The 56,305-nt window shown below is 71.1% G+C and carries 53 protein-coding genes (2 of these 53 running past the window's edge); 19 read left to right on the top strand and 34 right to left on the bottom strand.

Annotation, left to right across the window (positions count from 1 at the left end):
* Positions 1 to 1,908: the 3' portion of a polysaccharide lyase 8 family protein gene (locus tag OG959_RS37490; RefSeq protein ID WP_326665785.1), read on the top strand. Its footprint begins 507 nt before the window's first position; only the last 1,908 of its 2,415 coding nucleotides appear in the window; the start codon falls outside the window, past its left edge; its stop codon occupies positions 1,906 to 1,908.
* Between the two features lie 4 nt (positions 1,909 to 1,912).
* A complete protein-coding gene (locus OG959_RS37485; protein WP_326665783.1) occupies positions 1,913 to 2,887 on the top strand; it encodes an acetylxylan esterase in 975 nt (324 codons plus the stop codon).
* Between the two features lie 10 nt (positions 2,888 to 2,897).
* Here the strand turns inward: OG959_RS37485 and OG959_RS37480 are convergent, their stop codons facing one another.
* From OG959_RS37480 to OG959_RS37470, 3 genes are all read right to left on the bottom strand, one after another.
* A complete protein-coding gene (locus OG959_RS37480) occupies positions 2,898 to 4,442 on the bottom strand; it encodes a phytoene desaturase family protein (RefSeq protein ID WP_326665781.1) in 1,545 nt (514 codons plus the stop codon).
* A 61-nt stretch (positions 4,443 to 4,503) separates the two neighbouring features.
* Positions 4,504 to 6,762, bottom strand: coding sequence for a serine/threonine-protein kinase (locus OG959_RS37475; protein WP_326665779.1), 2,259 nt, complete (start codon positions 6,760 to 6,762; stop codon positions 4,504 to 4,506).
* Between the two features lie 26 nt (positions 6,763 to 6,788).
* Positions 6,789 to 7,679 carry an oxygenase MpaB family protein gene (locus tag OG959_RS37470; RefSeq protein WP_326665777.1) on the bottom strand — a complete coding sequence of 297 codons (891 nt, stop codon included), beginning with the start codon at positions 7,677 to 7,679 and terminating at the stop codon, positions 6,789 to 6,791.
* A 217-nt stretch (positions 7,680 to 7,896) separates the two neighbouring features.
* Here OG959_RS37470 and OG959_RS37465 point away from each other — a divergent pair, with 217 nt between their 5' ends.
* The gene (locus OG959_RS37465; protein WP_326665775.1) at positions 7,897 to 8,538 is read left to right on the top strand and encodes a DUF6461 domain-containing protein; all 642 of its coding nucleotides are present in this window, start codon (positions 7,897 to 7,899) and stop codon (positions 8,536 to 8,538) included.
* 60 nt (positions 8,539 to 8,598) lie between these two features.
* On the opposite strand, the gene OG959_RS37460 is transcribed toward OG959_RS37465, so the two are convergent.
* From OG959_RS37460 to OG959_RS37445, 4 genes are all read right to left on the bottom strand, one after another.
* Positions 8,599 to 9,864 (bottom strand): DUF6357 family protein, encoded by a 1,266-nt coding sequence (locus OG959_RS37460; RefSeq protein ID WP_326665773.1) that lies wholly within the window; start codon positions 9,862 to 9,864, stop codon positions 8,599 to 8,601.
* Between the two features lie 122 nt (positions 9,865 to 9,986).
* Positions 9,987 to 11,165, bottom strand: a complete 1,179-nt coding sequence (locus OG959_RS37455; RefSeq protein WP_326665772.1) for an acyl-CoA dehydrogenase family protein — start codon at positions 11,163 to 11,165, stop codon at positions 9,987 to 9,989.
* Between the two features lie 102 nt (positions 11,166 to 11,267).
* Positions 11,268 to 12,425, bottom strand: coding sequence for a methyltransferase (locus tag OG959_RS37450; protein ID WP_326665770.1), 1,158 nt, complete (start codon positions 12,423 to 12,425; stop codon positions 11,268 to 11,270).
* A gap of 149 nt (positions 12,426 to 12,574) precedes the next feature.
* Entirely contained in the window at positions 12,575 to 12,772 is a 198-nt protein-coding gene (locus tag OG959_RS37445) for a hypothetical protein (protein WP_326665768.1), read from the bottom strand.
* Positions 12,773 to 13,002: 230 nt separating this feature from the next.
* Here OG959_RS37445 and OG959_RS37440 point away from each other — a divergent pair, with 230 nt between their 5' ends.
* Complete coding sequence (locus tag OG959_RS37440; protein ID WP_326665766.1) at positions 13,003 to 13,827, top strand: endonuclease I family protein; 825 nt, start codon at positions 13,003 to 13,005, stop codon at positions 13,825 to 13,827.
* Between the two features lie 15 nt (positions 13,828 to 13,842).
* Here OG959_RS37440 and glsA read toward each other — a convergent pair whose 3' ends face one another.
* From glsA to OG959_RS37425, 3 genes are all read right to left on the bottom strand, one after another.
* Entirely contained in the window at positions 13,843 to 15,180 is a 1,338-nt protein-coding gene (gene glsA, locus OG959_RS37435) for a glutaminase A (protein ID WP_326665764.1), read from the bottom strand.
* Positions 15,181 to 15,193: 13 nt separating this feature from the next.
* Positions 15,194 to 15,766 carry a hypothetical protein gene (locus tag OG959_RS37430; RefSeq protein ID WP_326665762.1) on the bottom strand — a complete coding sequence of 191 codons (573 nt, stop codon included), beginning with the start codon at positions 15,764 to 15,766 and terminating at the stop codon, positions 15,194 to 15,196.
* An 82-nt stretch (positions 15,767 to 15,848) separates the two neighbouring features.
* Complete coding sequence (locus OG959_RS37425; RefSeq protein WP_326665760.1) at positions 15,849 to 16,343, bottom strand: DUF1269 domain-containing protein; 495 nt, start codon at positions 16,341 to 16,343, stop codon at positions 15,849 to 15,851.
* A gap of 121 nt (positions 16,344 to 16,464) precedes the next feature.
* On the opposite strand from OG959_RS37425, the gene OG959_RS37420 reads away from it, so the two are divergent.
* Together OG959_RS37420 and OG959_RS37415 are read left to right on the top strand one after the other, a co-directional pair.
* A complete protein-coding gene (locus OG959_RS37420) occupies positions 16,465 to 17,580 on the top strand; it encodes a baeRF3 domain-containing protein (protein WP_326665758.1) in 1,116 nt (371 codons plus the stop codon).
* A gap of 78 nt (positions 17,581 to 17,658) precedes the next feature.
* A complete protein-coding gene (locus tag OG959_RS37415) occupies positions 17,659 to 17,982 on the top strand; it encodes a plasmid stabilization protein (protein ID WP_326665756.1) in 324 nt (107 codons plus the stop codon).
* A gap of 55 nt (positions 17,983 to 18,037) precedes the next feature.
* On the opposite strand, the gene OG959_RS37410 is transcribed toward OG959_RS37415, so the two are convergent.
* The 7 genes from OG959_RS37410 to OG959_RS37380 all read right to left on the bottom strand — a co-directional run bounded on the left by OG959_RS37410 (position 18,038) and on the right by OG959_RS37380 (position 26,947).
* Positions 18,038 to 20,425: a phosphoketolase family protein gene (locus tag OG959_RS37410; protein WP_326665754.1), complete on the bottom strand. Its 2,388-nt coding sequence runs from the start codon at positions 20,423 to 20,425 to the stop codon at positions 18,038 to 18,040.
* A 34-nt stretch (positions 20,426 to 20,459) separates the two neighbouring features.
* A complete protein-coding gene (locus tag OG959_RS37405) occupies positions 20,460 to 21,872 on the bottom strand; it encodes an NADP-dependent succinic semialdehyde dehydrogenase (protein ID WP_326665752.1) in 1,413 nt (470 codons plus the stop codon).
* Between the two features lie 180 nt (positions 21,873 to 22,052).
* Entirely contained in the window at positions 22,053 to 22,559 is a 507-nt protein-coding gene (locus tag OG959_RS37400; RefSeq protein ID WP_326665750.1) for an ATP-binding protein, read from the bottom strand.
* 192 nt (positions 22,560 to 22,751) lie between these two features.
* Complete coding sequence (locus OG959_RS37395) at positions 22,752 to 24,851, bottom strand: xanthine dehydrogenase family protein molybdopterin-binding subunit (RefSeq protein WP_326665749.1); 2,100 nt, start codon at positions 24,849 to 24,851, stop codon at positions 22,752 to 22,754.
* Between the two features lie 60 nt (positions 24,852 to 24,911).
* Complete coding sequence (locus tag OG959_RS37390) at positions 24,912 to 25,898, bottom strand: FAD binding domain-containing protein (protein ID WP_326665747.1); 987 nt, start codon at positions 25,896 to 25,898, stop codon at positions 24,912 to 24,914.
* Positions 25,895 to 26,461, bottom strand: a complete 567-nt coding sequence (locus OG959_RS37385; protein WP_326665745.1) for a 2Fe-2S iron-sulfur cluster-binding protein — start codon at positions 26,459 to 26,461, stop codon at positions 25,895 to 25,897. The genes OG959_RS37390 and OG959_RS37385 overlap by 4 nt, the downstream gene beginning before the upstream one ends.
* 93 nt (positions 26,462 to 26,554) lie before the next feature.
* Positions 26,555 to 26,947 carry a hypothetical protein gene (locus OG959_RS37380; protein WP_326665743.1) on the bottom strand — a complete coding sequence of 131 codons (393 nt, stop codon included), beginning with the start codon at positions 26,945 to 26,947 and terminating at the stop codon, positions 26,555 to 26,557.
* A 199-nt stretch (positions 26,948 to 27,146) separates the two neighbouring features.
* Between OG959_RS37380 and OG959_RS37375 the strand changes: the two genes are divergently transcribed.
* Positions 27,147 to 27,479, top strand: a complete 333-nt coding sequence (locus OG959_RS37375) for a DUF6479 family protein (protein WP_326665741.1) — start codon at positions 27,147 to 27,149, stop codon at positions 27,477 to 27,479.
* A 207-nt stretch (positions 27,480 to 27,686) separates the two neighbouring features.
* Positions 27,687 to 28,514, top strand: a complete 828-nt coding sequence (locus tag OG959_RS37370) for a VOC family protein (protein ID WP_326665740.1) — start codon at positions 27,687 to 27,689, stop codon at positions 28,512 to 28,514.
* Between the two features lie 12 nt (positions 28,515 to 28,526).
* Here the strand turns inward: OG959_RS37370 and OG959_RS37365 are convergent, their stop codons facing one another.
* The 3 genes from OG959_RS37365 to OG959_RS37355 all read right to left on the bottom strand — a co-directional run bounded on the left by OG959_RS37365 (position 28,527) and on the right by OG959_RS37355 (position 30,107).
* The gene (locus tag OG959_RS37365; protein ID WP_326665738.1) at positions 28,527 to 29,042 is read right to left on the bottom strand and encodes a DUF6328 family protein; all 516 of its coding nucleotides are present in this window, start codon (positions 29,040 to 29,042) and stop codon (positions 28,527 to 28,529) included.
* 120 nt (positions 29,043 to 29,162) lie between these two features.
* Positions 29,163 to 29,654 (bottom strand): GNAT family N-acetyltransferase, encoded by a 492-nt coding sequence (locus tag OG959_RS37360; protein ID WP_326665736.1) that lies wholly within the window; start codon positions 29,652 to 29,654, stop codon positions 29,163 to 29,165.
* Between the two features lie 48 nt (positions 29,655 to 29,702).
* Complete coding sequence (locus OG959_RS37355; RefSeq protein WP_326665734.1) at positions 29,703 to 30,107, bottom strand: J-domain-containing protein; 405 nt, start codon at positions 30,105 to 30,107, stop codon at positions 29,703 to 29,705.
* Positions 30,108 to 30,334: 227 nt separating this feature from the next.
* On the opposite strand from OG959_RS37355, the gene OG959_RS37350 reads away from it, so the two are divergent.
* Positions 30,335 to 30,910, top strand: coding sequence for a hypothetical protein (locus OG959_RS37350; RefSeq protein WP_326665732.1), 576 nt, complete (start codon positions 30,335 to 30,337; stop codon positions 30,908 to 30,910).
* Positions 30,907 to 31,443, top strand: a complete 537-nt coding sequence (locus tag OG959_RS37345) for a hypothetical protein (protein WP_326665730.1) — start codon at positions 30,907 to 30,909, stop codon at positions 31,441 to 31,443. Before OG959_RS37350 ends, OG959_RS37345 begins: the two co-directional genes overlap by 4 nt.
* Before the next feature lie 134 nt (positions 31,444 to 31,577).
* Here the strand turns inward: OG959_RS37345 and OG959_RS37340 are convergent, their stop codons facing one another.
* The 3 genes from OG959_RS37340 to OG959_RS37330 form a co-directional block, all read right to left on the bottom strand.
* Positions 31,578 to 32,378 (bottom strand): tyrosine-protein phosphatase, encoded by an 801-nt coding sequence (locus OG959_RS37340; protein WP_326665729.1) that lies wholly within the window; start codon positions 32,376 to 32,378, stop codon positions 31,578 to 31,580.
* Between the two features lie 397 nt (positions 32,379 to 32,775).
* Positions 32,776 to 33,114, bottom strand: a complete 339-nt coding sequence (locus OG959_RS37335) for an SHOCT domain-containing protein (protein ID WP_326665728.1) — start codon at positions 33,112 to 33,114, stop codon at positions 32,776 to 32,778.
* 59 nt (positions 33,115 to 33,173) lie between these two features.
* On the bottom strand, positions 33,174 to 33,602 hold the full coding sequence (locus OG959_RS37330) for a DUF6325 family protein (RefSeq protein WP_326665726.1): 429 nt from the start codon (positions 33,600 to 33,602) through the stop codon (positions 33,174 to 33,176).
* A 281-nt stretch (positions 33,603 to 33,883) separates the two neighbouring features.
* Between OG959_RS37330 and mutA the strand changes: the two genes are divergently transcribed.
* Genes mutA through meaB form a run of 3 tightly spaced genes read left to right on the top strand, consistent with a single transcriptional unit; the run spans position 33,884 to position 38,970 of the window.
* Positions 33,884 to 35,743, top strand: coding sequence for a methylmalonyl-CoA mutase small subunit (mutA, locus tag OG959_RS37325; protein ID WP_326665724.1), 1,860 nt, complete (start codon positions 33,884 to 33,886; stop codon positions 35,741 to 35,743).
* Positions 35,743 to 37,944, top strand: coding sequence for a methylmalonyl-CoA mutase (scpA, locus tag OG959_RS37320; protein WP_326665723.1), 2,202 nt, complete (start codon positions 35,743 to 35,745; stop codon positions 37,942 to 37,944). Before mutA ends, scpA begins: the two co-directional genes overlap by 1 nt.
* Before the next feature lie 12 nt (positions 37,945 to 37,956).
* Positions 37,957 to 38,970: a methylmalonyl Co-A mutase-associated GTPase MeaB gene (meaB, locus tag OG959_RS37315; protein ID WP_326665722.1), complete on the top strand. Its 1,014-nt coding sequence runs from the start codon at positions 37,957 to 37,959 to the stop codon at positions 38,968 to 38,970.
* Positions 38,971 to 38,973: 3 nt separating this feature from the next.
* On the opposite strand, the gene OG959_RS37310 is transcribed toward meaB, so the two are convergent.
* On the bottom strand, positions 38,974 to 39,855 hold the full coding sequence (locus OG959_RS37310; protein ID WP_326665721.1) for a GNAT family N-acetyltransferase: 882 nt from the start codon (positions 39,853 to 39,855) through the stop codon (positions 38,974 to 38,976).
* Positions 39,856 to 40,202: 347 nt separating this feature from the next.
* On the opposite strand from OG959_RS37310, the gene rho reads away from it, so the two are divergent.
* On the top strand, positions 40,203 to 41,372 hold the full coding sequence (rho, locus tag OG959_RS37305) for a transcription termination factor Rho (RefSeq protein ID WP_442805709.1): 1,170 nt from the start codon (positions 40,203 to 40,205) through the stop codon (positions 41,370 to 41,372).
* 17 nt (positions 41,373 to 41,389) lie between these two features.
* On the opposite strand, the gene OG959_RS37300 is transcribed toward rho, so the two are convergent.
* The 4 genes from OG959_RS37300 to OG959_RS37285 all read right to left on the bottom strand — a co-directional run bounded on the left by OG959_RS37300 (position 41,390) and on the right by OG959_RS37285 (position 47,549).
* Positions 41,390 to 42,754, bottom strand: coding sequence for an NAD(P)/FAD-dependent oxidoreductase (locus tag OG959_RS37300; RefSeq protein WP_326665719.1), 1,365 nt, complete (start codon positions 42,752 to 42,754; stop codon positions 41,390 to 41,392).
* Between the two features lie 131 nt (positions 42,755 to 42,885).
* Positions 42,886 to 43,230 (bottom strand): hypothetical protein, encoded by a 345-nt coding sequence (locus OG959_RS37295; RefSeq protein WP_326665718.1) that lies wholly within the window; start codon positions 43,228 to 43,230, stop codon positions 42,886 to 42,888.
* 29 nt (positions 43,231 to 43,259) lie between these two features.
* On the bottom strand, positions 43,260 to 44,990 hold the full coding sequence (ctaD, locus tag OG959_RS37290; protein WP_326665717.1) for an aa3-type cytochrome oxidase subunit I: 1,731 nt from the start codon (positions 44,988 to 44,990) through the stop codon (positions 43,260 to 43,262).
* Positions 44,991 to 45,326: 336 nt separating this feature from the next.
* Positions 45,327 to 47,549: an NADP-dependent isocitrate dehydrogenase gene (locus tag OG959_RS37285; RefSeq protein WP_326665716.1), complete on the bottom strand. Its 2,223-nt coding sequence runs from the start codon at positions 47,547 to 47,549 to the stop codon at positions 45,327 to 45,329.
* Positions 47,550 to 47,677: 128 nt separating this feature from the next.
* On the opposite strand from OG959_RS37285, the gene OG959_RS37280 reads away from it, so the two are divergent.
* Positions 47,678 to 48,187: a tetratricopeptide repeat protein gene (locus OG959_RS37280; RefSeq protein ID WP_326665715.1), complete on the top strand. Its 510-nt coding sequence runs from the start codon at positions 47,678 to 47,680 to the stop codon at positions 48,185 to 48,187.
* 9 nt (positions 48,188 to 48,196) lie between these two features.
* Here the strand turns inward: OG959_RS37280 and OG959_RS37275 are convergent, their stop codons facing one another.
* Complete coding sequence (locus tag OG959_RS37275; protein WP_326665713.1) at positions 48,197 to 49,228, bottom strand: glutathione S-transferase family protein; 1,032 nt, start codon at positions 49,226 to 49,228, stop codon at positions 48,197 to 48,199.
* Between the two features lie 22 nt (positions 49,229 to 49,250).
* Positions 49,251 to 50,756: an MFS transporter gene (locus OG959_RS37270; RefSeq protein WP_326665712.1), complete on the bottom strand. Its 1,506-nt coding sequence runs from the start codon at positions 50,754 to 50,756 to the stop codon at positions 49,251 to 49,253.
* Positions 50,757 to 50,897: 141 nt separating this feature from the next.
* On the opposite strand from OG959_RS37270, the gene OG959_RS37265 reads away from it, so the two are divergent.
* Entirely contained in the window at positions 50,898 to 51,293 is a 396-nt protein-coding gene (locus tag OG959_RS37265; protein ID WP_326665710.1) for a TOBE domain-containing protein, read from the top strand.
* Between the two features lie 4 nt (positions 51,294 to 51,297).
* Here the strand turns inward: OG959_RS37265 and OG959_RS37260 are convergent, their stop codons facing one another.
* Positions 51,298 to 52,653, bottom strand: coding sequence for an NAD(P)-binding domain-containing protein (locus OG959_RS37260; RefSeq protein ID WP_326665708.1), 1,356 nt, complete (start codon positions 52,651 to 52,653; stop codon positions 51,298 to 51,300).
* Between the two features lie 105 nt (positions 52,654 to 52,758).
* Between OG959_RS37260 and OG959_RS37255 the strand changes: the two genes are divergently transcribed.
* Entirely contained in the window at positions 52,759 to 53,124 is a 366-nt protein-coding gene (locus OG959_RS37255) for an ArsR/SmtB family transcription factor (protein ID WP_326665706.1), read from the top strand.
* A 60-nt stretch (positions 53,125 to 53,184) separates the two neighbouring features.
* Here OG959_RS37255 and arsB read toward each other — a convergent pair whose 3' ends face one another.
* Both arsB and OG959_RS37245 read right to left on the bottom strand, forming a co-directional pair.
* A complete protein-coding gene (gene arsB, locus OG959_RS37250) occupies positions 53,185 to 54,300 on the bottom strand; it encodes an ACR3 family arsenite efflux transporter (protein ID WP_326665704.1) in 1,116 nt (371 codons plus the stop codon).
* On the bottom strand, positions 54,297 to 54,605 hold the full coding sequence (locus tag OG959_RS37245; RefSeq protein ID WP_326665702.1) for an ArsR/SmtB family transcription factor: 309 nt from the start codon (positions 54,603 to 54,605) through the stop codon (positions 54,297 to 54,299). Before OG959_RS37245 ends, arsB begins: the two co-directional genes overlap by 4 nt.
* 93 nt (positions 54,606 to 54,698) lie before the next feature.
* On the opposite strand from OG959_RS37245, the gene OG959_RS37240 reads away from it, so the two are divergent.
* Positions 54,699 to 55,121, top strand: coding sequence for an arsenate reductase ArsC (locus OG959_RS37240; RefSeq protein WP_326665700.1), 423 nt, complete (start codon positions 54,699 to 54,701; stop codon positions 55,119 to 55,121).
* 11 nt (positions 55,122 to 55,132) lie between these two features.
* Here the strand turns inward: OG959_RS37240 and OG959_RS37235 are convergent, their stop codons facing one another.
* A complete protein-coding gene (locus OG959_RS37235; RefSeq protein WP_326665698.1) occupies positions 55,133 to 55,678 on the bottom strand; it encodes a DUF1697 domain-containing protein in 546 nt (181 codons plus the stop codon).
* Positions 55,679 to 55,909: 231 nt separating this feature from the next.
* On the opposite strand from OG959_RS37235, the gene dhaK reads away from it, so the two are divergent.
* A protein-coding gene (dhaK, locus tag OG959_RS37230; protein WP_326665696.1) for a dihydroxyacetone kinase subunit DhaK crosses the window boundary here: on the top strand, positions 55,910 to 56,305 show its 5' end (the start). The gene runs 591 nt beyond the window's last position; 396 of the gene's 987 nt are visible here — the first part of the coding sequence; it begins with the start codon at positions 55,910 to 55,912; the stop codon falls past the right edge of the window.

Here is a 56,305-nt window from a genome sequence, read left to right as displayed (position 1 = left end):
CTCGCGCTCAACGACGCTGCCGTGCTGCTGTACGACGTGCTCGGAACGGAACGCCTCGGCCGGATCAACGCGGCCGTCCGCGGCTACACGCCCGACCCGAACCTGTGGCGGGCCGACCGGCAGATCGCGACCGGCGCCAACCGCGTGTGGATCTCCACCGTGGTCGCCGTGAACGCGGTACTCCGCGACAGCGGCGACGACCTCGTGCGGGTCCGTGACGCTCTTTCGGACGTCGAGGGTTCGGGCGCCAACAGCGTCCTCGCCTTCAACGACGCGAGCGCGGCGTCCGAGGGCACGGGTGAGGGCTTCTACTCCGACGGCTCGTTCCTCCAGCACTACAAGCACCCGTACAACGGCGGCTACGGCAAGGAACTGCTCAACAACCTGTCCCGGCTGCTGAACCTCCTGGCGGGAACGGCGTGGACGGTGACCGATCCCGATCTCGACAACGTCCGGCTCTGGGTCGACGAGGGCTTCGATCCGCTCCTGGCACGCGGCGATGTCATGGCGTCGGTGTGCGGGCGCGAGATCGCCCGGCCCAGCAAGCAGGGCCACGCCTCGGCGCAGACGGTCATCGAGGCGGTGGTCCGGCTGATCCCGAGCTTCCCCGGTGAGACCGCCGACCGGTTCACCGCCCTGGTCAAGCAGTGGATCGCCGAGGACACCTACCGCGACTTCCTCGCCGTCACCGACCTCGCCTCCCTCGTCGCGGCCCGGAACGTCATCGCGTCCCCGGTTCCGGCGCGCGGCCCGCTGGTCGCCCACAAGCAGCACCCCCGGATGGACAAGGCGGCCCACCACCGGCCCTCGTTCGCCCTCGGCATCTCCGCGTACTCGTCGCGGATCTACAACTACGAGTCGATCCAGAACGAGAACCTGCACGCCTGGCACCTCTCCGACGGCATGGTGCTCCTCTACACCGACGACCTCGGCCACTACAGCGAGGACTACTGGCCCACCGTCGATCCCGCACGGCTGCCCGGCACCACCGTCCTCGCGGGCCGGCCCGCCGACGCGGCGGGGCAGCGCACCACCAGCACAGCCGACTGGGCGGGCGGCGCCGCACTGCCGGGGACGACGCTGGGCGCCTACGGCATGGAGCTGCGGGCGTTCGGCAGTTCGCTGCACGGCCTCAAGAGCTGGTTCTGCCTCGACGACGTCATCGCGTGCGTCGGCTCGGGAATCAGTGCCGACACGGGCACGGCCGAGACGATCGTGGAGAACCGGAAGCTGCGGGACCCGGCGGCGGCGCTCCTCGTCAACGGACAGGCCGCCCCCGCGGACACCGGGTGGTCGGCTCGGCTGGACCAGGTGCGGTGGGCGCATGTCGCGGGGACCGGCGGATACGTCTTCCCCGAGCCTGTGACCCTGCACGGTCTGCGTGAGGACCGGACGGCGACCTGGCGCGAGATCAACCTCAAGTACGGCACGGACACCTCCGTGACCCGCCCGTATCTGACGCTGTGGCAGGACCACGGGACCGCGCCGCAGGGGGCGGGCTACTTCTGGCTGCAGGCACCGATGGCCTCCGCCGAGCGGACGAGGATGTGGTCGTCGGCGCCCCCGGTGAAGCTGGTCGCCCGCTCGACCGCCGTGCACGCGGTGCGCCGCTGCGCGGACGGGCTGCTCGCCGCGAACTTCTGGGGCGCCGGAACGGCACAGGAAGTCACCGCGGACGGACCGGCCTCGGTCCTCGTCCGGCCCGAGGGAAAGACGGTCACCGTCTCACTGTCGGACCCGACCCAGCTGCGGTCCTCCGTCGTGCTGGACCTGGCCCGGCGCAATCTGAGCGTCGTCTCGGCCGACCCGGGCATCGCGGTGGCGCCGACCGGCACCGGCATCCGCATCACCGCGGACACGACTGAACTCCACGGTGCAACCCTCGACCTCACCCTGAAGAGGAGCTAGACCCTTGCTGTTCGACATGCCCCTGGACCGGCTGCGCGACTACCGGCCGGAGCCGGAGGAGCCGGCCGACTTCGACGCCTTCTGGGAGAAGACGCTCACCGAGACGGCCCGCCACGGTCTGGACGCCGAGTTCGTCCCGTACGACGCCGGATTCGCCACCGTCGACGTGTTCGACGTGACGTTCCGCGGCTGGGGCGGCCAGCCCGTGAAGGCGTGGCTGCTGCTCCCCCGGGACCGCCCGGGACCGCTGCCGGCCGTCGTGCAGTACATCGGGTACAACGGCGGCCGCGGCATCCCGTACTCCTGGCTCACCTGGAGCGCCCTGGGCTACGCCCATCTGGTGATGGACAACCGCGGGCAGGGCGGCGGCGGCAAGAACACCGCCGACACCGTGGACATCGGCCCGGACGGGAACGGCTCCTCCTCCCCCGGCTTCCTGACCCGGGGCATCGAGGACCCGTACCGGCACTACTACCGCCGGCTGATCACGGACGCGGTGCGGGCCGTCGACGCCGCGAAGGCGCACCCCGCGGTGGACGCCTCCCGCGTCGCGGTGCTCGGCGGCAGCCAGGGCGGCGGCCTCGCGCTCGCCGTGGCGGGACTGCGGGACGACGTCGTGGCGGCCGTCGCCGATGTGCCGTTCCTCTGCCACTACCGGCGTGCCTCGCAGATCACGGATTCCGGGCCGTACGCGGAGATCGCCCGCTGGCTGTCCGGGCACCGCTTCCGGATCGATGAGGCCATGGAGACCCTGTCGTACTTCGACGGCGTGAACTTCGCGGCCAGGGCGACCGCCCCGGCGTGGTTCTCGGTGGGGCTGATGGACAAGATCTGCCCGTCGTCCACGGTGTTCGCCGCCTACCACCGCTATGCCGGTCCGGCGCGGATCGAGGTGTTCACGTACAACGGGCACGAGGGCGGCGCGGAGTACGACCTGCCGCGCAAGATCGCCGCGCTGCGGGGTGCGTTCGGTCAGTAGCGGGTGCCGGTCACCGGCCCAGCGCCGCCATCGCGGCGTTGTGGCCGGGGACCCCGCTGACCCCTCCGCCGCGCACCGCCCCGGCCCCGCAGAGCAGGACGTTCGCGTGCGCGGTCTCCACGCCCCAGCGGCCGGTCTCCGGTGTGGCGTACGGGAAGGCGAGGTCCCGGTGAAAGATGTGGCCCCCGGGCAGCCGCAGGTCCCGTTCGAGGTCGAGCGGCGTCTTCGCCTCGATGCACGGCTCGCCGTTCGCGTCGAGCGCCAGGCAGTCGGCGAGCGGCTCCTCCAGATGCGCGTCGAGCTCGGCCAGCGTCGCCTTGAGCAGCGTGGCACGGATGCTGTCGTTGTCCGCGGCGAAGAGGCGCGCCGGGGTGTGGAGACCGAACAGCGTCAGGGTCTGGTATCCGCGGGCGACGAGATCCGCGCCGAGGATCGAGGGGTCCGTCAGCGAATGGCAGTAGATCTCCGAGGGCGGGGCCGCGGGCAGCCTGCCCGCCGCCGCGTCCCGGTAGGCGTCGGCCAGCTGCCCGTACCCCTCGGCGATGTGGAAGGTCCCGGCGAACGCCTGACGCGGGTCCACGGACCGGTCCTTGAGCCGGGGCAGCCGGGTGAGCAGCATGTTCACCTTCAGCTGGGCACCTTCGGCGGGCGTCGGCGGCGCTTCGCCGAGGAGGGCGGCGAGGGCCTGCGGCGAGGCGTTGACCAGGACGCGGCGCGCGCCGACGGTGGACTCACCGCTGTCCGTCCGCACCGTCACCTCGGCGTGCGTCCCGTCGGTGTCGATGCGGACCGCCTCGTGCCCCGTGCGGATCTGCGCACCGGCGGCGCGCGCGGCCCCGGCGAGAGCGTCGGTGAGCGCGCCCATGCCGCCGACCGGGACGTCCCAGTCGCCGGTGCCGCCGCCGATCACGTGGTACAGGAAGCAGCGGTTCTGGAGCAGTGAGGCATCGTGCGCGTCGGCGAAGGTTCCGATGAGAGCGTCCGTGAGGACGACGCCGCGGACGAGGTCGTCGTCGAAGGTGTTCTCGACGCCCACGCCGATGGGTTCCTCGAACAGCATCCGCCAGGCGTCCGCGTCGTCGATCCGCTCCCGCAGCCCGTCACGGGTGGGCAGCGGTTCGGTGAGCGTCGGGAAGACCCGCTCGGCGACCTGCCCGGTACGTCCGTAGAACCGCTGCCAGGCCTCGTACTCCCGGTCCGAGCCGGTGAGGGCGGCGAAGGAGTCGCGGGTGCGGTCGCCGGCGACCAGCAGCCCGGTGGGGCGCCCGTCGCGGACGGCCGGGGTGTACGAGGAGACGGTCCGCTTGCGTACCGCGAAGTCCAGGCCGAGATCGCGGACGATCTTCGGCGGGAGCAGCGAGACGAGGTAGGAGTAGCGCGACAGCCGGGCGTCGACCCCGGCGAACGGACGGGTCGAGACGGCCGCTCCCCCGGTGGTGCCCAGCCGTTCCAGGACCAGGACGGACTGTCCGGCGCGGGCGAGGTAGGCGGCGGCGACGAGGCCGTTGTGGCCGCCGCCGACGATCACTGCGTCATAGCTGTCTCGTACGGGCATGTCCCTTGGTAACACGGACGCGCGGCCCGGACCAGGTCCGGGCTCCCACCGGGCGTCGGGCTCAGTGCGACGGGATGCCCCGCTGCTGTCGCAGCGCCGCCACCTGCCGGTAGAGCTCGACGGCCTCGTGGCCCCTGCCAAGCTGTTCGAGGCAGTGCGCCTCGTCGTTGCGGCCGGCGAGGGTGTCGGGGTGGTCGGCCCCGAGGATCCGGGTCCGTGCCTCGGCGACCTGCCGGTAGACGGTGAGGGCGTCGGCCCAGCGGCCGAGCCAGCCGAGGCCGACGGCGACCTCGCGGCGGCTGACGAGGGTGTCGGGGTGGTCGGCGCCCAGGACGCGTTCGCGGTGCACGCAGACCTCGCGGGACTCGGCCAGCGCCTCTTCCCAGCGGGCCAGCCGGCCCAGGTTGACGCCCAGTCCGTGGCGGGCGCGGAGGGTCTCGGGATCGGCGGGGCCGCTGACCCTGGTCCGGTCCTCGACGAGCGCGCGGTAGAGCTCCAGGGCCTCGGTGCTGCGACCCAGGCGCCCGAGGCTGATCCCGACCTCGTAGCGGGCCGCGAGCGTGTCGGGGTGGTCGGCGCCCAGCGCCTGCGTACGGGCCTGGACGACTTCCCGGTAGGTCTGCAGGGCCTCCGCCCAGCGGCCGAGCCGGCCCAGGGTGTAGCCGACCTCGTAGCGGGTGACGAGGGTGTCGGGGTGGGCGGCACCGAGCAGCCGGGCGCGCGCCTCCGCGACGTCGCGGGCCATGCCGTACGACTCCTCCAGCCGCCCGAGCCTGCTGAGGTTGAACGCCAGGTTGTGGCGGCAGCGCAGCGTGTCCGGGTGGTCGGGCCCCATCGAGCGTTCCCGGGAGGCGAGGACGGCGGCGTACAGCTGGTGGGCCTCGAAGTGCCGGCCGAGCTGGCCCAGGACGTACGCCGTCTCCTGGCGGGCCGCGAGGGTTTCCGGATGGTCGGGGCCCAGGCTGCGTTCACGGCCCTGGGCGACGCGGTCGAACTCCCGCAGCGCGTCCGTCGCCCGTCCGGTCCGGCTGAGGGTGAAGCCCACCTCGTACCGGCTGGAGAGCGTGTCGGGATGGTCGGGCCCGAGGACGCTCTCGCGTTCGGCGGCGACCGCGCGGTGGACCTCGCCCGCCTCCTCCCAGTGGCCGAGCCTGCCGAGGTTGAGGCCGGCGCTGTGGCGGCTGGCGAGTATAGAGAGGAGCTCCGGTCCCGGGGTGGGCCGCTCGGCACCGGCCGGCCTCCCCGCGGCGGGCTGTCCGACGCCGGTGGTCCATGCACCGGTGAGGCCCGCCGAGTGGTCGAACGAGTCCGGCAGCATGGCCGCGGTACCGGTCGCCTTGTGCCCGGTGGTCATGCCGCGGGTCCAGTCGGGCAGGCGCGGCGCGAGGGCGGCGGGCCCACCGGGCAGTTCGACGCGGGCCGGCGGCGCCAGCAGCACCCGGCCGGTCGGCTCCAGGTGCGGCTGCTCGCCGGTGCGGCCGACGGCGATACGGCGGCGCAGGTCTCCGGCGTCCGCCGGCCGCTGGTCCGGCGTCTTCGCGAGCAGTTCCAGGACGACGCGGTCGAAGAACCCCGGCAGTTCCGCCCGGTGGGTGCGCAGGGGTTCGGGCGGGGTGTCACGGTGTCCGACGAGCACGCCCCAGGCGTCGTCGAGGTCGAACGGCGGTGCCCCGGTGGCGATCTCGTACAGGACGCAGCCCAGCGAGTACAGGTCGCTGCGGTGGTCGATCTGACCGCCGCTGATCTGCTCCGGCGACATGTAGTGCGGGGTCCCCATGGCGATGCCGACGCCGGTGAGACGGGAGGTGACCGCCATGTCGTGGCCGAGCCTGGCGATGCCGAAGTCGCAGATCTTCACCGTCCCGTCGGCCAGCCGCATGATGTTGGCGGGCTTGAGGTCGCGGTGGACGATGCCCTGCTGATGGGTGTACCCGAGGGCGTCGGCGACCTGCTCGGCGATGTCGACGACGTCGTCGACGGGCAGTGGAAGCTGCTTGTTGTCCTCCAGGAGCTCGCTGAGGTTACGGCCCTCCAGAAGCTCCATCACCAGATAGAGCACGCCCTCGTGTTCACCGAAGTCGTGGACGACGGTGACGCCCCGGTGCTGGAGGGCGGCGGCGACGCGGGCCTCCCGGCGGAACCGTTCACGCAGGATGCGGGTGAAGTCCTGGTCGTGCTGCGGGCCCATCGGTTTGAGGCATTTGACGGCGACCTGACGGCCGAGCGACTCGTCACGGGCACGCCACACCTCGCCCATGCCGCCCCGCCCGATCAGATCGAGCAGTCGGTACCGGCTCTGGATCAGCCTGGTTTCCGCCATCCCTGCTGTCGCCCCCGTCGCTCCGCCTACTGTTGCTGCGCCCTCCCCGGCCCGTCCAGTATGGCTGCCTGCCTTTTCAGTGTGTACGGGGTGGGGCGGCTGCCGGGTCCGAGTCGCGCCATCGCGTTCACAATGTGACCGGGCGGGAGTTTCCAGCGGAGCCTCGACGGAATGGCCCGCAGGGCGGTTCCGGTGGTCCGAAGACGACGGTCGACGGTGGCCACGGGCGGCACCGGTCTGCCGTACAGCTCGTGGGCGAACGGGGGCAGCGACTGGTAGGCCAGGGCCGCCACGCGCCGCCACAGTACGGCGCGCGCCGGTACGAGCAGCGGGTGGACGGGGGGCCGGCGCAGGAACGCGTCGACGTCCAACGCCTCGGGCGAGGAGGCCAGTCGGGGCCGCATCCGCTCGAAATAGGCGGCGAGCTGCGCGGTGGTCGCGGGCACTTCGGACGGATCGAGGCCGACGAGGCGGGCGCCGGTACGGTGTTCGTCGACGTACCGGTCGGCCTGTGCGTCGGTGAGCGGGTAGCCGGAGCGCCGTTCGACCTGGAGATAGGAGTCTGCCTCCGCGCAGTGCACCCACAGCAGCAGCTCCGGTTCGTCGACGCCGTACGTCTCGCCGGTCAGCGGGTCGGTGGCCTTCAGGAACCGGTGGATCTTCCGGACCCGGGCTCCGGCCTTCTCGGCGGCATCGGTCGTCCCATAGGTGATCGTCCCGACGAACCCCGCCGTGCGCATCAGGCGGCCCCAGGCGTCCTCGCGGAAGTCGGAGTTCTGCATGACGCCGCGCACCGCGCGCGGGTGGAGCGCCTGAAGGTACAGGGCGCGTACGCCGGCGACCCACATCATCGGGTCACCGTGCAGCTGCCAGGTGACCGATGCGGGCCCGAAGAGCCCGGGGTCGGCGTCCGTCATATGCGCGTTCCTCCTGTTCGCACCACGCGGTGGGGTGCACGTAGCGGTCACACCCCATGGCAACGACTGTGGGCCCGTGTTCGTGCCGTGCGACGCATGACGAACGACCGCGACCTGCACGGTTCCGAAGCCGTACATTGCTGATCGCCGGGTGGACACGGATCCAGGCTCTCCCCGGGCCGCCCGGCCCCATGTTGCGTACGGAAGGAGAGCAACGGTGTCCGACGGTCTTGCCTGGGTCGCGGATGCCTGGCGGAGCGCGACGATGAACGCCGGTGACCTGTACATCACCTGCGCCCGCGGCCTGAGCCCTGAGCAGTTGGCCGAACGCATCGCCGACCACGCACCTGTCGAGATCGGCCCTGCCCTGACCCTGCACGAAGCGTCCCGCATGGTCGACCTCACGCGGATCTTCTGCGCCGGCCGCATCGGCCGGAGCGACGACTGGTCGTTCATCGTCGAATGCGGAGGCAGCGAAGGCTGGGCCCTGGACCCGACGGTCTCCCGCGGCGCCGAGGTCCTGATCCTCGACCCCCGGCCGGACGATCCGCCCTCCTTCTTCACGTACCTGGCCGACGGGGAGGTGCAGCTGCACTTCGAGTTGGGGTTCGGCTACGACCCTGCGGGAGCCCGGCCCGGCCTGCTGCGGCCGGCGCTGGAAGAGGCCGGGCTCATCCCGCCGGAAGACTCCCTCGACGACCTGCCCGGTGACGACGAGGAGTTGCCGCCCGGCGAACAGAAGCGCCGGGTACTGGCGGTCGCCGGTGAACACTTCGGGCTCTCCCTTCCCCGGCAGCTCATCGAGAGCGGGCAGCTTCCCACCGTGGTCACCCGCATCTCGCCTCCCTCGTCCTGGTAACCGCTGTCCCCGCTCCTTCGCAGTTCCTTCCGACGGCGCGTGCGCCGGCTCCCGCCAGGGCTACCGGGCGGCGTCGCGTCGTCGGCGCGCGCGTTCGAGATCGGCGGCATCCGACATCCAGGAGCCGTGCTCGTCGAGCGCGGCGCAGCCGCCCCGGACGAAGGCGCTCAGCAGCTTCCGGTACCCGCCCATGCCGTCGACCAGGCTGTACTCGACCCGGTACTCCGGATCCGACCCGCCTTCGCCCTTGCGCGCTGTCGTGATCCGGGCGATGGAGTCCGCGTAGAAGTGGAACTGAAGCCCTTCGCCCATCGCCTCGTCCTCGATGGTGAACACTTCGTTGTCGCCTGCATAGTGATCGCCGACGAACTCCCAGAACTCCGCGGTGGCGGTCCGGGACTGGCTCCGCAGCCACTTCTTCTCGGCATCCTTGTCGTCGGTGAACAACAGGCTTGTCTTCCGCGCGCTCCCACCGGACTCGGCGCGGTCACCGACAGCCTCCTCGTCATCGTCCATGGGCGCGCTCCTGGTGCGGTCGACGGCCTCCGAGCACATCAGGAAGCTCACGGTCTGCACCGCGTCGTCGACGAGCTCGGGGTACACGCCGCGCACGGCCACTTCGACCGTCGCCGCCATCCGCTCCCAGTCGCGTTTGTCCGTTCCGCGCTTTCCCCGTCGCGGGTCGCGGCCGATCCGCAGGCCGGCGCATGCCTGCTCCGCGGTGGCGATCACGCGCATGACCTCGGGCAGCAGCGCGGGGTCGACGGCATCGGGCAGCCGCTTCGGAATCGTCGCACCGTGCAGGTACTGGCCCGTGTACATCAAAAGCGCGGCGTCGAGGATGCCGAGTACCTGCCCGCGCTCGGCGCGACGGCGGTCCGCGTGGTACTTCTGAGTGCGTTTCGCGTCGGACCTCTCGGTCGCCGATCGCATCGCCGCGCAGACCTGGCCGCGCTCCAGCAGATCGATGTCGGCTCCGTGGGAGATGAGCGGGCCCCTGGCCCACCGGATCCGCCGGAAGGTCGCGTCGACGTCCGCCGGCGCGGAAAGGAGGACCGGATCCAGGAGCGCGACGGCGGCGTTCTCGTCGAGCGGGCCCCGGGTTCCGGCCGCGTCGCACAGCGGAAGGACCGCGCTCCACAGCAGCAGGTGCCGGGCCAGGTCCTCCCGGATCACCGCAAGGTGGGCTTCGCCGATCGGGAACGTGAAGGTGCGGGGGTCATGGTTGGCGTCGGCCCCGGCACCGAGCATCAGCTGCAGCTCGCCGCCCTCGCGGATCACGTTCGGGATCCAGCCGCTGCGGCGCGTGAAAACGATGTCCCTCATGGCCTCAGTCTTCCCCATCAGGTCATGTGCGTGGGCAAGAGGTGGTTCCGGCACCGGTCCGTCCCTCACCGGTCGGCGGTCGGCCGGCGGGAAACGGGCAGCCTGATCGCGTCACAGGCCCTTCAGCGGCGTACCCGCGGCATCCCGAGGCCGATCCACGAGATGATCTCCCGCTGGATCTCGTTGTTGCCGCCGCCGAAGGTGAAGATGACGGCGGACCGGTATCCGCGTTCGAGTTCGCCGTGCAGGACGGCGCCCGCGGAGCCCTCCTTGAGCGGTCCGGCCGAGCCGACGACCTCCATGAGCCAGGCGTACGCGTCGCGGCGCGCCTCGGAGCCGTAGACCTTGACCGCGGAGGCGTCCTGCGGGGTGAGGGTGGCGTGCTGGACGGCGGACACCATCTGCCAGTTGAGGAGCTTCATCGCGTCGAGCCGGACATGGGTGCGGGCCAGGCGGGCGCGGACCCAGCCGAGGTCGATGACGCGGCGGCCGTCGGCGAGGCGGGTTTCGGCGGCCCAGCGACGGACGTTGTGCAGGGCGCGGATGGCCATGGTGCCGTGGGCGGCGAGGGTGACGCGTTCGTGGTTGAGCTGGTTGGTGATGAGCCGCCAGCCCTTGTTCTCCTCGCCGACCCGGCGGGACACGGGGACGCGGACGTTCTCGTAGTAGCTGGCGCTGGTGTCGTGCGAGGCGAGGGTGTTGATCAGGGTGCAGGAGTAGCCGGGGTCGGACGTCGGCACGAGGAGCATGGTGATGCCCTTGTGGGGCGGAGCGTCCGGATCGGTGCGGGCGGCGAGCCAGACCCAGTCCGCGGTGTCGCCGTTGGTCGTCCAGATCTTCTGTCCGTCGACGACGTACGTGTCGCCGTCGCGCACCGCCCGGGTCTTGAGGGCGGCGAGGTCGGTGCCGGCGTCGGGTTCGCTGTAGCCGATCGCGAAGTCGAGCTCCCCGGCCAGGACCTTCGGCAGGAAGTAGGCCTTCTGCTCGTCCGTGCCGAACTGCATGATCGTCGGGCCGACGGTGTTGAGGGCCATCAGCGGGAGCGGCACGCCCGCCTGGGCCGCCTCGTCGAAGAAGATGAACTGTTCCATGGGCGAAAGACCCCGGCCGCCGTACTCCGTGGGCCAGCCGACCCCGAGCCAGCCGTCGGCGCCCAGGCGGCGGATCGTCTCGCGGTAGAAGCGCTTCTGGGCGGCCGGATCGGCATAGCGCGCGTAGGCGTTGTCGGGGACCAGGGCAGCGAAGTACGCATGCAGTTCGGTGCGCAACTGCTGCTGTTCAGGCGTGTATTCGAGGTGCACGGCCCCTCCAGGAGTCTCGCTTCGCGTCGCCCGTGTGCGGCGGCGCACACAGTAGAACGTGTTGCAAGAATCCGGAAGGGGCGCGGGCCGGCTGCCCTGATGTCAGCGTTTGACGGCGCGCAGCACGACGAACTTGGGGTCGCCGGCCACCGTGGTGCAGTTGCCGAAGATCCGGCGGAGCTGGGTGTGGTAGGCGAGATGCCGGTTGCCCACCACCCACAGTTCGCCGCCCTGGCGCAGCGCGGTGCGCGCGCCGTGGAACATGGTCCGGGCGGTCGCGTCCGTGGTGGCCTGGTGCGAGTGGAACGGCGGGTTGCAGAGGACGAGGTCGGCGCCGCCGGGCTCCGCACCGGTCAGCCCGTCCCCGACCACGAAGCGGGCCTCGGTGTCCGGTCCGGCGTTGGCCCGGAAGGTCGCCTCGGCCGAGGCGAGTGCCTGGTAGGACTCGTCGACGAAGGTGAGTGAGGCCTCGGGATTGGCGAGTGCGGCGGCCAGGCCGAGCACTCCGTTCCCGCAGCCGAGGTCGACGACCCGGTCGGGGCCGCTGCGCACCGGAAGGTGCTTGAGGAAGAAGCGGGTGCCGATGTCTAGCCGCTCGGCACAGAAGATCCCGGCATGGTTGACCACCGTGCGGCCGGCGACGGCCCCGACGTCGTCGGGCAGCTCGTAGTGGTACGGCCAGGGGCTGGGGGTGCGGGCCAGGGAGGGGTCCGGCGTGCAGTGGATGAGCCGGGCCTTCTTGACCGCGAGCGAGGTGCGGGTGGGGCCGATGATCCGCTCGAACAGCTTGAGGGTGGAGGTGTGGATCTCCTTCACCATCCCGGTCCCGATGACGACCGTGCCGGCGTGGACGGCGGGGGCGAGCCGGTGCAGCTGGTCCTCGAGGAGCGCGAGGCTCTTGGGCACGCGGACGAGCAGGACGTCGATCCGGTCCGGCGGCGTCTCACGGGCGGACAGCAGGTGCACGGCATCGGGGTCGGTGCCGTTGCGTTCCAGGTTCGCCGCCGTCGCCCGCTGCGCGAGGTAGGAGTCGGTGATCTGTACGGGGCGGTGCGCGGCCAGCGCCGTGGCCAGCGCGCCCCAGCGGTCGCCGAGGATCACGACGCTGCCGGAGAGGACTACCGGCTCGGCCCCGTCGATCCCCTCCAGGTGCCGCAGCAGGTATTCGTCGGCCGCGTCCCATGCTCGGAACGGGTCGCGGGGGTTCTCGGGGAATCGGGCGAGGTCGTAACCGGCCCCTGACGTCGTCAAACGGTTCATATTGTGTTCAGGCTAACCGAGCAGCGCCGTACGCCCGCACAACCTGCCGCCGGCGAGCGCCCGCACCGGCTCCCCGCCCCGCTGCGGCCCGGCGCCCGCGCGCCGCCGACGGATGCCGGTGACCACGACGGGCGCCGGGCCGAGAGGGTCTACGGCAGCTGCTTGTCGATGGCCGCCCTGCCCTCCCTGGCAAGCCTGCGTTCCGCCCACTCGAGATTCCGGGGTGTCAGGTCGCGCCCGGAGGCGAGGACCACGTCCTCCGCCGAGGGATGGTCGCTGGCACCGGTGTGCAAAAGGCTGTCGGGGGTCACGCCCCGTACGGATACGGATTCGGGCTCGTCACTCATGCCGCCTCCTCGTCCTTGCGGCAATTCTCGCCCCCCGCCGACAGGGGCGCATCCGAGGCCCGCCCCCGACGCTCACTTGACCTGCACATGATAGGTACGCAGTGTTCACACCTCGGTCACGGTGCGTGTGGAAGGCTCCCGCTGACCACCAAGCAACACGACCACCGCGGAGCCGCCCCCCACCCTGTGACGGCGCCGCGGTGCCCGTATTTCCGGAGAGGACACCCCACATGTCCCGTCGTCACCTTTTCCACCGGCGCCCCGTACTGGCCACGCTCGCCGCCTTCGCGGTGCTCGGCGGAACCGCTGCGGCCGCACCGGCCACGACACCGCAGGTCCCGGCGCGGTCCGCCGGCCCGCTCGGCGCCCTGGACGACACGTACTACCAGGACGCGCTCGGCAAGACCGGCACCGCGCTCAAGGGCGCCCTGCACACGATCATCAGCGACCAGACCAAGCTCAGCTACAGCCAGGTGTGGGACGCGCTCAAGGCCACCGACGAGGACCCGGCCAACTCCTCGAACGTGATCCTCCTCTACACCGGCCGCTCCGAACCCAAGAGCGACAACGGCGGCAACGTCGGCCAGTGGAACCGGGAGCACGTCTGGGCCAAGTCGCACGGCGACTTCGGCACGGCCACGGGCCCCGGTACGGACGTCCACCACCTGCGCCCGGAAGACGTGTCGGTCAACTCCACACGCGGCAACAAGGACTTCGACAACGGTGGCACCGAGCTGGGCGGCGCGCCCGGCAACTACACCGACGGAGACTCCTTCGAACCGCGCGACGCGGTCAAGGGCGACGTGGCCCGCATGATCCTCTACATGGCGGTGCGCTACGAGGGCGACGACTCGTTCGCCGACCTCGAACCCAACGACAGCGTGTCGAACGGCTCCGCACCGAACATCGGCCGGCTCTCGGTACTGAAGACGTGGAGCGAGCAGGACCCGCCGGACACCTTCGAGCAGCGGCGCAACGACGTCATATTCGATCAGTTCCAGCACAACCGGAACCCGTTCATCGACCACCCCGAGTGGGTCGAAGCCATCTGGTGACCTGACCCTCCCGGCTCAGCCCGAGGCCGTCGCCGCGCACCGGGCGACGGCCTCCTCGCGGGAAGCGAAGGAGCGTGTGGCCCCGGCCTGCTCGCCCGGCTCCCGGAGGCGGCCGTCCGGATCGGCCACGGCGGTGCGCCTGCCGTCGGCGGCGAGCCGGGCCAGTCCGCTGCGCAGCATCGCCCGGGCCACGGTGTCGATGTCCGTCACCCGCACCAGGTCGAGCACCACGGCGCCGGCCCGTCCGGTTCCCGCCTCGTCCAGGGCGTACAGGACCCGCTCCGCGGCGGTGAAGTCCAGTGCTCCCTGGGCGGCGGCGACCGCCACCCGGCCTCGGTCGGGGTGCCCTCTCCCGGTCTCCGGCCCGCCCGGAAGCTCCGCGGAGGTGGTGACCAGGGTGACGGTGGAGCCCGCCAGCGCCGGGTTGTGCATCAGGTGCAGGCCGAGGCGCTCCGAGAGCGTCCCGATCGCCAGACGTCCCCGCACGGACGTCCCGGTCCGGTCGAGCAGCGGGCTGTACGTCGCCAGCCCGAACCTGGCCGGCCCGGCGGCGATCACCCCGCCGGACACCCCGCTCTTGGCGGGCAGCCCCACGCGGAGCAGCCAGTCGCCCGACGCGTCGTACATGCCGCAGGTCGCCATCACGGCGAGCACCTGGGCGGCGACGGGTTCGGCCACCATCCTCTCCCCGGTGAGCGGGTTGACGCCGCCGTGCGCCAGGGTCGCCGCCATCGCGGCGAGATCCAGGGCCGTGACCCGTACCGAACACTGCCGGAAGTACGTCTCCACCGCCGCCACCGGGTCCACGGGCAGGGGCCCGGTACTGCGGATGAGGTAGGCGAGAGCGCGGTTGCGGTCGCCGGTGGCGGCCTCGGAGGCGTACACCTCCTCGTCGACGTCGAGCCTCCGGCCGGCGAAGCGGCTCAGGCAGTCGAGGATGCGTCCGAACCTCGGCGCGACGGGGGTGTCCGGGATGAGGGCCGTGGTGACGATGGCACCGGCGTTGACCATCGCGTTGGCCGGGCGCCCGGTGCCGCGCTCCAGGCTGATGGCGTTGAACGCCTCGCCGCTGGGCTCGGCGTTCACCCAGCGGGACACCTCGTCGAGACCCAGGAGGGACAGGGCCAGGGCGTAGACGAACGGCTTCGACACCGACTGGATGGTGAACGGGACACCGGCATCGCCCGTGCTGTACCGGTGACCGTCCATACTGATCAGGGCCAGGCCGAAGGCGCCCGGGTCGGCGAGGGCCAGTTGCGGGATGTGGTCCGCCAGCTCGCCTTCGCCGACCCCGGCGTACCTGGAGTGCAGTTCTCGCAGCGCGTCCGTGACCGCGCCGGTGGCAGGGCTCACCCGGTCCCGGCCGTCAGCCGCGCTCGGCCTGGGCGATCCGGGGGAACGACTTGACGCCGGCGGCCTTGCGGCTGTTGGCGTGCTGACTGACCGTCCGGTCCGGCGGTGCGTCGGCGAAGCCGAGCACCACGGAGTCGAGGACCTTGCCGGACGCGTCCACGAACTCGACCCGCACGGCATAGAAGGCGGGCTCGTCGGTGCGGTTGGTCACCCGCACGAGGGCACTGCGGAACTGCTCCGATGCCACGACCGGGAGTCCGTTGACGGAAACGTCCTCGACGGCGTTGCCCTTGCCCTCGACTCCCTCCAGCGTCGCAACCGCCTTCTGCCGGTTGCGTTCCACATCGGCGGAGACCGAGGCCGCGAAGTCGTCCTGGGTGCGCGGACTCTCGGTGGCCGTGGCCGTGGCCGTCCTGGCCGGCTCCGGGGACACGGTCTGGATGCTTCGGGCCGTGCCCTGCGACGAGCTGTCGTCGCTGCCGCAGGCCGCGGTGCCGGCGACGATCAGCGCGGCGAGCAGGGCGGGGGTCAGGCTGCGGGCGGCGCGGCGGCCGGAGGCACGCCGCGCGGGACTGGTCTGGTTCACGGACGCTCCGTCTGCTCGGAAGTACATAGGGGAGTAGGGGCCGACGAGAGGGGGGTCGGCCGCGGGGCCGCTTCCGGGGTGGTCATGCCGCGTCCTCGCCGAAGACGTCGCGGAGCCGCTGCTCGCCGAGGCTGTCCAGATTGCTGTGGAGCAGCTCGGCTCCGCCGCCGGGGAGCGCCTCGCCGATCCGGTCGGGCACCTCGTTCATGGTGAGCAGGAACAGGGCCGAAGTGCCGGGCGTGATCTTCTCCTTGACCTCGGCGATGAAGTCGTCGTCGATCCCGACATCGGCCAGCTTTCCGCCGAGCGCTCCGGCGGCCGCGCCGATGGCCGCGCCGAGCAGCGGCATCAGGAAGATCAGCCCGAACAGCATGCCCCAGAAGGTGCCGCTGAGAGCGCCCGCGCCGACCAGGTTGAGCAGCTGTTTCGTGCGCGGCTTGGCACGGTCGGCGGGCCAGCTGACGACGGCGGCGTCGAGGATCTTGATCAGTCCCTCCTTCTGAAGGGATTTCAGCGCTGTCTCCACGTCCTCCGCGCCTTCGGCCGACTGGAACTTCCACACGGTGAGCGTGGACATCGCGCATACCTCCCGGACCCGGAATGACCAACTCGCCCATATTAGGATCAAAAGGTATGAATTGACTCGTCGAATCACCCGCTCGCACGGCAGTGCGCACAAGTCCCCCGGGAGGGAACTGATGGATACGGACGCCCTGACCGCCGGTCTGTTGCAAGAGCTCCGCGCGGCCAAGCCCTATCCGGCCCTGTCCCTGACCATGCCGACGCACCGGCGCGCACCGGACAACGCCCAGGACGCCGTACGGCTGCGCAACCTGGTGTCCGAGGCCGGCAGCCGGCTCGACGCAGACTCCGACGCCGGCCGCGAGGTGCGCGCGGCGGTCAAGCAGCAGCTCGACCGCGCGGTCGACGAGGTCGATCCGCGCCGCGCCCTGGACGCTCTGGTCATCCTCGCGACGGCCGACGAGTTCCAGATCTGGCAGCTGCCCCGCACCGCACCCGAACGAGTGGTGCTCAGCGACACCTACCTGACCCGCAACCTGGTCGCCGCGAAGGCGCAGGCGCAGCCGTTCTGGACGCTGACCGTGTCCGCGGACCACGCCGCCCTGTTCAGCGGCACGTCCGACGCCGCGCACGAGGAGCACATCGGCGGCTTCCCGCTGACGGCTCCGCACGAGGTCCCCAACCCGCAGCGCGAGGAACGGATCGGCGACACACCGAGCACGTTCACCGACGAGGAGACCCGGCACTTCATGCGCACGGTGGACGAGAAGCTGCGCGGGGTACTGGCCACCGATCCTCGCCCGCTCTACCTGGTGGGCCTCGCCCCCGCGCTCGCGCTGCTCGACGAGGTCGGCGAGGCCGCCAAGGACGCGGTGGGCCGGGTCACCAAGGGCGCCCCCGCCGACACCTCGCCCAGCGATCTGCTGACCGAGCTCCGCCCCGCGCTGGAGGCCCGGCAGAAGCGGTTCGCCGCGGAGATCGACGGCAAGCTGGACGAAGCCCGCGGGCGGCGTGCCTTCGCCGGCGGCCTCGACGAGGTGTGGGCCGCCGTACGGGAGGGGCGTGCCGGCCTGGTGGCGGTGGAGGAGCACTACCAGCAGACGGTCCGGGTCGACCGGGAGCACCTGGTGCCGGTGAACGGCGACGCGGCGGACCCGGCGGACGGCAACGTCCGCGAGGACATCGTCGACGAGCTGGTCGAAGCGGCGCTGGACAGCGGCGCCGACGTCGTCTTCGTCGCGGACGACTCGCTCAAGGAGCACGGACGGATCGCTGCGGCACTGCGCTACTGAGCCGATGGCTCCGGCCCGGCCCCTTTTGCCACACTGGAGGTGTCCCCCGGGCCGAAGCCACCGAGAGGAGAACGCGTCATGCCACGCGGATCGAATCGGAAGCGGGAACGGCAGTACGAGCACATCAAGGAGAGCGTCCAGGAGCGCGGCGTCGGCGAGGACCGCGCCGAGGAGATCGCCGCCCGGACCGTGAACAAGGAGCGCGCCCGCGCCGGTGAGTCGCGGACCGCGAGCCGTACGTCGGTCGAGGACATCCCGTCCTCGCGGCGTGGCGGACTCCGCTCGCACAGCGGCGCCGCGGGCCCCACCCGCGACCAGCTCTACGAAGAGGCGAAGCACAGGAACGTCAAGGGGCGTTCGTCGATGACGAAGGCGGAGCTGGCCCGCGCGGTCGGCCGCTGACCCCCCGCACGGCGAAGGCCCGGACGGCGTGTCCGTCCGGGCCTTCGCCGTGCGCTCACCCCTCCCAGGTCCAGTCCGCCACCTCCGGCAGGTCCGTGCCGTGGGCGCGGATCCAGTCGTGGTGGCGGGACCGGGTGTCCGCCATCTCCTGGCGCACCTCCGCGGCACGGACCCCCAGGCCGGGGACACGGTCGATGACGTCCATGACCAGGCGGTAGCGGTCGAGGTCGTTGCGGACCACCATGTCGAAGGGCGTGGTGGTCGTGCCCTCCTCCTTGTAGCCCCTGACGTGCAGCTGGGCGTGTCCGGTGCGGCGGTAGGCCAGCCGGTGGATCAGCCAGGGATAGCCGTGGTAGGCGAAGATCACCGGCTTGTCGCGGGTGAACAGGGCGTCGTACTCGGAGTCCGGCATCCCGTGCGGGTGCTCGGAGTGGGGCATGAGGCGGGCGATGTCGACGACGTTCACCACCCGGACGGACAGTTCCGGCAGATGCCGTCGCAGCAGTCCGGCGGCCGCGATGACCTCCAGGGTGGGGACGTCCCCGGCGCAGGCGAGCACGACGTCGGGGCCGCGGCTGCCGTCCTCGGTGCCCGCCCACTCCCAGACACCCGCGCCGCGTGCGCAGTGCGCGCGGGCCCGGTCGAGGGTGAGCCAGTCGAAGCCGGGCTGTTTGCCCGCCACGATCACGTTCACGTAGTCCCGGCTGCGCAGTACGTGGTCGGCCACGGAGAGCAGGGTGTTCGCGTCCGGGGGCAGGTAGACGCGTACGACCTCGGGGCTCTTGTTCAGGATGTGGTCGACGAAGCCCGGATCCTGGTGCGAGAAGCCGTTGTGGTCCTGGCGCCAGACGTGCGAGGTGAGCAGGTAGTTGAGGGAGGCGATGGGGCGGCGCCAGGGCAGCCGGCGCGAGGTCCGCAGCCACTTGATGTGCTGGTTGACCATCGAGTCGACGATGTGGGCGAACGCCTCGTAGCAGGAGAAGAGTCCGTGCCGGCCCGTGAGCAGATAGCCCTCCAGCCAGCCCTGGCACAGGTGCTCGGAGAGCACTTCCATGACCCGGCCGTCGCGGGCGAGATGCTCGTCGGTCGGGAGGGCGGCCGCCTGCCAGGCCTTTCCGGTGGCCTCGTAGAGCGCGTCGAGGCGGTTGGAAGCGGTCTCGTCGGGGCCGACGACCCGGAAGTCCCGCCGGCCGGCGGTGGCCGCCATGACGGCCTCCAGCAGGCCGCCGAGGACCCGGGTCGGTTCGTGGAGGACGGTCCCCGGCTTGTCCACCCGCACGGCGTGCTCGTCGAGGGCCGGCATGGGCAGATCGCGCAGCAGCAGACCGCCGTTGGCGTACGGGGTGGCGCCGAGCCGCGCCTCGCCCTCCGGTACACAGGCGAGTACCTGGTCCGTGGGGCGTCCTTCGGTGTCGAAGAGTTCCTCGGGCCGGTACGAGCGCAGCCACCGCTCCAGCTGCCGCAGGTGCTCAGGGTTGTCGCGAACCCCGGGCAGCGGGACCTGGTGGGCGCGCCAGGTGCCCTCGACGGGCAGTCCGTCGACCTCGGCGGGGCCGGTCCAGCCCTTGGGGGTACGCAGCACGATCATGGGCCAGCGCGGGCGTCCGGTCTCGCCGCCGGTCCGGGCGGCGTCCTGGAGCTCCCGGATGCGGTCGACGGCGCGGTCCATCGCGGCGGCCATCGCCCGGTGCACCGTGAGGGGGTCGTCCCCCGCCACGTACAGGGGTTCGTGCCCGTAGCCGCGCAGCAGGGCGTCGAGTTCCGTCTCGGGGAGGCGGGCGAGCACGGTCGGGTTGGCGATCTTGTAGCCGTTGAGGTGGAGGACCGGAAGGACGGCCCCGTCATGGACGGGATCGAGGAACTTGTTGGCGTGCCAGGATCCGGCGAGCGGTCCGGTCTCCGCCTCGCCGTCTCCGATGACGCACGTGACCAGCAGGTCCGGGTGGTCGAGTGCGGCGCCATAGGCGTGGGCCAGGGCGTAGCCCAGTTCGCCGCCCTCGTGGATGGAGCCGGGGGTCTCCGGCGCGACGTGGCTGGGTACGCCGCCGGGGAAGGAGAACTGCTTGAACAGCAGCGCCATCCCCGCCGCGTCCCTGCTGACGTCGGGGTACGTCTGCGAGTAACTGCCCTCCAGCCAGGAGTTGGCGAGGACGGCGGGACCGCCGTGCCCGGGGCCCCAGACGCAGAGCGCGTCGGTGCCGCGCGAGGCGATCACGCGGTTGAGATGGGTGTACACGAGATTGAGCCCCGGTGAGGTGCCCCAGTGTCCGAGCAGCCGGGGTTTGATGTCCTCGGGGACCAGCGGCCGGGCCAGCAGCGGGTTGTCCATCAGGTAGATCTGGCCGACGGCGAGATAGTTGGCCGCCCGCCAGTGCGCGTCGAGCGCGGCGATCTCCTCGTCGGTCGGACCGGTCGTCGGCGAGGTCGGCGGGGCGTCACTCATGGTCACCTCTCAGTGGACGGGAGCGGTGGTCCGGTTACCTCGGCTCGGGGCCGTACCAGACGGTGGTGGCGTTGCAGAACGCACGGATGCCGTGACCGGCCAGCTCACGTCCGTATCCGGAACGCTTCACCCCGCCGAACGGCAGCGCGGGGTGCGAGGCCGTCATGCCGTTGAAGAACACACCGCCCGCCTCCAGGTCACGGATGCAGCGCCGGCTCTCCTCGGCGTCGCGGGTCCAGACGTTGGAACTGAGCCCGAAGGGCGTGTCGTTGGCCAGCGCCAGGGCCTCGTCGAGGCTCTCGGCCCGGTAGAGCGTGGCGACCGGGCCGAAGGTCTCCTCGTGATGGATGCGCATGGCGGGAGTGATCCCGGCGAGAACCGTCGGGGCGTAGAACCAGCCGCGCTCCAGTCCGCCGGTCAGGCCCTCGGGCCGGCCGCCGCCGCACAGGGCGGTCGCGCCGTGGCGTACGGCGTCGTCGACGAGCTCCTCCAGGTCGGTGCGCCCCTGTTCGCTGGCGAGCGGACCGATGTCGGTGGACTCCTCCAGCGGATCGCCGACGCTCAGGTCGCGCATGCCCACGCTGAAACGTTCGGCGAACTCCTCGTACACCTCCGTGTGCACGATGAACCGCTTGGCCGCGATGCAGGACTGTCCGTTGTTCTGGACACGGGCGGTGACCGCCGTGCGGGCTGCCTTGGCCACGTCGGCGGAGGGCAGGACGAGATAGGGGTCGCTGCCGCCGAGCTCCAGGACGGTGGGCTTGACCTCGTCCCCCGCGACGGCCGCCACGGCGCGGCCGGCCGGTTCGCTGCCGGTCAGGGTCGCCGCGGCCACCCTGCGGTCGCGCAGGATCGCCTCGACCGCTCCGGAGCCCACCAGAAGGGTCTGGAAGCACCCGGCGGGGAATCCGGCCCGGTGGAACAGGTCACCCAGGTACAGCGCGGTCTGCGGCACGTTCGAGGCGTGCTTCAGCAGCCCCGTGTTGCCGGCCATGAGTGCGGGGGCCGCGAACCGCACGACCTGCCAGAGCGGGAAGTTCCACGGCATCACGGCGAGCACGGTGCCCAGCGGCCGGTAGTGGACGTACGCGCGGGAGGCACCGGAGTCCTCGACATCGGCGGGCGAGGAGTGCTCGTCAGCGAGGAGTCCCTCGGCGTGGGCCGCGTACCAGCGCATGGCCTTGGCACACTTCGCCGCTTCGGCCCGGGCGGCCTTGAGGGGCTTGCCCATCTCCAGGGTCATGGTGCGGGCGATGTCCTGCTGGTCCTCGTCGAGGAGGTCCGCGGCGCGGTTGAGCAGCCGGGACCGTTCGCCGAACCCGGTGGTGCGGTAGGTGCGGAAAGCGGCGTCCGCCGCGGCGAGCCGCCGCTCGATCTCGTCCGCTCCCTGGGCGTCGAACGTTCTGAGGGTCTCGCCGTTCGCGGGGTTGACCGTCGCGATGGGCATGACTGTGGCCTCCTTGCCTCGGTACTTCGACCGTGCCGCGCCACCGACGCCGGCGCAACGCGGGCCCCCGCCCTCCGCATACCCGACCGGCGCGGACCATGCATGCCTGAGGCATGCGATCCGCGCCGGAAGGGGGCAGGGGTGGGTCGGGGGCGTCGGGGCCGCTCCGTGCGGCGCGCCTCAGACGAGGACGGGGGCGTCGGTCCGGGCCGGGGCGGCCGTGGGGAGCTCCTCGACCACGGCGGCCGGCGCCCGGCGCGACTCGCGGACGCCGGGCAGCGGCGGCAGCGGCACCAGCTCGATGTGCTGGGGCTCCTGCGCGTAGCGGGTGAACCAGACGACCTTGCCCTCGGCCGTCCGGCAGGTGCCCCAGCTGTCACTGAGGGCCATGACGCGGCTGAGGCCGCCGCCCTCCTGGAGCAGCCGCGGCATGTCGGAACCGTTGTCGGCGACGGAGACCGTGAGGTGCCGTCCGGACCAGCGGAGTTCGAGGACACAGGTGTTGTCGTCGCCGACGTGCCGCTGGACGTTGGTCAGCAGCTCTTCCACAGCACGGCACACGGGCCGGATGTGGAGTTCGAGACTCCAGTGGCGGAGGTGTGCGGCGACTATCCGTCGCAGCTGGGACACACGCTCTGCCGATACCTGGAGTTCGACCAGATAGTGCCGGTCGAGTGGAACGGTCATCGTCGAGGCTCCTCACATCGAGGCCCACATGCTTCGCCCCGTTGAACGAACGACCCCCGAATACGAAGAGTGAGCAGATGTCACTTCTGGGTCACTCCTCAGGGTGAGGCCGCAGGGCCGGATGCGCAACACAACCGACCCCGCACCCCCGGTGACCGGCACATTCGTGTCCGGTGGACAGGGGTGCCGGCCTCAGTACAGGGCGGACAGCACCCGGTCCGGAGTGAGCGGGAGCGTGCGCAGCCGGACGCCGGTGGCGTGATGGAAGGCGTTGCCGAGGGCCGCGGCCGCGCCGACGATGCCGATCTCCCCGATGCCCTTGCTGCCCATCGGATTGAGGTGCGGGTCGTCCTCGTCGATCCAGTGCGCCTCCAGGCCGGTCACATCGGCGCAGGCCGGCACGTGGTACGAGGCGAGATCGCTCTCGGTGAAGTCCCCGAAGACCGGGTCGAGCGAGCTGCTCTCGGTCAGGGCCATACCGAGCCCCATGGTCATGCCGCCGATGAACTGGGAGCGTGCGGTACGGGAGTTGAGGATGTGACCGGCGGCGAAGACCCCGAGCATCCGGCGTACGCGGACCTCACCGGTCCGCGAGTCGACCGCGGCCTCCGCGAAGTGGGCTCCGAACGCGTGGCGTGCGTAGGGCGACTCCTCGGCCGTCTCCTCGGCGGTGTCCGCGGTGACGGTCACTCCGGCGGCCGGCAGCGGTCCGGAACTCTCGCCGAGCCGCTCCACGAGGGCGGTGGCCGCCTTGTGCACGGACCAGCCCCAGGAGGCGGTGCCGGAGGAGCCGCCGGCCAGCGGGGCGTCCGGCAGATCGCTGTCCCCGATGTCGACGGTCACGTTCTCCACCGGCGTCTCCAGCACGTGTGCGGCGATCTGGGCCAGGACCGTCCGGGCGCCGGTGCCGATGTCGGTGGCGTTGACGGCGATGCGGTAGGAGCCGTCGGGGGCCGCGTGCGCCGAGGCGTGGGAGGCGGCGGCGAGGACGGGGTACGTGGCGGCGGCGACGCCCGTGCCGAGCAGCAGGGCGCCTTCCCGGCGGACCGCCGGACGCGGGTCGCGGTCGTGCCAGCCGAAGCGGGCGGCACCGTCCCGGAGACAGGCGGCGAGACCGCGACTGCTGAACGGCTTGCCGGAGTCGGGCTCGGCGGCCGGATCGTTGCGCAGGCGCAGTTCGACGGGGTCGAGCCCGAGCGCCGACGCGAGTTCGTCCATGGCTGATTCGAGGGCGTACATGCCGGACGCCTCACCCGGGGCGCGCATCCAGGACGGGCTCGGCACATCGAGCGCGGCGACCCGGTGGACGGTCCGGCTGTGCGCGGATCCGTACATCACGCGGGCCGGGACGGCGGCCTGTTCCACGAACTCCTTGACGGTGGAGGTGTGCGTGATGATCTCGTGGGCCACCGAGGTGAGGGTCCCGTCGCTCGAAGCCCCGAGCCGGACGCGCTGCACGGTGGGTGCCCGATGGCCGACGACGGCGGCCATGTGGCGCCGGGGCATGGCCAGTTCCACGGGATGTCCCGTGTGGAGCGCGGCCATGGCGGCGAGCACGGCCTGGGGACGCGGAGTGCCCTTGCTGCCGAAGCCGCCGCCGACGTGCTGCGACACGACGGTGACCTGGTCCGGCCGGAGTCCGAACACGGTGGCGAGGCTGTCGCGCACCTTGGTGGCGCCCTGGCTGGAGTCGTACAGGGTGAGGCGCCCGTCCTGCGACCAGAGAGCGGTCGTGGCGTGCGGCTCCATGGGGTGGTTGTGCAGCGGGCCACTCGTGTACGTGGCGTCCACCTGGACGGGCGCCGCGGCGAACGCGCGGTCGACGTCGCCACGTTCCCGCACGGCCGGGTACCCGCCGTTGGCGGTCTCCGGCGTGTACAGGCCGGCGTGGTCGGCGGTGAGGACGGCGTCGTGCGCGGCGGTCTCATAGGTGATGTCCAGCGCCTCGGCGCCGGCCCGTGCGCCTTCGAGGGTGTCGGCCACCACCAGAGCGATCTGCCAGCCGCGGTGCGGCACACGGTCGTTCTGGAGCACGGCGAGGATCGGGTCGTCCGGCTCCCGGGTCCTTGGCGCGTTCTCGTGGGTGAGGACGGCGTGCACACCGGGGAGGGCGAGGGCGTCGGCGGTCCGGATCGCGGCGACCCGGCCGCAGGGCACGGTGGCGGGCACCGGCCAGGCGTACAGGCAGCCGGGCAGGTTGCGTTCGGCTGCGTAGCGGGCGACGCCGGTCACCTTGTCCCGGCCCTCACGGCGGACGACGGGGGCGCCGAGCGGCTGGGGGGCGTGGCTCATGGCGGAATCCTCGGCTGTTCGGGGGGCACCCGTCGGCGGGTGCCCCGGGGGCGTGCGTCTTCAGGCGCGGGTGGTGAGTGCGGCCAGGGCGTCGACGGCCAGGTGCCGGGCCAGAGTCACCTTGAACGCGTTGTCGCGCAGCGGCCGGGCCGCGGCCAGTTCGGCGTCCACCGCGCTCAGGTACACGGCGTCCCCCGCGGGTGCGCCGTGCAGGGCCTCCTCGGCGGTGCGGGCGCGCCACGGCCGGTGGGCGAGTCCGCCGAACGCCAGGGCGGCGTGCTCGATCCGCCCGTCGCGCACACGAAGGACGGCCGCCACGGAGGCGAGGGCGAACGCGAACGAGGCACGGTCGCGGGCTTTGCGGTAGAGGGAGACCGTGCCCTCGGGAAGCGGAGGAAGGACCACCTCGGTGATCATTTCGTCCGGCCGGATCACGGTGTCCGCACTCGGGTCGTCCCCCGGCAGACGGTGGAACTCGGTGACGGCCACCGTCCGTTCGCCATCCGGTCCGTGCAGGAGCACCACGGCGTCGAGGGCCGCGAGCGCCACTGCCATGTCCGAAGGGTGGGTGGCCACGCACGCGGTCGAATGACCGATGACCGCGAGGTCGCGGTGGGCGCCCTCACGGGCCGGGCAGCCGCTGCCGGGTTCCCGCTTGTTGCAGGGCTTCGACGTGTCCTGGAAGTACGGGCAGCGGGTGCGCTGGAGCAGGTTGCCGCCGGTGGTGGCGGTGTTGCGCAGTTGGCCCGAGGCTCCGGCCAGCAGCGCCTGGGAGAGCGCGGGATAGCGGGTACGGACAGCGGGGTGGGCGGCCAGATCGCTGTTGCGGACGGTGGCCCCGATGCGCAGTCCGCCGTCGGCCGTGTCCGTCACCCGGTCCAGCGGCAGCCGGCTGACATCGATGAGGAGGCCGGGACGCTCCACGCCGAGTTTCATCAGGTCGACCAGGTTGGTGCCGCCGCCGAGGAACCGGGCCCCGGGTCGGGCGGCGCTCTCGCGGACCGCTTCGGCGACCGATGCCGCGCGCACATAGGCGAAGGGCTTCATGACGCGACATCCCCGATCGCCTCGACGATACGGGGGTACGCGCCGCACCGGCACAGGTTGCCGCTCATCCGTTCGCGGATCTCGGCGGCGTCGAGTGCCACCGGGACGGTGACGGGCGCGGTGGGCGCGGTCGCGTGGGACGGGAAGCCGTCCTGCGCCTCGCCCAGAACGCCGACGCCCGAGCAGATCTGCCCGGGCGTGCAGTAACCGCACTGGAGCGCGTCGCGCGCCACGAAGGCCTCCTGGAGCGGGTGCAGCCGGTCGCCCTCGGCCAGGCCCTCGACCGTGGTGATCCGGGCCCCGTCCTGCGCCACGGCCAGCAGCAGACAGCTGTTGGCGCGCCGCCCGTCCACGAGCACGGTGCACGCGCCGCACTGGCCGTGGTCACAGCCCTTCTTCGCCCCGGTCAGGCCCAGGTGCCCGCGCAGCGTGTCCAGGACCGTGGTGCGGTGGTCGAGCGTCAGGGTGTGATCGGTTCCGTTGATGTTCAGGGTGAGGGTGGAACGGTGGCCGGTTGCCCGCCCCTCCCCCTCGCCGCTCCTCCCCCGGCTGGTCGGGTCCACGTGACGACACCTTTCGAGAGGTAGTTTTGTCTGCTTTCTACCAGTCCGGTGGCGGCTCCGCGTCGTGAACCCGGGGGCGGCGCGGCGTTCGGCCTACTTGTTCCTCAGCCGCAGCCGGACCTCTTCCTCCTGGTCGCCGGAGACCGTGCCGACGACCTGCACGGCGAAGGCGCCCGCCAGGCCCTGCCGGAGCCGGTCGACCGCCCAGTAGCCGCCCTGCGCGTCGACGGTGACGGGCTCGCCGAGCCGCACCGACCCGGACACCACCCGGGCCTCGGCGACGTCGACGGTCACGACCCATGCCGTGGGCCGCTTGCCGTCGACGTCGTGGGGTACGTCGACCGAGGCCCGGTCGGTGACGAAGGCGGCCCGCAGCACGTCGAAGACCGTGCGCGCGTCGTCCTTCCCGCACCCGCTGACGACGACCGACACCTCGCGGCCGTCCCGGCTCTCCTCGGACTGCTGCTTTTCCTGTGTGCTGTTCACCGCGGTTCCTTCCCAAGGGGTCACTTCCAGGCTCGCCCCGCGGGCGGACGCCTGCGACACGGGCGGCCCGGAAGCCCCGCGGGTACCCGTGAACGAGCAGCCCACACCGTTCCAAACATTTTCGGCGGCTATATCCACTTAAAACATGAATTCGATGCCAGAGTCGAGTGACTGCCTCGCCCTGGGGTATCCGGCAAGCATGGATGTATCGGATGGAGCCCTGAATTCCCTGGCCATCACCCTCGCGGACGGACGGGGCGCGACCGGGGCGGTACTGGGCGTCGTCGGCGTGGTCCTGGTGGCCGTGCTGATCGGCGCCTTCTGGCTGGGCAAGCGGCGGCGCGACCAGGAACTGCCGCCGCCCCGGCCCGAGGAGCAGCCGTTGGCACCGGACCATCGCACGCACGTCGAGGAACCCGACGTCCACGGTGACGACGCCTTCCCCGCCGATGGCCGGGGGCTGTCGCCCTACGAGCTCGGTGAGCACGGTCACGAGCCCCAGCACCGGGACGACGACGAGCGTCGCGACTGAGCGGCCCGCCGCGTACGGACCGAAGCAGGCGCAATCCCGGATCGGTGGCCTTCCCCCCGGAAGCCCCCTCCTCCCGGGCGCCCGCGCCTGCGACCTCTCGGCCGCGCCGCCGCGTGTTGCGGGAGCGGCCGCCCGCGGAGAGGCTGGTGGGGGCCCTCAGGGCCACCGGCACACATCTGCCGCACCCCCCATGAAGGCAGTAGGACCATGACCGGAAGTACCTCTGGTACGGCATCCGCGCCCGCACCGCTGACCGGGCCGGCGGCGCCCTGCTGGGTCAATCTGATGACCCTGAACCTGGAATCCGCCCAGGAGTTCTACGGCCCGGTGATGGGCTGGACGTTCCGGCCGGGCAAACTCGGCCAGGAGTTCTCGGTCGCCCGCCGCGGTGACGTACCCGTCGCCGGGATCGGCGCCGTGGCGACCACCTTCCACGTCGCGGTGGCGTGGACGCCCTACTTCGCCGTCCAGGACGCCGATGTCACCGCTTCCCGGATCAGGGAGCGCAGCGGAACCGTGGCGGTCGGCCCGCTGACGCTGGGCAAGGGGCGCGGCGCACTGGCGGCCGACCGGGACGGTGCGGGCTTCGGCATCTGGGAGCGGACCGCGCCCGCCACGTCGCCGCCCGCCCCGGACGGACACGCGCACGCCTGGCTGCGGCTGCGCACGCGCAACGCGTTCGACGCCGCGATCTTCTACGGCGAGGTCCTGGACTGGGCAAGCGGACGGCCAGGCTCCTGCGAAGTGGCGTACGCGAAGGACGAGGTGGTCGTCCAGTGCGGCGGGCGCCAGCTGGCCCGGATCAGCTCGGGCGCGCTCGAGGCCGCGCCGGACCCGCTGGTCCGCCCGCACTGGCAGGTCAATTTCCCGGTGGACGACGTCACCGTCGCTGTCGCGTCGGCCCAGAAGCACGGCGGTTCACTGGTCGAGGAGCTGTCCCGGCCGGAAGGACGCGAGGCGACACTCATCGATCCGGACGGCGGGCTCTTCACCCTCACGGACGTGCACCACGCCGAGGACGCCGGCGCGCCGTGACTCCGTGCGCCGTCACCGCTCTCCCCGGCGGCCGTGGGACCGGGTCAGCGCCCAGGCGGGGAAGACGAACCAGCAGATGAGGAACCACAGTGCCATCCCGCCCACAAGCCAGAGGGCGAGAGCGTTGTGCAGCGCCACACGCAGGATCAGCAGGAGCGCCGAACACATCGTGCAGAACAGCAGGACCAGTCCGATCACGGTCAGGCGGGACGCCCAGGTGACCGTCTGCGGCTTCATCCGCCGCCCCGTGAGCAGCCGGTGGTACGACACGGGCCCGATGAGCGCGCCCGCCGTGGCGGAGCCGAACATCACCGTGACCACGTAGATCGTGCGGTCGGTGTCGGAGAGATCCGTGAAGCGCGGCTGGAAGACAACGGCGAGCAGGAAGCCGAAGAGAATCTGTACGCCGGTCTGGGCGACGCGCAGTTCCTGGAGCAGATCGGTCCACCGGCGGTCGGCCCGTTCCTCCTCCGTCTCCCGGCGCCCCCACCCGCGGTCCTGTCCCTGCTCCTCCTCGGGTGGGCTCACCGTGGACCTCCGTCCGCCTACGCGCAGTGCCTGTACGTGTCGTGCCCCTTTTTCCACACGGTAGACCTCCGGCAACCGGGCCGCCCGCCGCGTCGCGGGACGCCGGATCCCCGGCCGATCTCAGCCGACCGGCAGCACGAGTACGGGACGGTCCCACATCACCGCGGGCGGTGCGGCCCGCACGATTCCGGTCCGGTGGGCGCCCACGCTCGCGTAGAAGCCCTCGGCCGGCGGATGCGAGACGACGCGCACCTCGGTGACTCCGGCCGCGTGCGCTTCGTCCCTCAGGTGCCCGATGAGCAGGCGCCCGATCCCGGCGCCCTGCGCGTCGTCGGCGACGAACATGAGGTCGAGCTCGGGCGGGTCGAGGATCAGGGAGTAGAAGCCGAGCAGCCGGCCGGTGGTCTCCCCCACGGCCGCGAAGACCCTGTGCGTCTCGACGTAGTCGTGACCCACCCGGTAGCCGGCGACCATGGGTGCGTACGGGCCCTCGTAAGCGCGAGAGGTGCGAACGAGCCGGGTCAGGCGCTTCGTGTCCCGCGCACCGGCCCGTCTGATCCCGACGTCTTCGCCCAGCGCCTGGCGCGCTCGCGCCGTAATGCCTGATCTCATGCTCCGAGTATTACGCACCCGAGAGGGAGCAGGACGCCACCAGAGGCTTCAGGAGGAACGGCGCGCCGTGCGCCACTCCTCGACGACAGCCTCGACATCGAACGGCTCAAGTTTCAGGAGTGGCCCGGGCGGCGGCCTCCTGACGGCCTCGGCGATCTTCTCGTTCACCTCGCCCAGCATCCGCCGCACCTGGGCCTCGGTCCGCGTCCGGGGCACGGCGGCGAGGGTTTCCTCCGCCTCCTTGCGCAGGGCCAGCGCCGGCGGCAGCACGGACATCCCCTCGCGCTCCATCTTCGCCTTGATCCACCATGCCTCGTCGTACGGGCGGTCGAGTCCTTCGAGGGGCTTGCCGAATCCCGGCAACTGCGAGAAGTCACCACGCTGTTCGGATTCCCGAATCTGCTTGTCGACCCATGACTCGAAGCTGACGCCCGCAGGTTTGCGCTCGGTCACCGTGATGCCCCTCTCGGAGATGCCTGTGGTGTGCGGCCCCTTCACGATACCCACGCCGCCCGGTGGCGGCCGGACCCGGCCGGGCGGGCAGACAACGGGCCTTGCAACGCGGACGGCGGGGTACACGAGCAGCACGCCCGTCCGGACGACGACGGGACACGACCGAAAGGGATGGTGAGAGTGATGCACAGCCACACGCGAACCTGGACCCGGCGGAAGTGGTGACCATGACGACCGTAGTGATCATCGTCGCGGTGGCCCTGGTGGCGGTCTGCGCAGGTGCGTTCCTGTACACACGACAGGCAGGCGGCCAGGGAATGCGGCGGCGTTTCGGGCCCGAGTACGACCGGGCCGTCGCCCGCCACGACGGCGACACGAAGGCCGCCGAACGCGAGCTGCACGAGCGGTTGAAGCGGCACCGCTCCCTGCACGAGCGCCCCCTGACGTCCGAGGCACGCGCCCAGTACTCGGACCGCTGGACGCGGATCGAGGGCGGCTTCGTCGACGCACCGCAGCAAGCCGTGGCAGAGGCGGACATCCTGCTGGCCGAACTGGCCCGGGACCTCGGCTTCCCCGACGGCAGCGACTTCGGGGAGCAGAGCGCCGCGCTCTCCGTTCACCACGCCGAACACGTCAACGGCTATCGCCGGGTGCACGCCGCCCGGCAGGGCGACGGCGGCACGGAGGACTTGCGGGAGGCGCTGCTGGAGGCCCGCGGCCTGTTCGACGTCCTCGTATCGAACGGAACGGACCGGCCTGTTCGTCGGCACCCGCACCATGCGGAAGGAAGTGGCAAGGCATGACACACGACACCGGAAACATCCCGCCCGTCCCCAGCGACGTTCCCGAGGCGGCGAAGAAGCCCCGGTCCACCGCTCCCGACGGTGGCGCGGACCGCGGCACCCGGGAGACCCGCGCAGCGAGCGCCGGAGCGACGGGCACCGCGGGAAAGGCGCAGCCGGACAATGCCCCGGACGCGAGGCCGCGGACGAAGGCCCCTGCCGCGGCGCCCCTGAACGGGGACGGCATGGCGGATGCCGGCGACGCAAGTGAGTCCCACGCGCTCCGGCCCCTCTTCCCGGAGGGCGACCACGACAAGCTCGCCCTGCGGATCCAGCACGCGGTGAGCGAGTTCGTCGAGAGCCCCCGCCGCGCGGTCGAGGAAGCCGAGAGCACGTTCGACTCCGTCGTCGAGGGCCTCAAGGACGCGCTCGAAGAGCATCGGCGCACGCTCGGAACCGTCGGACGGGACGGTGATTCCGGAATGCGGACCGAGGAACTGCGCGTCACGCTGCAGCACTACCGGGACCTCACCGAGCGGCTGCTGAACGTGTGAGACGTCCGGTCGCCCCACGGGCCTGCGGGGCCGCCCCCTTCCCGCGGGGCGGCCCCGCGTCCCGACCCGGACGTGACTCCGCCCCCGGCGCCATCGCCGGGGGCGGAGTCACGCGGTGCAGTGCGGCCGGCGGGTCAGCCGGCGGGCACCACCAGGTCGTCGCGCAGCCGCCGCAGCGCGGCCTCCGGGATGCGCAGTCCGTCGCGCGCGTACCCGTCGATCCCTCCCCAGCGCTCGTCCATGGCGTCCAGCGCCGTGTCGAGGTAGCGGGGCCTGACCTCGATGATCGCGGAGGCGATCTCCGGGTCACCGCCCGCGTCGAGATAGCTCTGTACGGACGGCCGGAAGGCGACCCGCATCACCGGGTTCACGGAGAGGAACTCCTCCCGGACGACATCGCGGGAGGCACCGAGAAGAAGCAGCAGCAGGGCCGCCCCCCAGCCCGCCCGGTCCTTGCCCGTCGTGCAGTGGAAGAGCACCGGGCGCGCGGCGTCGTCGGCCGCCGTCTCGAGGAAGGCCCGATAGGCGGCCGCCGCACGCGGCGAGAGCACCACCTGCCGGTAGGTCTCGGCGAACATCTCCTCGGCCTTGCCGCCCCCGAGCAGCCGCTCGGTCTCGACCGGATCGGCGAGCAGGGCACGGAGCCTGGCCGGCGCCACGCCCGGATCGTCTCCGAGCACGTCGGCGACGAACAGCCGGGCGCCGGGCGGCAGACGGTCGGGCGCCGAGGCCCGCTCGTCCGCGGTCCGCAGGTCGACGACCGTACGGATGCCGAGCACGGCCACCGTCGCGTCGTGTACCGGATCGTGCCCGCTGAGCTGACCCGAGCGCAGCACCACGCCGGGCCGCACCTGCCGGCCGGGCCCGAGAGCGATGCCACCCAGATCCCGCAGGTTGAGAACAGAGGCTGCCGGGACGGCCCTGGCGGTTTGCACGATGAGATTCCTCTTTTCCCGACACGTATCCGAATTGATTTCGGCCTGGCCGGATCAAAAGTCGCATGATGTCGGGAAATCGACAAAGTAAAACGCCGGTGATCATCGATCGAGCGCGCCGGCAGACCGAGGGGGGTGCCAGGTGGGGTGCACAGTGCGTCCGACCTGGGGCGCGGCGCTGACGCGCCGCCCAGAACCCGTCGCCGCGCCACCGGGCGTTGATGCAGCACGAACCGGCTCGTTCTGCGGCGGGGAGTCCGTGGGAAGGCCCCGGGAAGGTCGGAGAGGGGCACACGGAGGCCACAGGACGGGCGCGGCGAACGAAGACGACGGGAGGGAATCGCGTTCTCGCCCGCCGGGCCCGGCGGGAGGGCCGGCCACCACGGCCCGGCGGGTCTCACTCCGCCAGAAGTCTTGCCTTCTGGGCCTCGAACTCGGCATCGGTCAGGATGCCTTGCTTCTTCAGCTCCGCCAGTCGCTCCAGTTGGCCGATGAGATCGTCGGCGGGCGCCTGGGCGGCCTGCTGCTGAGCGGCCTGCTGCTGGGCCGCCTGCTGCTGGGCCGCCTGCATCTGCATCTGCTGACGCATCTGCTCCTCGGCCATCTGCTCGGAGTCGTCCTCGGCGAACCTCGCCTGCTGGCGCCGCTGGACGCGGCCGCTGACCGCCGAGGCGGTTCCCGCGACGACGGCCGTGCGCGCCGCCGCGCCGAGCAGACCGGGCCCGCGACGGTTCATTCCAGGTCCTCGAAAGATCGGCATGTCGTACGCCTTTCCGGTGCGGTTGCGGTGCGTTCTCAGCGTGCGGACGCGGCGGCCGCCACTGCGGCCTCCGCCACCTCTGCGGGAATCCGCTCATGGGCGACGAGTTGCCCGCCCGACGCGCGGACCGCCTCGGTGAGGGGCAGGGCCCAGAGGTCCTCCCACACGATCAGCGCCGCGGAACTGCCCGGCGGCACGCTCTCGCCCAGGGTCCGGATGTCGTCGCTGTTCAGCATGCCGCCGACCTCACCCTCGACCGGCTCGAAGGAGACCAGGTCGTCCGGGTCGAGGTCATCCAGTTCGATGATCTCGATCGCACCGTCCTCGGCCCGGTGCACGAAGGTCAGGTCGATGATGCGCACCGCCTTGGACGCCACCGCTTCCGCCAGTGCCGGCGCGATGGCACCGGTGAAACGGCTGCCGGGAAAGGCGACGACGAGGTACTCCACAGGTCCCACAGCCACGGGCGTGTCCTCTCCGGAAGGATGAATTGCCAGCAGCATAACTTCGGACATTTATCGCCGCACTGTGGCAAATCATCACCGGCCGGAGGGTGCGCAGCGACAACGGCTGCCGGCAACCGGCGTCCGCCAGGATCTTCCGGGCTGCGAGGGAGTCCGCCATTCGACGAAAACGGCCGCCGCACTACGCGACCGTACGTAAAGGATCAAATGCGTTCGGAGAGAGGGCAAGGTCACAGGCCGAGCCTCTGCTGCCTGTCCGGGACCTGCCCTAGCATCTGGGCATGACGGTCCAGCCTGCTGACGGGCTTTCGTTGGCCGCCGAATTCCCTGATCCCGCCCACGAGCAGTGGCAGAGCCTTGTCGAAGGTGTGCTGCGCAAGTCGGGCAAGGACGTTTCGGGTTCGGCCGCCGAGGAAGCACTGTCCACCACGGTGGAGGACGGGCTCATCACGCGCCCCCTCTACACCTCGCGCGACGACGCGCCCGATGTCGGTCTCCCGGGCTTCGCCCCCTTCACCCGCGGCAGCACACCGCAGGGAAGTACGGCGGGCGGCTGGGGCGTACGGCAGCGGCACGCGTCGACGGATCCCGTACGGCTCAACGAGTCCGTGCTCGGGGACCTGGAGAACGGCGCCACCTCGTTGTGGCTGACCGTCGGGGGCGCCGGCGGTGTGCCGGTCTCCGGTCTGGCGCGGGCGCTGGAGGGCGTCCACCTCGATCTGGCACCGCTCGTACTCGACGCCGGGGACGAACTCGACGCCACAGCAACCGAGTTGTTCCGGCTCCATCAGGAGCGCGGGCTCCCGGCTGACGCGGTGCGCGGCAACCTCGGAGCCGACCCGCTCGGGCGCGCCGCCCGCACCGGCGACGAGGCGGACCTGACGTCCGCCGTGCGCTGGGCGAAGCACTGCGCGGCCGGGTATCCCGGGCTGCGGGCGCTGACCGTGGACGGGCTGCCGTACCACGAGGCGGGGGGCTCGTCGGCGCAGGAGCTGGGCAGTTCGCTGGCCACGGGCGTCGCCTATCTGCGCGCGCTGACCGACGCGGGACTCGGGGTGGACGAGGCCTGCGCCCAGCTGGAGTTCCGGTATGCGGCCACCGCCGACCAGTTCCTGACGATCGCCAAGCTGCGGGCCGCGCGCCGGCTGTGGGCGCGGGTCGCCGAGGTCTGCGGGGCGCCGGAGGCCGGGGCGCAGCGCCAGCACGCGGTGACATCGCCGGTGATGATGACGCGGCGCGATCCGTGGGTGAACATGCTGCGGACCACGCTGGCCTGTCTGGGCGCAGGCGTCGGCGGCGCCGACGCCGTGACCGTGCTGCCCTTCGACCACGCGCTGGGCCTCCCGGACGCGTTCGCCCGGCGCATCGCCCGCAACACGTCGACGATCCTGCTGGAGGAGTCCCATCTGGCCCGGGTCATCGACCCGGCGGGCGGCTCCTGGTACGTGGAACGCCTGACGGACGAACTCGCCGACGCCGCCTGGGCCTTCTTCCAGGAGATCGAGCGGGCCGGCGGTCAGGCCGCGGCGCTCGGCTCGGGCATGCTCGCGGACCGGATCGCGGCCACCTGGGCCGCGCGCAGCAAGGACCTGGCGCGGCGCAAGGAACCGATCACCGGCGTGAGCGAGTTCCCGCAGCTCGCGGAACGCACGGTGGAGCGCGAGCCGGTGCCGCCGGCCGCGACCGGGGGTGGCGGCCTCCCGGTGGTCCGCCGCGACGAGGCCTTCGAGGCACTGCGCGCCCGTTCGGACGCCCATCTGGCGGCGACCGGTACCCGGCCCCGGGTCTTCCTCGCCGCGCTCGGCCCCGCCTCGGCACACACCACGCGCGCCTCGTTCGCCGCGAACCTGTTCCAGGCGGGCGGCATCGAACCCGTCCACGAGCCGGTCCGGGTGGACGCCTCGTCGGCCGCGGCGGCCCTCGCCGCAGCGGGAACGGACGTCGTGTGTCTGTGTTCCAGTGACGCGCTCTACGCCGAGCAGGCCGGTGAGATCACCGAGGCGCTCGTCGCTGCCGGTGCGCAGCGGGTGTACCTGGCGGGACGGCCCGGCGCGTACCCGGGCGTCGACGAGTACGTCTTCGCCGGATGTGACGTGGTGGCCGTGCTCTCTTCCGTTCTCGACCGTATGGGTGTGGCGTAATGCGGATCCCCGATTTCTCCGACATCGAGCTCGGGCCGGGCGGCGGCGCCGAGGTGACCGAGGACCAGTGGCGTGCCGCGGTCAAGGAGTCCTCCGGGACCTCCGACGGCGACCTGTTGTGGGAGACCCCGGAGGGCATCGCCGTCAAGCCGCTGTACACCGGGCAGGACCTGGAGGGCATCGACTTCCTGGGTACGTATCCGGGGGTGGCGCCGTATCTGCGGGGCCCGTACCCGACGATGTACGTGAACCAGCCCTGGACGATCCGGCAGTACGCGGGTTTCTCCACGGCCGAGGAGTCCAATGCCTTCTACCGCCGTAACCTGGCGGCCGGGCAGAAGGGTCTCTCGGTCGCCTTCGACCTGCCGACCCACCGCGGCTACGACAGCGACCACCCGAGGGTGACCGGTGACGTCGGCATGGCCGGTGTCGCGATCGACTCGATCTACGACATGCGTCAGCTGTTCGACGGCATCCCGCTGGACAGGATGTCGGTGTCGATGACGATGAACGGCGCGGTGCTGCCCGTACTCGCCCTGTACATCGTGGCCGCCGAGGAGCAGGGCGTCGCGCCCGAGAAGCTGGCCGGGACCATTCAGAACGACATTCTGAAGGAGTTCATGGTCCGCAACACCTACATCTATCCGCCGAAGCCCTCGATGCGGATCATCTCCGACATCTTCTCGTTCACGTCGCAGAAGATGCCGCGCTACAACTCGATCTCCATCTCCGGCTACCACATCCAGGAGGCCGGGGCCACGGCCGACCTGGAGCTGGCCTACACCCTGGCGGACGGGGTGGAGTACCTGCGGGCCGGACGCGACGCGGGTCTCGATGTCGACGCGTTCGCGCCGCGGCTGTCCTTCTTCTGGGCGATCGGCATGAACTTCTTCATGGAGGTCGCGAAGCTCCGGGCGGCCCGCCTGCTGTGGGCCAAGCTCGTGAAGGAGTTCGAGCCCAAGAACGCCAAGTCCCTGTCCCTGCGCACCCATTCGCAGACGTCGGGATGGTCGCTGACCGCGCAGGACGTGTTCAACAACGTCACCCGCACCTGCGTGGAGGCGATGGCCGCGACCCAGGGCCACACCCAGTCCCTGCACACCAACGCCCTGGACGAAGCCCTCGCCCTGCCGACCGACTTCTCGGCCCGCATCGCCCGCAACACCCAGCTCCTGCTCCAGCAGGAGTCCGGCACGGGCCGGGTCATCGACCCGTGGGGCGGCAGCGCGTACGTGGAGAAGCTGACGTACGACCTGGCGCGGCGGGCCTGGCAGCACATCGAGGAGGTCGAGGCGGCGGGCGGCATGGCCAAGGCCATCGACGCCGGCATCCCCAAACTCCGCATCGAGGAGGCGGCGGCCCGTACCCAGGCCCGCATCGACTCCGGACGCCAACCGGTCATCGGCGTCAACAAGTACCGCGTGGAGACCGACGAGAAGATCGACGTCCTCAAGGTCGACAACTCCTCCGTCCGCACCCAGCAGCTGGAGAAACTGCGCCGGCTGCGCGAGGAGCGCGACGAGCAGGCCTGCCAGGACGCCCTGCACGCCCTCACGGAGGCGGCCGGCCGCGACCCGGGCCCCGGGCTGGAAGGCAACCTGCTGGCCCTGGCGGTCGACGCCGCACGCGCGATGGCGACCGTGGGCGAGATCTCCGACGCCCTGGAGAAGGTCTACGGCCGGCACGCGGGCCAGATCCGTACGATCTCCGGTGTGTACCGCAACGAGGCAGGGGAGTCGCCGTCCGTGGACCGCACCCGGGCACTGGTCGACGCGTTCGAGGAGGCCGAGGGACGCCGTCCGCGCATCCTGGTCGCCAAGATGGGCCAGGACGGCCACGACCGCGGCCAGAAGGTCATCGCGACCGCCTTCGCCGACCTGGGCTTCGACGTGGACGTCGGCCCGCTGTTCCAGACGCCGGGCGAGGTCGCCCGGCAGGCGGTCGAGGCGGACGTGCACATCGTGGGCGTCTCCTCCCTCGCCGCCGGCCACCTCACCCTCGTCCCCGCGCTGCGTGAGGAGCTCGCGGCCGAGGGCCGCGAGGACATCATGATCGTGGTGGGCGGGGTCATCCCGCCGCAGGACATCGAGGCCCTGCACGAGGCGGGCGCCGCTGCCGTGTTCCCGCCCGGGACGGTGATCCCGGACGCGGCCCACGACCTGGTGACGCGACTCGGCGCCTCACTCGGCCACGAGCTGTGAGCCGCTGAACCGATGGCTCCGAAGATCGATCTCGACAGTTATGTGAAGGGGGTACTCGACGGGAAGCGGGCGCACATCGCGCGCGCCATCACCCTCGTCGAGTCCACCCGCCCCGACCACCGGGCGCTGGCCCAGCAGTTGCTGCGCGAGTTGCTGCCGCATTCGGGCAACGCCCGGCGCATCGGCATCAGCGGGGTGCCCGGCGTCGGCAAGTCCACGTTCATCGACGCCCTCGGCACGATGCTCACCGGGCTCGGGCACCGGGTCGCGGTACTCGCCGTGGACCCGTCCTCCAGCCGCACCGGCGGCTCCATCCTCGGCGACAAGACCCGGATGGAGCGGCTCGCGGTGGACCCCGCGGCGTTCGTCCGCCCCTCCCCCACCGCCGGCACGCTCGGCGGAGTGGCGAAGGCGACCCGCGAGTCCATCGTGGTGATGGAGGCGGCGGGTTACGACGTCGTGCTCGTGGAGACGGTCGGCGTCGGTCAGTCGGAGACCGCCGTCGCCAACATGGTCGACACGTTCCTGCTGTTGACGCTCGCCCGCACCGGTGACCAGCTCCAGGGCATCAAGAAGGGTGTGCTGGAGCTGGCGGACGCCATCGCGGTGAACAAGGCCGACGGTCCGCACGAGCGTGATGCCCGCTCCGCGGCGCGTGAACTGGCGGGTGCGCTACGGCTGATGCACCCGGTGGACGCGGCGTGGACTCCGCCGGTGCTGACCTGCAGCGCCCGGGAGTCCAGCGGTCTGGACACCCTGTGGGAGCGGCTGGAGCAGCACCGGACGCTGCTCGAATCGACGGGCCGCCTCGCCGCCAAGCGGAGTGAGCAGCAGGTCGACTGGACCTGGACGATGGTGCGGGACGAACTCCTGGAGAGCCTGCGCAGCCATCCCGGGGTGCGGGCACGCGCGCCGGAACTCGAACTGCGCGTACGGGAGGGCTCGTTGCCTGCGACCCTGGCCGCCGAACAGATCCTGGAGGTGTTCCGGGGACCGGGTCCGGCGACCGGGCGCGAAACCCGCTAGGCCCTAGAGGTCGAGCTGGTACTCGAACGAACGGTGCGTCGGCTCGTATCCGAACGCGTCGTTGATGCGCCGCATGTACGTGTTGCTGTCGGCCGTGTCCGCGAGCAGGCCGCCCAGGTCCGGATGGCGCTCACGGGCCCCGAGGATGGCCGCGGCCTTCATCCACCGGGCGAGGCCGTGTCCCCGGTGCTCGGGCAGGACGCCCGTCCCGTAGTGCTGCCCGTCGCCCTGTCCGTCACCCGGCACCACGAGTTCCGTGAAGCCCGCGATCGAGCCGTCGCCCTCGTCGACGGCGGCCACCGTGTGAATGTGGTCGCCGCGGTCCGTGACGGCCCGCGCGACGGCCCTGACCCGGTCGACGTCCCAGGCCACGGTGCCGTAGTCGGTGTCGTCCATGGGCATGTCGTCCATCGCGCGGCGCGACGCGGCGAACGTGTGTGCCAGCGGTTCCGGGACGATGCCGTCCCAGGATTCCAGCCGGTAGCCCGGACGCGGTTCCCGGATGATGGCGGTCAGGGCCGCGGTGTCCGCCTTCCCCAGCGCCAGCCGGGCGTAGGTGAGGGCGAGGACCCTGCGCACCCCTCTGGCCCGCAGGAACAGGTCTCCCGGGGTACCGGCCTCGGTCTGCGCGACGACGGAACGCCGGCCGTGCTCCCGGGCTCCCCGGACCGCCGCGTCGAGCAGTTGGGAGCCGGTGCCCTTGCGGCGTTCCGCCGGATGCACATGGAGTTCCAGTTCGGCGAGATGGTCCTGACCCTCCCGGGTGAAGACCCGGAGGAAGGCCGATCCGACGGGCGCTCCCTCTTCGTCGGACGCCAGCCACACCAGGCGGTAGCCGCCCGCGTCGCGGTCGGGATCGGTCAGGGCGGTGAGGTGTATCGGCAAGGTGACTCCGCAGTCGGGAGGGGAGGAAGGGCCCGGAGTACCAAACCACCCCCCGCTCCCCTGCCGCAACGGGTTACGGCCCCGGATGAACACGTCGGCCGCATCACATCGGCCTCCGGAGCCCTGCGGCCGTGCTACATTGCAATCGGTACATGTGTACGCCTCTCTTTCAGGCTCCGGTACCGATTCACCTTCACCCGCTGATGCGCCCGTCCTTTCCGACCGGCGATCCAGCTTCATCGCATTGCTTCTCCAGTCCGGTACGGACTCTTTCCCGCCGGTCTTCCCTGCCCGTCGTCCGGGGCGTGATTTCTCCGCCCCTGTCTCTTCCGGGCCCCTTCATTCGCATGTCCGCGAAAGGACCACCCCGCATGACCACCACACTCGAAAACCCCGTATCCACCACCCGGCCCGCGGCCACCACGGCCGCCGCCGGCATCCTCGACCTCACGCAACAGGGGCACGGCTCCCTGCGCTCCCCCGGCGGCCACCCGGCCCCCGGCGACATACAGGTGCCCTCGGCCCTCGTCCGCCGGTACGGCCTGCGCAAGGGCGACGCCGTCGAGGGTCTCCGCGAGCGGCGCGGCGCCCTGAGCACCGTCACACGCGTCAACGGGCTCGCCCCGCAGGCGCTGCGCGGCCGCCCCGACTTCCGGGACCTCACCCCGCTCCACCCCCGGCAGCGTCTGCACCTGGAAACACCGTCCGGGGGTCCCTCGACGCGCATCGTCGATCTGGTCGCCCCGATCGGCAAGGGACAGCGCGGGCTCATCGTCGCGCCGCCCAGGACCGGCAAGACGGTCCTCCTCCAGCAGATCGCGGCCGCCGTCGCCGAGAACCATCCCGAGTCCCATCTGATGGTGGTGCTCCTCGACGAACGCCCCGAGGAGGTCACCGACATGCGCCGCTCGGTTCGCGGCGAGGTCTACGCCTCCACCTTCGACCGGCCGGCCAAGGAACACATCGCCCTCGCGGACCTCGCCCTCGAACGCGCCAAGCGGCTCGTGGAGCAGGGCCGTGACGTCGTCATCCTGCTGGACTCACTCACCCGGCTCTGCCGGGCCCACAACAACGCCGCGGGCAACGGCGGACGCACCCTCAGCGGTGGTGTGGACGCCGCCGCGCTGACCGGCCCCAAGCGGCTCTTCGGTGCCGCGCGCCTCACCGAGGAGGCCGGCTCGCTCACCATTCTGGCCACGGCACTCGTCGAGACCGGCTCCCGGGCGGACGAGTACTTCTTCGAGGAGCTGAAGGGCACCGGCAACATGGAGCTGCGGCTCGACCGCTCACTGGCCGAGAAGCGGATCCACCCGGCGGTGAACATCGCCGCCTCCGGCACTCGCCGCGACGAACTCCTCGTCCCGGCAGATGAGTTGGCCGCTGTGCGAGGACTGCGCCGGGCCCTGCACTCCCGGGACGCCCAGACTGCCCTGGAGACACTGCTGGACCGGATCCGGAACACCGGGGACAACGCCGCGTTCCTGCGCCTGATCCGCACCACGGTGCCGTCGGCCTGACGCGCCCCGGCCCCGGCTCACTTCAGCCGGGCGTTCAGCGAGGCGGTGTGCTCGCGGACCTGCTCCGGGCTGAGATAGCTGTCCGTGTACTCGAAGTCCCGCAGGGTCGCGGGCTTGCGGGACTGGAATCCCGTACGGACGAAGTCGTCGCCCGCCGCCGCGTTGATCAGCCAGTTGGCCATGACGCGGGCCTTGGCCACATTGGTCCGCAGCGCCGACCAGTGGTAGCCGCGGGCCACCGCCTGGGCCGTCATCCCGTGCATCTCGATGCCGAGCGGCTTGGACACGGCGTCCTTGCCGCCGAGGTCCACGACGAGTCCGAGGTCCTTGTGGACGTACGGGCGCATGGGCTGGTGCCGGAGGGTCGCGAGCAGGTTGTCGGCGAGCCTGCGGCCCTGACGCATCGCGTGCTGGGCGGTGGGCGGGCAGACCGCGCCGTCGCCCTTGACGAGGTCCGGCACGGCCGCCACGTCCCCGAGGGCGAACATGCCGTCGTAGCCGGGCAGGTTCATCTCGGGGGTCACCGCAAGCCTCCCGCGCACCGTCTCCGCGTCGAAGGTGGTGACGAGCGGGCTCGCGGTGACACCGGCCGTCCAGATCAGCGTGCGGCAGGGCAGTACCCGGCCGTCGGTGAAGGTCACCTTGTCGGCGCCCGCCTCGGCGATCGAGACGCCCAAGGACACCTCGATGCCGCGTTCCCGCAGCACCTTCAGCGCACTCTCGCCCAGCTTGTCGCCCAGTTCGGGCATCAGCTTCGGGGCGATGTCGATCAGATGCCACTTGATCAGCTTCGGGTCGAGCCGTGGATAGTGCTTCACCGCGCTGGTGGTGAGGCGCTGGAGGCAGGCCGCCGTCTCGGTGCCCGCGTATCCGCCGCCGACCACCACGAACTGCAGCCGGGAAGCCCGCTCCTCCTCGTCGCTGCTGGCGTCCGCGAGGTCGAGTTGGGCGATCACGTGGTCACGTACGTACGCCGCCTCGGCCAGCGTCTTCATGCCGCGGGCGTTGTCGAGCAGGCCGGGGATGTCGAAGGTGCGGGTGACGCTGCCCGGACTGAGCACGATGTAGTCGTACGGCTCGTAGACGATCTCGTCGGTGATCTTGCGGATGACGCAGACCTTCGCCTTGGGGTCCACTCCGATGGCCCCGCCGGGAATGATGCGGGTGCGGTGCCGGCTGCTCCGTCGCAGTGACACCGCGACCGACTGCGGGGTGAGGACGCCGGAGGCGACCTGCGGCAACAGGGGCAGATAGAGCTGGTACGAGAACGGCGCGACGAGCACGATGTCCGCTTCGCCCGGGCGGAGCCCGCGCTCCAGACGGCGTACGCACTCCACCCCGGCGAATCCGGCTCCGACAACGAGAATCCTGGGTCGTGCCACAGTGTTCGTCCCTTCTCGGGGTCTGCACGGTCGTCCGTTCGCCTGCCCCGTCACACGCGTCCGTCACCTCTCATCTTTACGAGACGGGCGCGAGTCCGCCTGCTGAGCGGGCAGAACGGACGACTCCGGGGTCATCTGGCCAGGTACGTCCAGGCGGTGCAGGCGCCTCCCGCCGTGCTCGCGACCACCGCGGCGGCGACGCAGCGCGCCCTGAGCCTGCGATAGCGCTCGCTGTACTCGCCGCGCAGCTCGGCGGCGCGGACCGAGACGCGCACGAGCATCGCCCGCGAGGCTGCGGCCCGGTCCGCCGTGTAGACCCGTTCCACGTCCTCGCGCTGGGCCGTCGTCAGCCACGGAAGTTCGTCCGTGAAGCGACGGGCGCGCCGGCGGGCCTCCTCGACCTCGGCGTTCCACAGCAGATAGCCCTCCATCTGGGCCAGTCCGCGGGCGGTGTCCTTGTCACGGTCGGGACCCATGCGCTTCTCCTCTCCGCCGGCCGTCCTGCTCACGCCTGGTTGTCCCCGGGTGCCACCGTCGCGGAGCGGTCATGACGGTTGGCGGCTTCGTCGAGCTCACGCACGGACGGGTGGTGCAGGTCGAACGCCGGGGATTCGGAACGGATCCGGGGCAGCGTGACGAAGTTGTGCCGCGGCGGCGGGCAGGACGTCGCCCACTCCAGCGAACGGCCGTAGCCCCACGGGTCGTCGACCTCGATCTTCTTGCCGTACTTGGCGGTCTTCCACACGTTGTAGAGGAACGGCAGCATCGACAGGCCGAGCAGGAACGAGGAGATCGTCGAGATCGTGTTGAGCGCGGTGAAGCCGTCACTGGCGAGGTAGTCGGCGTAACGACGGGGCATGCCCTCGGCACCGAGCCAGTGCTGGACAAGGAACGTGCCGTGGAACCCGACGAACAGGGTCCAGAAGGTGATCTTGCCGAGCCGCTCGTCCAGCATCTTGCCGGTGAACTTCGGCCACCAGAAGTGGAATCCGGCGAACATCGCGAACACCACGGTGCCGAAGACGACGTAGTGGAAGTGCGCGACCACGAAGTACGAGTCCGAGACGTGGAAGTCCATCGGCGGCGAGGCCAGGATGACACCGGTCAGACCGCCGAAGAGGAAGGTGACGAGGAAGCCGATGGACCAGAGCATCGGTGTCTCGAAGGACAGCGAGCCCTTCCACATCGTGCCGATCCAGTTGAAGAACTTCACCCCGGTGGGCACCGCGATGAGGAACGTCATGAAGGAGAAGAACGGCAGGAGCACGCCTCCGGTGACGTACATGTGGTGCGCCCACACGGTCACGGAGAGGCCGGCGATGGAGATCGTCGCGGCCACGAGGCCGATGTAGCCGAAGATCGGTTTCCGGCTGAAGACGGGGATGATCTCAGTGACGATCCCGAAGAACGGGAGCGCGATGATGTACACCTCCGGGTGGCCGAAGAACCAGAAGAGGTGCTGCCAGAGCAGCGCGCCGCCGTTGGTCGCGTCGAAGACGTGGGCGCCGAACTTCCGGTCCGCCTCCAGCGCCAGGAGCGCGGCGGCGAGTACGGGGAAGGCCAGCAGGACCAGCACACCGGTCAGCAGGACGTTCCAGACGAAGATCGGCATACGGAACATCGTCATGCCGGGCGCGCGCATGCAGATGATCGTGGTGATGAAGTTGACCGAGCCGAGGATCGTGCCGAAGCCGGAGAAGGCCAGCCCCATGATCCACATGTCGCCGCCGATCCCGGGCGAGCGGACGGCGTCCGTCAGCGGGGAGTAGGCGAACCAGCCGAAGTCGGCCGCGCCGTTCGGGGTGAGGAAGCCGGCCACCACGATGAGGGAGCCGAAGAGGTAGAGCCAGTACGCGAACATGTTCAGCCGCGGGAACGCCACGTCGGGCGCGCCGATCTGCAGCGGCATGATCCAGTTGGTGAATCCGGCGAACAGCGGCGTCGCGAACATCAGCAGCATGATCGTGCCGTGGATGGTGAACGCCTGGTTGAACTGCTCGTTCGACACGAGCTGGGTGCCCGGACGAGCCAGCTCGGCGCGCATGACGAGCGCGAGCAGGCCGCCGACGATGAAGAACGCGAACGAGGTGACCAGGTACAGCGAGCCGATCGTCTTGTGGTCCGTGGTGGTCAGCCACTTGATGACGACGTTTCCCGGCTCCTTGCCGTGCACCGGAAGCTCGTTGGCGTACGACTCCTCTTCTTCCGTCGGCTCTGCTGTGCCCGTCGTCGTCACAGGGACGCTCCTTCGGTTGTCATCCGCGGGTGGACCGCGCACCCGGCGTGGCGCCGCTCCGGCGGGTCGGCCGAACGGCCCTTCCCGCGCGTCGCGCGCGTTTCCGGTTGCAGCAAACCAGCCACGGGCCTTCCGAGGGCTGCCCGGCGCCCGCAACGGCAGCACTTTCACTCGTCAGGGCGTCCCCCGGTCCACCGCCGGCCGGGCCGCGCGCGGACGTCGCCGAAAACAGCTCCGCCCCGGCTCGACGGAAGGTCGGCCGGGGCGGAGCATCAGTCACCGGGCGTACGGACGGGGGCGAAGGTGCGGGCCCGCCGGTCCTGCGCCCGAGTCACATCAGACGAGGCTCGCGATCGCCTGGTTGAACGTGGCCGACGGGCGCATGACGGCTGCGGCCTTGGCCGGGTCGGGCTGGTAGTAGCCGCCGATGTCGGCCGGCTTGCCCTGGACCGCGATCAGCTCACCGACGATGGTCTGCTCCTGCTCGGCCAGGGTCTTGGCGAGCGGGGCGAACGCCGTCGCGAGGTCAGCGTCGGTGGTCTGCTTCGCCAGCTCCTGGGCCCAGTACAGGGCGAGGTAGAAGTGGCTGCCGCGGTTGTCGATGCCACCGAGCTTGCGGCTGGGCGACTTGTCCTCGTTCAGGAACGTGGCGGTCGCGCGGTCCAGCGTGTCGGCCAGGACCTGGGCGCGCGCGTTGTCCGTGGTCTGCGCGAGGTGCTCGAAGCTGACCGCGAGGGCGAGGAACTCGCCCAGGCTGTCCCAGCGGAGGTAGTCCTCCTTGACGAGCTGCTGGACGTGCTTGGGCGCGGAGCCGCCTGCGCCCGTCTCGAACAGACCGCCACCGTTCATCAGCGGCACGACGGAGAGCATCTTCGCGCTGGTGCCGAGTTCCAGGATCGGGAACAGGTCGGTGAGGTAGTCACGCAGCACGTTGCCGGTCACCGAGATGGTGTCCTCGCCGCGGCGGATGCGCTCCAGCGAGAAGGCGGTGGCCTTCTCGGGGGTCAGGATCTCGATCTGGAGACCGTCGGTGTCGTGGTCGGCCAGGTAGGTCTTGACCTTGGCGATGAGCTGCGCGTCGTGGGCGCGGTCCTCGTCGAGCCAGAACACGGCCGGGTTGCCGGTCGCGCGGGCGCGGGTGACGGCGAGCTTGACCCAGTCCTGGATCGGCAGGTCCTTGGTCTGGCACATCCGGAAGATGTCACCGGCGCCCACGGTCTGCTCCAGCACGGCGTTGCCGGCGGCGTCGACGACCCGCACGGTGCCCGTGGCTGGGATCTCGAAGGTCTTGTCGTGGCTGCCGTACTCCTCGGCCTTCTGCGCCATCAGACCGACGTTGGGCACCGAGCCCATGGTCGACGGGTCGAAGGCGCCGTGCGCGCGGCAGTCGTCGATCACGACCTGGTAGACACCGGCGTAGCTGCTGTCCGGCAGCACGGCGATGGTGTCGGCCTCGCCACCGTCCGGGCCCCACATGTGGCCGGAGGTGCGGATCATGGCCGGCATGGAGGCGTCGACGATGACGTCGCTGGGGACGTGCAGGTTGGTGATGCCCTTGTCGGAGTCGACCATGGCCAGGGCGGGGCCCTCGGCGAGCTCGGCCTCGAAGGACGCCTTGATCTCGGCGCCGACGTGGGCCACCGAGTCGAGACCCTTGAGGATCCCGCCGAGGCCGTCGTTCGGGCTGAGGCCGGCGGCGGCGAGGACGTCGCCGTACTTGGCGAAGGTGTTCGGGAAGAAGGCGCGGACCACGTGACCGAAGATGATCGGGTCGGAGACCTTCATCATCGTGGCCTTGAGGTGGACGGAGAAGAGCACGTCCTCGGACTTGGCCCGGGCGATCTGCGCGGTGAAGAACTCGCGCAGCGCCGCGACGCGCATGACGGCCGCGTCCACGACCTCGCCCGCGAGGACCGGTACGGACTCGCGCAGCACCGTGGTGGTGCCGTCGTCGCCCACGAGCTCGATGCGCAGCGTGCCGGGCTCGGCGATCACGGCGGACTTCTCGGTGGAACGGAAGTCGTCGACGCCCATGGTGGCGACGTTCGTCTTCGAGTCGGCCGTCCAGGCGCCCATGCGGTGCGGGTGGGTCTTGGCGTAGTTCTTGACCGACGCGGGGGCACGGCGGTCGGAGTTGCCCTCACGCAGGACGGGGTTGACCGCGCTGCCCTTGATCTTGTCGTAGCGGGCGCGGACGTCCTTGTCCTCGTCGCTCTTCGGGTCGTCCGGGTAGTCCGGAAGCGCGTAGCCCTGCCCCTGAAGCTCGGCGATCGCGGCCTTCAGCTGCGGGATCGAGGCCGAGACGTTCGGCAGCTTGATGATGTTCGCACCGGGAGTCGTGGCCAGCGCGCCGAGCTCGGCGAGAGCATCGTCGATGCGCTGGTTCTCCTGGAGGTGGTCGGGGAAACTGGCGATGATCCGGCCCGCCAGGGAGATGTCACGGCTCTCCACGGTGACCCCGGCCTTCGAGGCATAGGCCTCGACCACGGGCAGGAACGAATACGTCGCCAGGGCCGGGGCCTCGTCGGTGTGTGTATAGATGATGGTCGAGTCAGTCACCCTGTGCTCCGCTCCACGTCTGCAACATTGCTTGACATCAAGATATCTCGTGATCGCCGCCGACTCGACAGGGCCCTGGCCCCATACGGGTTTGCGGTGCTCCGCTCGGCCTGGCAACGTGCCGCAGCATGAGCACCGGCAGCGAGTACGAGACGACGGACCCGGCACTGGCACAGGCGGTGCGCCTGCGGGAGGAGAAGACTCCGCGGGCGCACGAGGAGCTCGTAAGCCTGGCGGCGCGCCATCCGCACGATGCCGCCCTCGCCTATCAGGCCGCCTGGTCGCACGATTCCCTCGGGCTCGAGGCGGAGGCCGTGCCGTTCTACGAGCGCGCGCTGACCGGAACCGGACTTGCGGCGCAGGACCGCCACGGGGCCTTCCTCGGACTCGGCAGCACGCTGCGGGTGCTGGGCCGCTACGAGGAGGCCCGCGAGGTGCTCTGCCGGGGCCTGGACGAGTTCGCTCAGGATGCCGCTCTGCGGACGTTTTTGGCCATGACGCTGTACAACCTGGGCGAGTCCCGCGAAGCCGTACGGACACTGCTCCTGGTGGCGGCCGCCACGAGCGAGGACCCTCAGGTCCAGGCATACCGTCCGGCGATCGAGCACTACGCCGACCGCCTGGACGAAACCGAGTAGGGCAGCCGCTCAGGGCCGGTGGCTCGGCGGCACCCGTTCGCCGGCCGGCACCGGACCGGGCGGGGTGCCGTCACCGAAAGGCCTGCCGCCGAGCTGCTCACGGTGGTGCGGCGTCAGGAATCCGGACAGGTCGGGCCCGGCGGGCACGATGCCGGTGGGGTTGATGCCGGTGTGGACCCGGTAGTAGTGCTGCTTGATGTGGTGGAAGTCCACGGTGTCCCCGAATCCGGGGGTCTGGTAGAGGTCCCGGAGGTAGGCCCACAGGACCGGATCCTCGGCCAGTTTCGAGCGGTTGCACTTGAAGTGACCGTGGTAGACGGCGTCGAAGCGCACCAGTGTGGTGAAGAGGCGGATGTCGGCCTCGGTGATCGTGTCGCCGACGAGGTAGCGCCGGTCCGCCAGCCGCTGCGACACCTGGTCCAGGCGGCGGAAGAGGGCCTCGTAGGCGCTCTCGTACGTCTCCTGGCCGTCGGCGAACCCGGCCCGGTAGACGCCGTTGTTGATGTCGCGGTAGATCCCTTCCATCACCTCGTCGATCTCGTCGCGCAACGGCTCCGGGTACAGGTCGGGTGCTCCGGGGCGGTGCAGGGCGGTCCACTCGGTGGCGAGGTCCAGGGTGATCTGCTGGTAGTCGTTGGTGACGAGCCTGCCGCTGGGGACGTCGACGACCGCGGGGACGCTGACACCGCCGGGGTATCCGCGCTCCCTCGCGTCGTACGCCTCGCTCAGATAGCGGATGCCGAGCACCGGGTCCCGGCCGTCCGGGTCCAGCGTGAAGCGCCAGCTGCGGTCGTCCTGCAGCGGGTCGGCGACGGCGAGCGAGAGGGCGCTCTCCAGGCCCAGCAGCCTGCGGGAGACCAGGGCACGACTCGCCCAGGGGCAGGCGCGGCTGACGACGAGGCGGTAGCGGTCCGCCTCGACGGGCCAGCCGTCGCGCCCGTCGGCGGTGATGCGGTCGGCGAAGTGGCTGCGGGACCGTTTGAAGGGCTTGTGCCCGTACGAACGGTTGCCGTCCCGTGCCGTGCCGTCGGGGTCGTTCATCGCGTCTCCTTCGTGGTCCCGCTCAGTGGTCCGCCGCTGAGGGTGCGGACTGCCGTGTACGGTTTCTTCCCCGCCGGGTCCCGCCCACATCGGCCAGCGCCACGACGAGTCCGGCGAGCACGAAGGCGACGGAGACGATGAGCCCGTGGTCGTAGGCGGTGGACCAGGCCGCGGAGCCCACCTGGGCGAAGAACACCGAGCCCACCGCGGCGATCCCGATCGCGGAGCCGACGCGCTGGCCGGTCTGCAGGGTGCCGCCGGCGCTTCCTGCCGTGGCGACCGGCACCTGCGACAGCGTCAGGGTCTGGTTGGGCGCGATGACCAGACCGCTGCCCAGTCCGGCCAGGAGCAGCGGGGCGGCCATCGCCCATCCCGCGCCTCTGCCGGGCACCAGGTGGACGGCGAGGGCGGTGGCGGCCAGTCCCACCGCGACGGTGGCCATGCCCACGACGACGAGGGGACGTCCGTACCGCCCGACGAGTCTGCCTCCCGGACTCGCGGCGACGGCGGACCCGAGGGCGAACGGGGTGATCGCCAGACCCGCCTGCAGGGCGGTGTAGTGCAGGCCGCTCTGGAGGTAGAGCGTGGTGATGAAGAAGATCGAGGTGAAGCCGGCGAAGTACAGCAGGATCAGCAGGCAGCCCAGCCAGTAGGAGCGGACGCGGAAGAGCCTGAGGTCGATGACCGGCTGGGTGCCGCGGCGCCCGCACCGGGACTCCCAGCCGACGAACGCGGCGAGCAGAACGGCGGCGACCACCAGGAGCAGCCACTTCCCGTTGCCCGGCCACTGATGGGCCTGGACGAACGGCAGCAGCAGAGCCAGCACCCCCGCGCCCAGCAACAGGATCCCCAGGGGGTCGAGGTCCCGCAGCCGTACCGGGCCCGCGGAGGGCGTGTCCGGCAGGAGCTTCCGCGCCAGCAGGAGGCAGACGAAGCCCAGCGGCAGGTTGACGTAGAACACCCAGCGCCAGCCCTCCTCGGCCCCGGCCGCCTGGATGAGCAGGCCACCCAGCAGCGGCCCGACGGCGGTGGAGATGCCGACCACGGTGCCGAACATGCCGAAGGCCCTCCCGCGTTCCCGTCCGGAGAACATCTGCTGGATGAGCGCGGAGATCTGCGGCGACAGGAGACCGCCCGCCAGCCCCTGGACCAGTCGGGCGATCACCAGCCAGGTGCTGGACTGGGCGGCTCCGCAGGCCGCGGACGACAGGGTGAAGAGCACCAGCCCCGCCATGAAGACCTCGCGCCGCCCACGGGCGTCCCCCAGCCGCCCGGCGGGAATCAGGAAGAGGCCGAAGGCGAGCGCGTACCCCGAGAGCACCCACTGCAGATCGGACTCGGGGGTGTGCAGGCCTTCCCGGATGGAGGGCAGGGCCACATTGACGATGGACACGTCCAGAAGGGTCATGAAGCCCGCGACCAGGCAGACCGCGAGCGCCCGCCACCGCCGGGGGTCGGGGGTGTCCGAACCGGCGGCGGAGCCCGCATCCCGGCCCGCAGAACCCCGGTGCCCCGCACTCTCTGCCATGGCTCGCACCCTAGGGCGCACGCGCCGATTCCTCACCCCGGCAGAGCCACCCGGCCCACTGGCGAGTCCGGGTTTGCATCAGCCAAGACTTACGCACATAATACTTGCATTTGCGACTTCATATGCTCTAAGGTGCCGCATATGCAGACCTATACCATCGGACAGGCCGCCCGACTGCTGGGCGTCAGCCCGGACACCGCGCGGCGCTGGGCGGATGCCGGCCGCGTCGCCACCCATCGCGAGGAGGGCGGCCGTCGCCTCATCGACGGCCGCGACCTGGCCGCGTTCTCCGTGGAGGTCGCACAGAACGGCACGGGCGAGGAGGAGGTCTCGTACACCTCCGCACGCAACGCCTTCCCGGGCATCGTCACCGCGGTCAAGCTCGGGGACGTGGCGGCGCAGGTGGAGATCCAGGCCGGTCCGCACCGGCTCGTGTCGCTGCTGACCCGGGAAGCCGTCGAGGAACTCGGGCTGGAGGTCGGCATGACGGCGACCGCCCGCGTGAAGTCGACCAGCGTGCACATCGACCGCGCCTGAGCCGTCACCCCCGCCCCTCCGTCGCGGTGGGGCCGGCGATCCGCATCGGAGCCGGAGCGGCACAGCAGCCGGTGTCGGCGGCCTGCCCTGCGGCAGGTTCGTCGAAGAGGCCGGCGCCGCCGCAGACCCCGGTGTCGGGGAGGGTGAGTTCGACGCGGTCGGCGGCTTCGGTGTCGCCGGCGAGAGCGGCGGCGACGGAGCGGACCTGTTCGTAGCCGGTCAGAGCAAGGAAGGTGGGGGCCCGTCCGTAGGACTTCATGCCGACCAGGTAGAGGCCTCGTTCGGGGTGGGACAGTTCGCGGTGGCCGTGCGGGTAGACGGTGCCGCAGGAGTGCTGGTTCGGGTCGATGAGCGGGGCGAGCCCCACCGGCGCCTGGAGGCGTTCGTCCAGGGCGAGGCGGAGTTCGGACAGGAAGGACAGGTCGGGGCGCAGGCCCGTCAGGACGATGACCTCGTCCACCGGGTCGAGGCGCCGGCCGTCCTCGTCGACGAGGGTCAAGCGGTCGCCGTCGGCGGGCTCGATGATTTCGGTGCGGAATCCGGTGACGGCGTCGGCGTGTCCGTGGTCGACGGCGGCCTTGGCGGCCAGGCCCAGGGCGCCCCGGGCGGGAAGCTGGTCGGCAAAGCCGCCGCCGAAGGTGGAGCCGCTGATGCCGCGGCGCAGGATCCATACGGAGTGGGTGCCGGGCTCGCCCTTCGCCACGTCGGCGAGGCCGGCCAGGGCGGTGAACGCGGAGGCTCCTGAACCGATGACCGCGGTGCGCTTTCCGGCGTACCGGGCGCGGACCGCGGGGTCCTCGAGGTCGGGGACGCGGTACGAGATCCGGGCGGAGGCGGCGTGTTCGCCCAGGGCGGGGAGGCCGTCGGCGCCGATCGGGCCCGGGGTGGACCAGGTGCCGGACGCGTCGACCACGGCCCGGGCCAGGATCCGCTCCTCGGCGCCTTCGGCGAGCGCGAGGCGGACGGTGAAGGGCTGCCGCTCCCGGTCCGCGTCGACGATCCGGTCGCGGCCGAGGCGGGAGACGCCCGTGACGGTGGCGCCGTAGCGGACCTTGTCGCCGAGGACGTCGGCGAGGGGCTGGAGGTACCGCTCGGCCCAGTCGCCGCCCGTGGGGTAGGTGTCCGCGTCGGGCCGGGTCCAGCCGGTGGGCGCCAGGAGCTTCTCGGCGACCGGGTCGGTCAGTTCGCCCCAGGTCGAGAACAGCCGCACATGCGACCAGCCGCGGACCGCTGTTGCGGCACGGGGACCGGCCTCCAGGACCAGCGGTTCGATGCCGCGCCCGACGAGATGCGCGGCGGCCGCCAGCCCGGCGGGGCCGGCGCCGATGACGAGGACCGGAAGGTCTGCGGTGGTGGTCATGGCGGTGATGTCCTCCAGGACGGGCGGCCACTTCCGGGCCGCTGATTCGATCGCTGTCTATATTCGAAGCTTGCACCCGGTATCGACGGGTGTCAACATAGACACATGTCGAATTCAGGGATGGCGGAACTGCCGGCACCGGCCGCGGATGCCGTGGTGCCGTGCTGCCCGCCGATCACCGCCGGGGAGCTGTCACCGAGCGAAGCCGAGCGGATGGCCGTGATGTTCAAGGCACTGTCCGACCCGGTGCGGCTGCGCCTGTTCTCGAAGGTCGCGTCGCATGCGGGCGGCGAGGCGTGCGTGTGCGACATCTCCGATGTCGGGGTCTCCCAGCCGACCGTGTCCCACCACCTGAAGAAGCTGCGCGAGGCCGGTCTGCTGACCTCCGAGCGGCGCGGCACCTGGGTCTACTACCAGGTCGCCCCGTCCGTCGTGGCGGCCATGTCCGCCATGCTCGACCTGCGCACCTGACGGTGTGCGGATGCCCTGCCCGCCCCGCACGTGCGGGGCGGGCAGGGCATCCGCACACCGTCAGCCCTCCCGGCCCGGGGTGACCGGCGGGGCGAACCTGTTGCGCCGGGCCAGCGCTACGTACACCAGCCCGATCAGCACCGGAACCTCGATCAGCGGGCCGACGACACCCGACAGCGCCTGGCCGGAGGTGACACCGAAGGTGGCGATGGCGACGGCGATGGCCAGCTCGAAGTTGTTGCCCGCCGCGGTGAACGCCAGGGTCGCGGTGCGGTCGTAGGCCAGTCCGAGGGCCTTGCCCAGCGCGAACGTGCCGAAGAACATGATCGCGAAGTAGACGAGCAGGGGCAGTGCGATGCGTACGACGTCCAGCGGCTGCGAGGTGATGGTCTTCCCCTGGAGCGCGAAGAGGACGACGATCGTGAAGAGCAGTCCGTACAGGGCCCAGGGGCCGATCCTCGGCAGGAACGCCGTCTCGTAGGACTCCCGGCCCATCCTCTTCTCCCCGATGCGGCGGGTGAGGAAACCGGCGAGGATCGGGACGCCGAGGAAGACGACGACATTGAGGGCGATGTGCCAGACGGGCACATCGAGACCCTGTCCGTCACCGAGCCCCAGCCACCGCGGCAGCAGGTCGAGGTAGAACCAGCCCAGCCCACCAAACGCGATCACCTGGAACACGGAGTTCAGCGCGACCAGCACGGCCGCGGCCTCGCGGTCACCGCAGGCGAGGTCGTTCCAGATGATGACCATGGCGATGCAGCGCGCGAGACCGACGATGATCAGGCCGGTGCGGTACTCGGGCAGGTCGGGCAGGAAGATCCACGCGAGGGCGAACATCACCGCGGGCCCGATGACCCAGTTGACGGCCAGTGAGGACACCATCAGCTTCCGGTCGCCGGTGACGGCGTCGAGGCGGTCGTAGCGGACCTTGGCCAGCACCGGGTACATCATGACCAGCAGGCCGAGCGCGATCGGCAGGGAGATCCCGCCGGCCTCGACCTCGGCCAGGGCATCGCCCAGCCCGGGCACGGCCCGCCCCAGGCCCAGCCCGCCGGCCATCGCCAACAGGATCCACACCGCGAGGAAGCGGTCGAGGGTGGACAGCCTGCGGACGACGGACCCGCCCTCCGCGCCGGGCCGGACCTCAGGGGCGGAGAGCTCGGCGGGAGTCACGGGCAGGACCTCTTGTTACCGGTCGCCGTACGGGCCGAGACGGCCAGCGCCGCGAACTGCCCGGAGAGACCGGCGAGGACGTCGGGGCGCAGCCTGTAGTAGGTGAAGCGGCCGCACGGCTCGGTCTCCACCACGCCGGCCTCGCGCAACACCTTCATGTGGTTGGAGAGGTTGGTCTGCTTCGCGCCGGTCTCCTCGACCAGGTGCGTCGTACAGAGCGTCTCGCGCGCCAGCAGGGTCACGATCCGGAGGCGGAGCGGATCGCTCAGCGCCCGCATCAGATCAGCATCAACTGAAGTCAGCATGCGCTGATACTCTCACGTCATCATCCGCTGATACCAGCGGGGACTGATTCGTCGACGGCCCGTTCCGTCATGCGCCGAGGGAGCACGAACACCATGGCCGAGCCCGGCGGCAAGCCGTCCGTCCTGTTCGTCTGCGTGCACAACGCAGGGCGTTCCCAGATGGCGGCGGCCTGGCTGGCCCATCTGGCCGGGGACCGGATCGAGGTCCGCTCCGCCGGTTCCGCCCCGGGCGCCCAGGTCAACCCGGCCGCCGTCGCGGCGATGGCGGAGGCCGGGATCGACATCTCCGCCGAGAGGCCGAAGATCCTGACGGCCGACGCGGTCCGGGAGTCGGACGTCTGCGTCACCATGGGCTGCGGCGACACCTGCCCCGCCTTCCCCGGCAAGCGCTACCTCGACTGGGAACTGGACGACCCGGCCGGCCGGGGAGTCGAGGCCGTGCGCATCGTCCGCGACGAGATCAGGGCGCTCGTCGAGGGTCTGATCGCCGAGCTCGCCCCGGACGGCAGGGGCTGACGGCCCGTCCGTCAGGCCGCGCCCTTCTTGGCCGCGGCGAGGATCTTCACCACGGTGTGGAAGAAGCGCGTCGTCGCGTCATGGCCCAGGACGCGCTCCTGGAACCCCTTCGCGGCGGGTGCCTTTCCGTTGATCAGGTACCAGACGACGAAGGCGTCGTACCCGCTGGTGCCGATGATCTCCATGTCCTTCTTCGGAGAGAGCATCGGCAGGGAGAGCTCCGGATCGATCCGCTCGGTCGTGAACACCACGCAGCAGCGCAGCTCGTCGGTGACCGTGACCTTCTCGAACGGGTCGAGCGCGATCAGCGCCTCCAGTTCCGGCACCGTACGCAGGCAGACCGCGACCTCGTAGCCGAGTTCCTGGGTCAGCCGTTCACGGACTCGGGCGCCGAGCACGGCGCGGTCCGTCTCGTCGGACTCGAAGAAGACGTTCCCGCTCTGGATGTAGCTGCGTACGGAGTCGAACCCCATCTCCGTGAACAGACCGCGCAGATACTCCATCTTCACCGAGCGGCCCGGCACGTTCAAGCCGCGCAGGAACGCGATGTACAGCAATCAGATCACCTGTCCGCAAGGAGATGTCCGCCGGAGCGGAGGAACCACGGCCGCGCCCGACAGCGTAGCCCGCGGGCCGTTCGACAGCGGGGCGGCAGGTCCGCGCGGTCCGGCGGACTCCTCGGCGGACCTCGCACGGGACCGGAGGAAGTGCGGTTCTTCGCACGGGGCCTCCGGCGTCCTACGGTGGTGGTCCAGCGTCGACATCCTTCCTGGGAGATTCCGTTGCGCATGCTGATCAACGTCCCTGAAACCGTGGTCGCCGACGGGCTGCGCGGCATGGCCGCCGCCCACCCCGAACTGACCGTGGACGTCGAGAACCGGGTCGTCGTACGACGCGACGCGCCCGTGGCCGGAAAGGTCGCCCTGGTCTCCGGTGGCGGGTCCGGTCACGAACCGCTCCATGCCGGGTTCGTCGGCCCCGGCATGCTCTCGGCCGCCTGCCCCGGCGAGGTGTTCACCTCACCCGTGCCGGATCAGATGGTGCGGGCCGCCGCCGCCGTCGACAGCGGCGAGGGGGTGCTGTTCGTCGTGAAGAACTACACCGGTGACGTGCTCAACTTCGAGATGGCCGCCGAACTCGCCGAGGAGGAAGGCGTGCGGGTCGCCCAGGTGCTCGTCAATGAC

Source organism: Streptomyces sp. NBC_00385 (assembly GCF_035917155.1).
Classification (GTDB): Bacteria; Actinomycetota; Actinomycetes; order Streptomycetales; family Streptomycetaceae; genus Streptomyces; species Streptomyces poriferorum.
The sequence above is the reverse complement of the archived record's forward strand: the minus strand, read 5'-3'. Positions and strand labels throughout refer to the sequence as shown.

What these genes read in the sequence shown, in the direction of transcription:
- OG959_RS37480 (WP_326665781.1), bottom strand. Translation starts at nt 4,442, where the DNA reads ATGCCCGTACGAGACAGCTATGACGCAGTGATCGTCGGCGGCGGCCAC.
- OG959_RS37475 (WP_326665779.1), bottom strand. Translation starts at nt 6,762, where the DNA reads ATGGCGGAAACCAGGCTGATCCAGAGCCGGTACCGACTGCTCGATCTG.
- OG959_RS37470 (WP_326665777.1), bottom strand. Translation starts at nt 7,679, where the DNA reads ATGACGGACGCCGACCCCGGGCTCTTCGGGCCCGCATCGGTCACCTGG.
- OG959_RS37460 (WP_326665773.1), bottom strand. Translation starts at nt 9,864, where the DNA reads ATGAGGGACATCGTTTTCACGCGCCGCAGCGGCTGGATCCCGAACGTG.
- OG959_RS37450 (WP_326665770.1), bottom strand. Translation starts at nt 12,425, where the DNA reads ATGAACCGTTTGACGACGTCAGGGGCCGGTTACGACCTCGCCCGATTC.
- OG959_RS37445 (WP_326665768.1), bottom strand. Translation starts at nt 12,772, where the DNA reads ATGAGTGACGAGCCCGAATCCGTATCCGTACGGGGCGTGACCCCCGAC.
- OG959_RS37440 (WP_326665766.1), top strand. Translation starts at nt 13,003, where the DNA reads ATGTCCCGTCGTCACCTTTTCCACCGGCGCCCCGTACTGGCCACGCTC.
- OG959_RS37425 (WP_326665760.1), bottom strand. Translation starts at nt 16,343, where the DNA reads ATGTCCACGCTCACCGTGTGGAAGTTCCAGTCGGCCGAAGGCGCGGAG.
- OG959_RS37420 (WP_326665758.1), top strand. Translation starts at nt 16,465, where the DNA reads ATGGATACGGACGCCCTGACCGCCGGTCTGTTGCAAGAGCTCCGCGCG.
- OG959_RS37415 (WP_326665756.1), top strand. Translation starts at nt 17,659, where the DNA reads ATGCCACGCGGATCGAATCGGAAGCGGGAACGGCAGTACGAGCACATC.
- OG959_RS37410 (WP_326665754.1), bottom strand. Translation starts at nt 20,425, where the DNA reads ATGAGTGACGCCCCGCCGACCTCGCCGACGACCGGTCCGACCGACGAG.
- OG959_RS37405 (WP_326665752.1), bottom strand. Translation starts at nt 21,872, where the DNA reads ATGCCCATCGCGACGGTCAACCCCGCGAACGGCGAGACCCTCAGAACG.
- OG959_RS37400 (WP_326665750.1), bottom strand. Translation starts at nt 22,559, where the DNA reads ATGACCGTTCCACTCGACCGGCACTATCTGGTCGAACTCCAGGTATCG.
- OG959_RS37395 (WP_326665749.1), bottom strand. Translation starts at nt 24,851, where the DNA reads ATGAGCCACGCCCCCCAGCCGCTCGGCGCCCCCGTCGTCCGCCGTGAG.
- OG959_RS37390 (WP_326665747.1), bottom strand. Translation starts at nt 25,898, where the DNA reads ATGAAGCCCTTCGCCTATGTGCGCGCGGCATCGGTCGCCGAAGCGGTC.
- OG959_RS37375 (WP_326665741.1), top strand. Translation starts at nt 27,147, where the DNA reads ATGGATGTATCGGATGGAGCCCTGAATTCCCTGGCCATCACCCTCGCG.
- OG959_RS37370 (WP_326665740.1), top strand. Translation starts at nt 27,687, where the DNA reads ATGACCGGAAGTACCTCTGGTACGGCATCCGCGCCCGCACCGCTGACC.
- OG959_RS37360 (WP_326665736.1), bottom strand. Translation starts at nt 29,654, where the DNA reads ATGAGATCAGGCATTACGGCGCGAGCGCGCCAGGCGCTGGGCGAAGAC.
- OG959_RS37350 (WP_326665732.1), top strand. Translation starts at nt 30,335, where the DNA reads ATGACGACCGTAGTGATCATCGTCGCGGTGGCCCTGGTGGCGGTCTGC.
- OG959_RS37345 (WP_326665730.1), top strand. Translation starts at nt 30,907, where the DNA reads ATGACACACGACACCGGAAACATCCCGCCCGTCCCCAGCGACGTTCCC.
- OG959_RS37335 (WP_326665728.1), bottom strand. Translation starts at nt 33,114, where the DNA reads ATGAACCGTCGCGGGCCCGGTCTGCTCGGCGCGGCGGCGCGCACGGCC.
- mutA (WP_326665724.1), top strand. Translation starts at nt 33,884, where the DNA reads ATGACGGTCCAGCCTGCTGACGGGCTTTCGTTGGCCGCCGAATTCCCT.
- scpA (WP_326665723.1), top strand. Translation starts at nt 35,743, where the DNA reads ATGCGGATCCCCGATTTCTCCGACATCGAGCTCGGGCCGGGCGGCGGC.
- meaB (WP_326665722.1), top strand. Translation starts at nt 37,957, where the DNA reads ATGGCTCCGAAGATCGATCTCGACAGTTATGTGAAGGGGGTACTCGAC.
- rho (WP_442805709.1), top strand. Translation starts at nt 40,203, where the DNA reads ATGTCCGCGAAAGGACCACCCCGCATGACCACCACACTCGAAAACCCC.
- OG959_RS37295 (WP_326665718.1), bottom strand. Translation starts at nt 43,230, where the DNA reads ATGGGTCCCGACCGTGACAAGGACACCGCCCGCGGACTGGCCCAGATG.
- OG959_RS37280 (WP_326665715.1), top strand. Translation starts at nt 47,678, where the DNA reads ATGAGCACCGGCAGCGAGTACGAGACGACGGACCCGGCACTGGCACAG.
- OG959_RS37275 (WP_326665713.1), bottom strand. Translation starts at nt 49,228, where the DNA reads ATGAACGACCCCGACGGCACGGCACGGGACGGCAACCGTTCGTACGGG.
- OG959_RS37270 (WP_326665712.1), bottom strand. Translation starts at nt 50,756, where the DNA reads ATGGCAGAGAGTGCGGGGCACCGGGGTTCTGCGGGCCGGGATGCGGGC.
- OG959_RS37265 (WP_326665710.1), top strand. Translation starts at nt 50,898, where the DNA reads ATGCAGACCTATACCATCGGACAGGCCGCCCGACTGCTGGGCGTCAGC.
- OG959_RS37260 (WP_326665708.1), bottom strand. Translation starts at nt 52,653, where the DNA reads ATGACCACCACCGCAGACCTTCCGGTCCTCGTCATCGGCGCCGGCCCC.
- OG959_RS37255 (WP_326665706.1), top strand. Translation starts at nt 52,759, where the DNA reads ATGTCGAATTCAGGGATGGCGGAACTGCCGGCACCGGCCGCGGATGCC.
- OG959_RS37245 (WP_326665702.1), bottom strand. Translation starts at nt 54,605, where the DNA reads ATGCTGACTTCAGTTGATGCTGATCTGATGCGGGCGCTGAGCGATCCG.
- OG959_RS37240 (WP_326665700.1), top strand. Translation starts at nt 54,699, where the DNA reads ATGGCCGAGCCCGGCGGCAAGCCGTCCGTCCTGTTCGTCTGCGTGCAC.